Annotated in this window: 48 protein-coding genes (2 of these 48 running past the window's edge); 27 read left to right on the top strand and 21 right to left on the bottom strand. The window is 72.4% G+C overall.

Annotation, left to right across the window (positions count from 1 at the left end):
- The 3 genes from IEZ11_RS15355 to IEZ11_RS15345 form a co-directional block, all read right to left on the bottom strand.
- Positions 1-1306, bottom strand: partial view of a dolichyl-phosphate beta-glucosyltransferase gene (locus IEZ11_RS15355; RefSeq protein WP_189263285.1) — the 5' portion only. 1151 nt of this gene lie to the left of the window's left edge; the window shows 1306 of its 2457 coding nt (coding positions 1-1306); the start codon lies at positions 1304-1306; its stop codon lies off the left edge, out of view.
- Positions 1303-2004, bottom strand: a complete 702-nt coding sequence (locus IEZ11_RS15350) for a GntR family transcriptional regulator (protein ID WP_189263284.1) — start codon at positions 2002-2004, stop codon at positions 1303-1305. Before IEZ11_RS15350 ends, IEZ11_RS15355 begins: the two co-directional genes overlap by 4 nt.
- A gap of 214 nt (positions 2005-2218) precedes the next feature.
- Complete coding sequence (locus IEZ11_RS15345) at positions 2219-3577, bottom strand: aspartate aminotransferase family protein (protein WP_189263283.1); 1359 nt, start codon at positions 3575-3577, stop codon at positions 2219-2221.
- A 209-nt stretch (positions 3578-3786) separates the two neighbouring features.
- Between IEZ11_RS15345 and IEZ11_RS15340 the strand changes: the two genes are divergently transcribed.
- The 3 genes from IEZ11_RS15340 (at position 3787) to IEZ11_RS15330 (ending at position 7706) form a co-directional block, all read left to right on the top strand.
- A complete protein-coding gene (locus IEZ11_RS15340) occupies positions 3787-5604 on the top strand; it encodes a serine/threonine-protein kinase (RefSeq protein WP_189263282.1) in 1818 nt (605 codons plus the stop codon).
- A gap of 135 nt (positions 5605-5739) precedes the next feature.
- On the top strand, positions 5740-7266 hold the full coding sequence (locus IEZ11_RS15335) for a substrate-binding domain-containing protein (protein WP_189263281.1): 1527 nt from the start codon (positions 5740-5742) through the stop codon (positions 7264-7266).
- Positions 7257-7706: an SDR family oxidoreductase gene (locus tag IEZ11_RS15330; protein ID WP_308426476.1), complete on the top strand. Its 450-nt coding sequence runs from the start codon at positions 7257-7259 to the stop codon at positions 7704-7706. The genes IEZ11_RS15335 and IEZ11_RS15330 overlap by 10 nt, the downstream gene beginning before the upstream one ends.
- A gap of 13 nt (positions 7707-7719) precedes the next feature.
- On the opposite strand, the gene IEZ11_RS15325 is transcribed toward IEZ11_RS15330, so the two are convergent.
- Both IEZ11_RS15325 and IEZ11_RS15320 read right to left on the bottom strand, forming a co-directional pair.
- Positions 7720-8877: a Gfo/Idh/MocA family protein gene (locus IEZ11_RS15325; RefSeq protein ID WP_189263279.1), complete on the bottom strand. Its 1158-nt coding sequence runs from the start codon at positions 8875-8877 to the stop codon at positions 7720-7722.
- A gap of 116 nt (positions 8878-8993) precedes the next feature.
- The gene (locus IEZ11_RS15320) at positions 8994-9746 is read right to left on the bottom strand and encodes an SLATT domain-containing protein (RefSeq protein WP_189263278.1); all 753 of its coding nucleotides are present in this window, start codon (positions 9744-9746) and stop codon (positions 8994-8996) included.
- Positions 9747-10052: 306 nt separating this feature from the next.
- On the opposite strand from IEZ11_RS15320, the gene IEZ11_RS15315 reads away from it, so the two are divergent.
- The 3 genes from IEZ11_RS15315 to IEZ11_RS15305 all read left to right on the top strand — a co-directional run bounded on the left by IEZ11_RS15315 (position 10053) and on the right by IEZ11_RS15305 (position 11748).
- Positions 10053-10397, top strand: a complete 345-nt coding sequence (locus IEZ11_RS15315; protein WP_189263474.1) for a YbaB/EbfC family nucleoid-associated protein — start codon at positions 10053-10055, stop codon at positions 10395-10397.
- 93 nt (positions 10398-10490) lie between these two features.
- Positions 10491-11090 (top strand): recombination mediator RecR, encoded by a 600-nt coding sequence (gene recR / locus IEZ11_RS15310; RefSeq protein WP_189263277.1) that lies wholly within the window; start codon positions 10491-10493, stop codon positions 11088-11090.
- Positions 11083-11748, top strand: a complete 666-nt coding sequence (locus IEZ11_RS15305) for a DUF5063 domain-containing protein (RefSeq protein ID WP_189263276.1) — start codon at positions 11083-11085, stop codon at positions 11746-11748. Before recR ends, IEZ11_RS15305 begins: the two co-directional genes overlap by 8 nt.
- A gap of 9 nt (positions 11749-11757) precedes the next feature.
- Here the strand turns inward: IEZ11_RS15305 and IEZ11_RS15300 are convergent, their stop codons facing one another.
- The gene (locus IEZ11_RS15300; protein WP_189263275.1) at positions 11758-16338 is read right to left on the bottom strand and encodes a wHTH domain-containing protein; all 4581 of its coding nucleotides are present in this window, start codon (positions 16336-16338) and stop codon (positions 11758-11760) included.
- A gap of 96 nt (positions 16339-16434) precedes the next feature.
- A complete protein-coding gene (locus tag IEZ11_RS15295; protein ID WP_189263274.1) occupies positions 16435-17157 on the bottom strand; it encodes a sulfite exporter TauE/SafE family protein in 723 nt (240 codons plus the stop codon).
- A 112-nt stretch (positions 17158-17269) separates the two neighbouring features.
- On the opposite strand from IEZ11_RS15295, the gene IEZ11_RS15290 reads away from it, so the two are divergent.
- Positions 17270-17437: a hypothetical protein gene (locus IEZ11_RS15290; RefSeq protein ID WP_189263273.1), complete on the top strand. Its 168-nt coding sequence runs from the start codon at positions 17270-17272 to the stop codon at positions 17435-17437.
- A 95-nt stretch (positions 17438-17532) separates the two neighbouring features.
- Positions 17533-18033 (top strand): SgcJ/EcaC family oxidoreductase, encoded by a 501-nt coding sequence (locus IEZ11_RS15285; RefSeq protein ID WP_189263473.1) that lies wholly within the window; start codon positions 17533-17535, stop codon positions 18031-18033.
- On the opposite strand, the gene IEZ11_RS15280 is transcribed toward IEZ11_RS15285, so the two are convergent.
- Both IEZ11_RS15280 and IEZ11_RS15275 read right to left on the bottom strand, forming a co-directional pair.
- Entirely contained in the window at positions 17999-19351 is a 1353-nt protein-coding gene (locus IEZ11_RS15280) for a sensor histidine kinase (protein WP_189263272.1), read from the bottom strand. The two genes, IEZ11_RS15285 and IEZ11_RS15280, sit on opposite strands and share 35 nt — an antisense overlap.
- On the bottom strand, positions 19348-20049 hold the full coding sequence (locus tag IEZ11_RS15275; protein WP_189263271.1) for a response regulator transcription factor: 702 nt from the start codon (positions 20047-20049) through the stop codon (positions 19348-19350). The genes IEZ11_RS15280 and IEZ11_RS15275 overlap by 4 nt, the downstream gene beginning before the upstream one ends.
- Positions 20050-20250: 201 nt before the next feature.
- Here IEZ11_RS15275 and IEZ11_RS15270 point away from each other — a divergent pair, with 201 nt between their 5' ends.
- The 4 genes from IEZ11_RS15270 (at position 20251) to IEZ11_RS15255 (ending at position 25062) form a co-directional block, all read left to right on the top strand.
- Positions 20251-21522, top strand: coding sequence for an aspartate kinase (locus tag IEZ11_RS15270; RefSeq protein ID WP_189263270.1), 1272 nt, complete (start codon positions 20251-20253; stop codon positions 21520-21522).
- Positions 21519-22598 (top strand): aspartate-semialdehyde dehydrogenase, encoded by a 1080-nt coding sequence (locus IEZ11_RS15265; protein ID WP_189263269.1) that lies wholly within the window; start codon positions 21519-21521, stop codon positions 22596-22598. Before IEZ11_RS15270 ends, IEZ11_RS15265 begins: the two co-directional genes overlap by 4 nt.
- Before the next feature lie 455 nt (positions 22599-23053).
- On the top strand, positions 23054-23731 hold the full coding sequence (locus IEZ11_RS15260; protein ID WP_189263268.1) for a SigE family RNA polymerase sigma factor: 678 nt from the start codon (positions 23054-23056) through the stop codon (positions 23729-23731).
- Between the two features lie 116 nt (positions 23732-23847).
- Positions 23848-25062 (top strand): hypothetical protein, encoded by a 1215-nt coding sequence (locus IEZ11_RS15255; protein WP_229713031.1) that lies wholly within the window; start codon positions 23848-23850, stop codon positions 25060-25062.
- Positions 25063-25191: 129 nt separating this feature from the next.
- Here IEZ11_RS15255 and IEZ11_RS15250 read toward each other — a convergent pair whose 3' ends face one another.
- On the bottom strand, positions 25192-26013 hold the full coding sequence (locus IEZ11_RS15250) for an SURF1 family protein (protein WP_189263266.1): 822 nt from the start codon (positions 26011-26013) through the stop codon (positions 25192-25194).
- Positions 26014-26265: 252 nt separating this feature from the next.
- Between IEZ11_RS15250 and IEZ11_RS15245 the strand changes: the two genes are divergently transcribed.
- Positions 26266-28074: a S9 family peptidase gene (locus tag IEZ11_RS15245; protein WP_229713030.1), complete on the top strand. Its 1809-nt coding sequence runs from the start codon at positions 26266-26268 to the stop codon at positions 28072-28074.
- A gap of 131 nt (positions 28075-28205) precedes the next feature.
- On the opposite strand, the gene IEZ11_RS15240 is transcribed toward IEZ11_RS15245, so the two are convergent.
- Positions 28206-30131 (bottom strand): NAD-binding protein, encoded by a 1926-nt coding sequence (locus IEZ11_RS15240; protein WP_189263472.1) that lies wholly within the window; start codon positions 30129-30131, stop codon positions 28206-28208.
- Positions 30132-30338: 207 nt separating this feature from the next.
- Between IEZ11_RS15240 and IEZ11_RS15235 the strand changes: the two genes are divergently transcribed.
- The 8 genes from IEZ11_RS15235 (at position 30339) to IEZ11_RS15200 (ending at position 39331) form a co-directional block, all read left to right on the top strand.
- Entirely contained in the window at positions 30339-31346 is a 1008-nt protein-coding gene (locus IEZ11_RS15235) for a permease (protein WP_229713056.1), read from the top strand.
- A complete protein-coding gene (locus IEZ11_RS15230; protein ID WP_189263265.1) occupies positions 31343-32110 on the top strand; it encodes a TIGR03943 family putative permease subunit in 768 nt (255 codons plus the stop codon). The genes IEZ11_RS15235 and IEZ11_RS15230 overlap by 4 nt, the downstream gene beginning before the upstream one ends.
- Positions 32111-32396: 286 nt before the next feature.
- Positions 32397-33101: a Crp/Fnr family transcriptional regulator gene (locus IEZ11_RS15225; RefSeq protein WP_229713029.1), complete on the top strand. Its 705-nt coding sequence runs from the start codon at positions 32397-32399 to the stop codon at positions 33099-33101.
- Positions 33102-33275: 174 nt separating this feature from the next.
- Positions 33276-34004, top strand: a complete 729-nt coding sequence (locus tag IEZ11_RS15220; protein ID WP_229713028.1) for a hypothetical protein — start codon at positions 33276-33278, stop codon at positions 34002-34004.
- Entirely contained in the window at positions 33997-36261 is a 2265-nt protein-coding gene (locus tag IEZ11_RS15215) for a hypothetical protein (RefSeq protein WP_189263263.1), read from the top strand. The genes IEZ11_RS15220 and IEZ11_RS15215 overlap by 8 nt, the downstream gene beginning before the upstream one ends.
- Positions 36258-37331, top strand: a complete 1074-nt coding sequence (locus IEZ11_RS15210; RefSeq protein WP_189263262.1) for a hypothetical protein — start codon at positions 36258-36260, stop codon at positions 37329-37331. The genes IEZ11_RS15215 and IEZ11_RS15210 overlap by 4 nt, the downstream gene beginning before the upstream one ends.
- A complete protein-coding gene (locus tag IEZ11_RS15205) occupies positions 37324-38691 on the top strand; it encodes a DUF4407 domain-containing protein (RefSeq protein ID WP_189263261.1) in 1368 nt (455 codons plus the stop codon). Before IEZ11_RS15210 ends, IEZ11_RS15205 begins: the two co-directional genes overlap by 8 nt.
- A 103-nt stretch (positions 38692-38794) precedes the next feature.
- Positions 38795-39331, top strand: coding sequence for a Pycsar system effector family protein (locus IEZ11_RS15200; RefSeq protein ID WP_189263260.1), 537 nt, complete (start codon positions 38795-38797; stop codon positions 39329-39331).
- A gap of 24 nt (positions 39332-39355) precedes the next feature.
- On the opposite strand, the gene IEZ11_RS15195 is transcribed toward IEZ11_RS15200, so the two are convergent.
- The 4 genes from IEZ11_RS15195 to IEZ11_RS15180 form a co-directional block, all read right to left on the bottom strand.
- Positions 39356-40597 carry a cation:proton antiporter gene (locus tag IEZ11_RS15195; RefSeq protein ID WP_189263259.1) on the bottom strand — a complete coding sequence of 414 codons (1242 nt, stop codon included), beginning with the start codon at positions 40595-40597 and terminating at the stop codon, positions 39356-39358.
- A gap of 6 nt (positions 40598-40603) precedes the next feature.
- A complete protein-coding gene (locus tag IEZ11_RS15190; RefSeq protein WP_189263258.1) occupies positions 40604-41089 on the bottom strand; it encodes a cation:proton antiporter regulatory subunit in 486 nt (161 codons plus the stop codon).
- Between the two features lie 100 nt (positions 41090-41189).
- Complete coding sequence (locus tag IEZ11_RS15185) at positions 41190-41567, bottom strand: peptidoglycan-binding domain-containing protein (RefSeq protein WP_189263257.1); 378 nt, start codon at positions 41565-41567, stop codon at positions 41190-41192.
- 104 nt (positions 41568-41671) lie between these two features.
- Complete coding sequence (locus IEZ11_RS15180; RefSeq protein ID WP_189263256.1) at positions 41672-42613, bottom strand: sulfite exporter TauE/SafE family protein; 942 nt, start codon at positions 42611-42613, stop codon at positions 41672-41674.
- Positions 42614-42723: 110 nt separating this feature from the next.
- Here IEZ11_RS15180 and IEZ11_RS15175 point away from each other — a divergent pair, with 110 nt between their 5' ends.
- On the top strand, positions 42724-43701 hold the full coding sequence (locus IEZ11_RS15175; protein WP_189263255.1) for an ATP-binding cassette domain-containing protein: 978 nt from the start codon (positions 42724-42726) through the stop codon (positions 43699-43701).
- Positions 43698-44492 (top strand): ABC transporter permease, encoded by a 795-nt coding sequence (locus tag IEZ11_RS15170; RefSeq protein WP_189263254.1) that lies wholly within the window; start codon positions 43698-43700, stop codon positions 44490-44492. The genes IEZ11_RS15175 and IEZ11_RS15170 overlap by 4 nt, the downstream gene beginning before the upstream one ends.
- Here the strand turns inward: IEZ11_RS15170 and IEZ11_RS15165 are convergent.
- The 6 genes from IEZ11_RS15165 to IEZ11_RS15140 form a co-directional block, all read right to left on the bottom strand.
- Positions 44470-47664 carry an ATP-binding protein gene (locus IEZ11_RS15165; protein ID WP_229713027.1) on the bottom strand — a complete coding sequence of 1065 codons (3195 nt, stop codon included), beginning with the start codon at positions 47662-47664 and terminating at the stop codon, positions 44470-44472. The genes IEZ11_RS15170 and IEZ11_RS15165 overlap by 23 nt on opposite strands.
- A 141-nt stretch (positions 47665-47805) precedes the next feature.
- Positions 47806-49473: an adenosine deaminase family protein gene (locus IEZ11_RS15160; protein WP_373294918.1), complete on the bottom strand. Its 1668-nt coding sequence runs from the start codon at positions 49471-49473 to the stop codon at positions 47806-47808.
- 443 nt (positions 49474-49916) lie between these two features.
- The gene (locus IEZ11_RS15155; RefSeq protein WP_189263251.1) at positions 49917-50753 is read right to left on the bottom strand and encodes a class I SAM-dependent methyltransferase; all 837 of its coding nucleotides are present in this window, start codon (positions 50751-50753) and stop codon (positions 49917-49919) included.
- Positions 50754-50815: 62 nt separating this feature from the next.
- Positions 50816-51961, bottom strand: coding sequence for a permease (locus IEZ11_RS15150; RefSeq protein WP_189263250.1), 1146 nt, complete (start codon positions 51959-51961; stop codon positions 50816-50818).
- 86 nt (positions 51962-52047) lie between these two features.
- Complete coding sequence (locus IEZ11_RS15145; RefSeq protein ID WP_189263249.1) at positions 52048-52707, bottom strand: zinc ribbon domain-containing protein; 660 nt, start codon at positions 52705-52707, stop codon at positions 52048-52050.
- 128 nt (positions 52708-52835) lie between these two features.
- Positions 52836-53102, bottom strand: coding sequence for a GlsB/YeaQ/YmgE family stress response membrane protein (locus IEZ11_RS15140; protein ID WP_189263248.1), 267 nt, complete (start codon positions 53100-53102; stop codon positions 52836-52838).
- A gap of 231 nt (positions 53103-53333) precedes the next feature.
- Between IEZ11_RS15140 and IEZ11_RS15135 the strand changes: the two genes are divergently transcribed.
- The 4 genes from IEZ11_RS15135 to IEZ11_RS15120 form a co-directional block, all read left to right on the top strand.
- Positions 53334-53696, top strand: a complete 363-nt coding sequence (locus IEZ11_RS15135; RefSeq protein ID WP_189263247.1) for an ArsR/SmtB family transcription factor — start codon at positions 53334-53336, stop codon at positions 53694-53696.
- Positions 53689-56346 carry a magnesium-translocating P-type ATPase gene (gene mgtA, locus IEZ11_RS15130; protein ID WP_189263246.1) on the top strand — a complete coding sequence of 886 codons (2658 nt, stop codon included), beginning with the start codon at positions 53689-53691 and terminating at the stop codon, positions 56344-56346. The genes IEZ11_RS15135 and mgtA overlap by 8 nt, the downstream gene beginning before the upstream one ends.
- A gap of 218 nt (positions 56347-56564) precedes the next feature.
- Positions 56565-56861: a hypothetical protein gene (locus tag IEZ11_RS15125; protein WP_189263245.1), complete on the top strand. Its 297-nt coding sequence runs from the start codon at positions 56565-56567 to the stop codon at positions 56859-56861.
- Positions 56862-56986: 125 nt separating this feature from the next.
- Positions 56987-57671: the 5' end (the start) of an LCP family protein gene (locus IEZ11_RS15120; RefSeq protein ID WP_189263244.1), read on the top strand. The gene runs 1037 nt beyond the window's last position; 685 of the gene's 1722 nt are visible here — the first part of the coding sequence; it begins with the start codon at positions 56987-56989; its stop codon lies beyond the right edge, outside the window.

Raw genomic sequence — 57671 nt, 5'->3', positions numbered from 1 at the left:
CCGCCATCAGCCCGAGCACGATCCCGTCCCGCCGGACCCGCTCGCCCGTCGCGAGCCGCAGGGCGCGGTCGATGATCAGCGGGATCATGAACAGGATCACGAAGTTGGGGTGCGCGTTGGCGTGGCTGACCATCGGGGGCGCGAAGGCCGCGAGGGACGCGCCGACGAAGGCGGCACCCCGGTTCCGCACCACCCGCTTCACCAGCAGCCAGTACCAGGCGACGGCGGTGGCGGCGAGCCCGAGCGCCATGCAGACGGAGAGCGAGACCGCCGGACCGGCCAGCAGGGTCAGCGGGGCGAAGGGGACGGAGACGCCCAGCATGACCGTGTTGGCCATCAGGTTCACGCCGTCGGGGAAGTTCTGGAAGTCGGAGAACAGCGGGTTGCGGAAGTGCGCGAGGTTGTCCGCGGTCACCGCGAAGAACCACTCCCACTGGTTCTGGTCCTGGAGCGAGTCGACGAGATAGCGGTGGTCCGGGTCGAAGAACCGGCCCGAGTACAGCGCCACGGACATCAGCAGGAACAGGACCGGGACCAGCAGGTCGGCCGGGCGCAGCCGGCGCAGCCGCAGCCGGGCCAGGTCGGCGAGGACCTTCGGGTAGTCCAGCGGGCCCACCTTGGAGCCCGACTGGTGGCTCCAGCGGACCGGGACCTCGGTGATCGGGTGGCCCTCGCGGTGCAGGTGCTGGAGGACCTCCACGTCGATGCCCCAGCCGTCCAGCCGGGACCCGGCGAAGGCCTCCCGGGCCAGCTCGCCGTCGAAGAGCTTGAACCCGCACTGGGTGTCCTTGATCCCCGGCACGGCGGTCGCGCGTATCAGCAGGTTCCCGGCGCGGCCGAGCAGCTCGCGCAGCCGGTGCTGGCGGTCGGCTATCTCCGCGCCCGGCACCGCACGGGAGCCGATCGCCGCCGCGCTGCCCTCGCTGAGCGCCTTGTCCAGCCGCTCCAGTTCCTCGATCGGCGCCGCGAGATCGGCGTCGGTGACGAGGACGCGGCCGCCGGCGGTGGCGGCGACGCCGAGGCGCAGGGCGTTGCCCTTGCCCCGGTTGCGGTCGGCGGTGACCAGCCGGACCCGCGGGTGCCGTAAGGCGGCGACCTCGCGCGTCCCGTCCGTCGAGCCGTCGTCGGAGACGACCACTTCCCAGGAGCCGAAGCGGCTCTCGTTGTCGGCGAGATAGCGGGTGACGGCGTCGAGCGTCGGGCCGAGCCGCGCCTCCTCGTTGTACGCCGGGATCACGACGGAAAGGTCGACGGTCCCCCTGTCCTCGTCCTCCGTGGGTTCCGTGGGCTCCGTGGGCGCGGTCATCCGTTCTTCTCCGCCAGTCGCTCGATCAGGGCGAGGGAGTGGGTGTTGTACGCGGCGACGATCCCCCGGGCCGTCTCCGTGTCCCGGCGGGACAGCGCGTCGACCAACTCGGTGTGCCGGGACCAGAGATACCCGCGTAGATCGGGCAGCCGGCGCAGATGCTGCACCGCGCACACCCAGGACTGCACGCGCAGCCGGTGCAGGAAGTCGGCGAGGTAGGGGTTGCCGAACAGGGCGGACAGCTCCCGCCAGAACCGCAGGTCGTAGCCGATCAGAATGGTCAGGTCACCGGCGGTCGCGGCGCGCTGCGCCTCCTCGCCGCGCCGCCGGACGGCGGCCAGGGCGGCCGCGACCCGCGGCTCCTCGGGGTCCTTGAAGGCGGGGTGGAGGCCGTCGGCGAGGGCCAGGAACATGCCGTCGGTGACCAGGCTGCGGGCCTCGATCATGCCCCGGTAGTCGGCGAGCGTGTACTCCGGCACCCGGAAGCCGCGGTGCTGGTCGGCGTCGAGGATGCCCTGCGCGGACAGCTCGACCAGCGCCTCGCGGACCGGCGTGGCGGAGACCCCGTACTGCTCGGCGATCTCCTTGACGGTGAACTCCAGGCCCGGCTGCAGCCGCCCGGCGAGCACCTCGTCACGGAGCGCGTCCGCGATCTGCTGGCGCAGGGTACTGCGGGTCACAGCGCCGTTGCCGGGCATCGTCGGGTGTCTCTCCTCACGCGTACGGGTGACGTGCTCGCTCACAGATACATGTACGAGCACGCCACCTTACGCGTTCGGGTTCCGGGCGTACTCCTTCTGTACCCGGGAAGCTACCCGTGGGTCGCCTGTGAGAAGCGTGAGAGCCGCGCCCCCGAAGGGGCGCGGGGAACTGCGCGCCCAGCCCCCACCGGGCCCGCAGCCGAACGCGGCCCTACGCCACCGTGAACTCGTCGGCCACGCTCAGCGCAGCGTCCAGCGCCGCGAACCCCTCCTTCAGCTCCGCCTCACTCACATTGCACGGCGGCACGACATGCGTCCGGTTCATGTTCACGAACGGCCACAGCCCCTGCTTCTTCGCCGCGGCACCGAAGGCGGCCATCGCCGCGTTCGTCTCCCCGGCCGCGTTGTACGGCACCAGCGGCTCCCGGGTCGCCCGGTTCCGCACCAGGTCGAGCGCCCAGAACATGCCGACCCCGCGGACCTCGCCGACGCTCGGGTGCCGCTCGGCGAGCGCGGCGAGCGCGGGTCCGACGACCTCGGCCCCCAGCCGCTTCGCGTTCTCCACGACCCCCTCCTCCGCCATCACGTCGATGGTGGCGACGGCGGCGGCACAGGCCAGCGGGTGCCCGGAGTACGTCAGCCCGCCCGGGTAGGGCCGCCTGGCGAAGGTCTCGGCGATCTCCGGGCCGATGGCGACGCCGCCCAGCGGCACGTACCCGCTGTTCACGCCCTTGGCGAAGGTCATCAGGTCGGGTACGACCCCGAACAGGTCGGCGGCGAACCACTCACCGGTCCGCCCGAACCCGGCCATCACCTCGTCCAGGACGAAGACGATCCCGTACCGGTCGCAGAGCTCCCGGACCCCCGCCAGGTATCCGGCCGGGGGAACCATGATCCCGGCGGTCCCGGGGATGGTCTCCAGCACGATCGCCGCGACCGTCCCCGGCCCCTCGAACGCGATCGTGGTCTCCAGGTGCTCCAGCGCCCGCGCGGTCTCCTGCTCCTCGGTCTCCGCGTAGAAGCGGGAGCGGTAGAGGAAGGGCGCCCAGAAGTGCACGACCCCGGCGGCGGCGCCGTCGGAGGCCCAGCGCCGCGGGTCACCGGTGAGGTTGATCGCCTGCTGGGTGCCGCCGTGGTACGAGCGGTAGGCGGACAGCACCTTCGGGCGTCCGGTGTGCAGCCGGGCCATCCGGACGGCGTGCTCGACGGCGTCCGCGCCGCCGTTGGTGAAGAAGATCTTGTCCAGGTCGCCGGGCGTGCGCTCGGCGATCAGCCGGGCCGCCTCCGACCGCGCCTCGACGGCGAAGGCGGGCGCGAAGGTGGTCATCTTCGCGGCCTGCTCCTGGATGGCGGCGACGACCTTCGGGTGCTGGTAGCCGATGTTGGTGAAGACGAGCCCGCTGGTGAAGTCCAGGTAGCGCCGGCCGTCGTAGTCCCAGAAGTACGACCCTTCGGCGCCGGCCACGGCGAGCGGGTCGATGAGGTCCTGCGCGGACCAGGAGTGGAAGACGTGCGCACGATCGGCCGCCTTCACGGCGGCACCGGCCTGGGGGTTGGGCTGAGGGGTCATGGCCCGGAGCGTAGGAGCGTCCGGTGGGGGAGCGATATCGGCGACATGTTCCGTGGGCGGGGGGATTCCGCGACAGGTTGTCCACAGCCTGGGGAAACGGCCGGGCGGCGGTGCCTGTTACGTAACCGTAGACATGGCGCGGCGCGTTCCCCGGAACGGCCGCATTATTCTCGGTTCGATCACAAGTGTGAGCGAGGGGCGGATCTGCCATGGAGAAGCTGGGGCCGGGGGATCCGCAGCACATCGGGCGCTACCGGCTGCTGGCCCGGCTGGGCGCGGGCGGGATGGGGCACGTGTACCTCGCCCGGTCGGAGCGCGGCCGTACGGTCGCCGTGAAACTGGTGCGGGCGGAGCTCGCCGAGCACGAGGAGTTCCGCGAGCGCTTCCGCCAGGAGGTGCGCAACGCCCAGCGGGTCGGCGGGTTCTGGACGGCGCCCGTGCTGGACGCCGACACCGAGGCCGCCGTGCCCTGGGTGGCCACCGGCTATGTGGCCGGGCCGAGCCTGCAGCGGGTCGTGGAGCACGACCACGGGCCACTGCCCGAGCGGTCGGTGCGCATCCTCGCCGCCGGGCTCGCGCACGCGCTGGGCAACATCCACGCGGCCGGGATCGTCCACCGCGACCTGAAGCCGTCCAACGTGATGCTCACCATAGAGGGCCCCCGGGTCATCGACTTCGGCATCGCGCGGGCGCTGGAGACGCTGCCCGGCGAACGGCTCACCCAGACCGGCTCGCTCCTCGGCTCGCCCGGCTTCATGGCCCCCGAGCAGGTCCGCGGCGACCGGATCACACCGGCCTGCGACGTCTTCTGCCTCGGCTCGGTGCTCGCCTACGCGGCCACCGGCCGGGTTCCCTTCGGCTCCGCCGAGGGCGGCGCGCACGCCCTGATGTTCCGGATCGCCCAGGAGGAACCCGACCTCTCCGGCCTCCCCGAGGACATCGCCGACGTGGTCCGCGACTGTCTGCGCAAGGACCCGCAGGCACGTCCGACGCTGGACGCGATCCTGACCCGGACGGGAGCGGGCGCCACGGTCTGGGAGGGCCGCGCCAGGGAGCCCTGGCTGCCGGGCACCCTGGTCGCCCAACTGGGCCGCCACGCCGTGGAACTGCTGGAGGTGGAGGACCCGACGATCCACGGGGTCCTGCACGAGGCACCCGCGTCCGCGGCGACGAGTCGATGGGCGCAGGGGCCGACCGCCCAAGGGGTGCGGGGCGGTGCCGAATCCGCGGCCGCCGCCGCGGGGGCGCGACCGGCCACGGACCACCCGCAGCCGGCACTCGGCACCCCGTCCCCCGAACACGCCCCCGCCCACCCGGCCTACGGCTACCAGAACCAGCCCCACCAGCACCCGCAGCCGCCGTACAACCCGTACGCGGAGACCTCCCCCGACCTCACCCCCGACCCCACCCAGGTCTACGTCCCCCCGCCTCCCCTCTACGACCCCGACCCCACCCCCGCCGACGAGACCCGCCGCACCCCCCGCTCCACCGCCCTTCTCGTCACCATCGCGCTGATCGTGATACTGGCGGCGGGCGGCTCGGTGTACGCGCTCATGAACAGCGGCGGCGACGGCGCGGACGACAAGGCGGCCGGCCGGGCCACCGCCACCCCGTCGGCCACCGCCCCCACCGCCTCGGACGAGCCGACGCCCACGAAGTCGCCCTCCTCCTCGGCCGCTCCGAAGGGCACGGTCCCCAGCGGCTTCCTCGGTACCTGGGACACGTCGATAGACAACGACACCGGCCACAACACCCGCGAACTGACCATTCGCCAGGGCGCCGTGGGCGACAAGGTCCTCACCCTGGTGGCCGACGGCCCCGGCTACCACTGCGAGTTCACGGCCGAGCTCGCCAGGAAGCCCGGCTCCGGCGGCCCGTTGGAGATCGGCCCGTCCAAGGTCACGTCCGGCAAGCCCCGTTCGTCGTGCAGCGCCGGAGAGGCCACCGAGGTGACCCTGCTGTCGGGCGGCAAGCTGAAGCGCGTGACGAAGGACGGCGACGAGAGCCTGACCTACAGCAAGGAATGAACAAAGGCCAAATATGGGGTAGTTGAACGTCCGGCGAACTCTCGCGCGGGTGACCGAATTGTCCCTCCACGGCTCCTCGCGGCCTCTTACGGTGACCCCATTCATCCGGCTCCGGGGAGTTGCGGGGGCACCCACATGGAGTGGCTGAGCGCGGAGAACATCGTCGCCGTGGGCACCGCGGTGCTCGGCATCGTGGCCTCGGCGGGCATCTTCTGGTACGAACGCCGGGTCCCGCGCCGCAAGCGGATCGGGTACCGCGTGCAGATGGACAACCCGATCGGAGACGACGTCCGGTCCGGCCGGATCGGCAGACGCCTGGGCCTCTTCGACGAGGCCCCGGACATGACCGACGCCACCCTGGTCCTGCTGCGCATCGAGAACGACGGCTCCCAGGGCATCGGCCGCGACGACTACACCAGCCCCGAACTGCACGGTCTCACCGCGGTGTTCACCGACCGGGTGATCCGGGGCGTCTCGGTCACCCAGCCCACCGACAGCGACCACCTCATGCCGCACTTCACCCCGGAGCGCGGCTTCGGCTATGCGGGCAACACCCTGCGCATCCCGCGGGTCCCGCTCAACCACGGCGAGCACTTCAAGCTGCTCGTGCTGCTGTCCGGCGGTGACGTCGGCCGGGACATCAGGATCGTCGGCGGACTCCACGACGGCGAGGTGCACCCCAACCGCAGCGCCACCCCGGACGACGCCACGCCCCTGTTCAGCCGGGCCTCCCGGCTGATCACCATCATGCTGACGTTCAGCGTCCTCACCCTCGCCACGATCGTCGTGGCCCGCGACGACAACCCGCCGCCGATCGGCTGCGCGAAGGGCTCGCTGCGGGTCATCGGTTCGACCGCCTTCGCTCCGGTGATGCAGGACGCGGCGAAGAAGTACGAGCGGGAGTGCGAGGGCGCGTCGATCACCGTCGACGCGCACGGCTCGACCGCCGGGATCAGGGAGCTGGACGGCGCCGGGACGGACGCGAAGAAGGGCTCCCCGGCGGTCCTGGCGCTCTCCGACGGCCCCAAGCCCGCCGACATGCCCGAGCTGACCGAGAACAGGGTCGCCCTGGTGGTCTTCGCGCTGGTCGTGAACGACGACGTGTCGCTGCGGAACCTCACCACGGCCGACGTGCGGCGGCTGTACCGGGGCGAGATCACCGACTGGAAGCAACTGGGCGGCCCCGACCTGCCGGTGCACCTGGTCAGCCGGGACGCCAACTCCGGTACCCGGCAGGTGTTCCAGCGGCGGGTGCTGGGGCGCGGCGAGATCGCCAACTCCTCCGTCGACTGCGTGCACAAGGACGACCCGACGGCGAAGGTGATCCGCTGCGAGCTGGACTCGACCGACCAGGTGCTGGCGGAGGTGGCCGGGCTGAAGGGGGCGGTCGGCTACGCCGAGCTGAACGTGGCGGAGGGCGCCAAGGGCCTGCACATCCTCTCGCTGGACGCCGACGCCCCCTCGGTGGAGGCGATCGAACGGGGCGTGAGCCGCTACCCGTACCGCGAGATCGAGTACGCGTACACCTACGGCAGACCGGCGGCCGACTCACTGGCGTCGAGCTTCCTGGCGTACGTCGTGAAGGGCAACGGCGAGGACGTGATCCGGTCGTACGGGCATGTGCCCTGTTACACGCCGGTGGGGATGAAGCTGTGCGCGTGACGCGGTGCGATGGCCGTCCCGTTCGGCGCGGCAGAGCACTTCCGGCTCGCCTCAAGGCCGTCGTTCCGCACATGGGCCGCCCCGCCGGCATCATCCAGATCTCCTCGATGACGGGCCACGGCGGCCTCGCCTTCCCCGCCTGCACCGCCACCAAGGGCGCGGTCCTCGCGCTCACGCGCCGGCTCGCGGCCGAACTCGGGCCGGAGGGCATCCGGGTCAACTCGATCAGCCCCGGCGTGATCCTCACCGGCATGACCAGGGACCGTCTCTCCCGGCCCGAAGGGCGCGGTCACATCGCCGGGCGCACTCCACTGCGCACGGTGGGCGCACCGGAGGACATCGCGTACGCGGTGCTCTGTCTCGCGAGCGGCCTGTCCGCGTTCGTCACCGGCGCGGACATCCTGGTCGACGGCGGACTGACGTCCGTCATCGACCTGTGAGCGCGGCTCCTCGTCACCCGAGGCTCACCCAGGTGCCCTGCTCGGCCGAGCGGCTCATCGCGTCGAGGGCGGTGGCGCTGTGCACGGCGTCGTCGAGGCTCGGGCCGTAGGAGGTGCCCTCGGCGACGGACCGCAGGAAGTTGTGGGCCTCGATCACCTTGAGGTCGTCGTAGCCCATGGCGTTGGCCGCGCCGGGCTGGAAGGCACCGTACGCGCCATGGCCGGGGCCGACGAACACCGTGCTGACCGGCTGGTCCTGGTAGGAGGTGCCGCGGCTGACGCCCAGCTCGCCCATCCGCCGGTAGTCCCAGAACACGGCGCCCTTGGTGCCGTGCACCTCGAAGCCGTAGTTGTTCTGCTCGCCCACCGAGACCCGGGAGGCCTCCAGGACACCCCGGGCGCCGGAGGCGAAGCGCAGCAGGCAGTTGACGTAGTCCTCGTTCTCGACCGGGCCGAGCTCGCCGCCGGTGGCCAGGGTGTGACCGGCGGTGGCGCCGGTGGGGCGGGCCCGCTCCGGGATGAACACAGCAGTGTCGGCGGCCAGCGACGCGATGTCGCCGAGCAGGAAGCGGGCCAGGTCCACGCCGTGCGAGGCCAGGTCGCCGAGGACGCCCCCGCCACCCCGCGCCCGCTCGTACCGCCAGGTCAGGGCGGAGTCCGGGTGGGCCGCGTAGTCGCTGAAGAGGCGGATGCGGACATGCGTCACGGCACCCAGCTCACCGGAGGCGATCAGCTCACGGGCGTACGCGACGGCGGGCGCGTTGCGGTAGTTGAAGCCCACGGTGCCCCGCACACCGGCCTTGGCGACGGCGTCGGCCACGGCCCGCGCGTCCTCGGAGGTCAGCCCGACCGGCTTCTCGATCCAGATGTGCTTGCCGGCCTCGGCCATCGCGACGCCGATCTCGCGGTGCAGGAAGTTCGGCGCGGTGATGCTGACGGCGTGCACCCGCGGGTCGGCCGCCACGTCCCGCCAGTCCCGGGCGGTGGACGCGAACCCGAACCGGGCGGCGGCCTCCTCGGCCCGTCCCGGCACGTCCTCGGCCACGGTCACCAGCTCGGCGCGTACCGGCAGCTCCGGGAAGTGGTGCGGAATCCGCTGGTAGGCCTGGGTGTGCACCCGCCCCATCCAGCCGAATCCGACGACGGCGACGCCGACCGTTCTCACGTCCATTGGCTGCCCTTCTCCGCACCGTTGCAGCGACTGCGCTGCTCACGATGGGGGCCTGCCCTGATGATGTCAAGACATTCGGGCGTCTGGACAATGTCGTCCGCCGGGCCCCCGCACCCTCACCTCGGGTCCGGCGGCCGCTGCCGCGGCATGTTCGGCCGAGCCCCGTGGGCACCCGGCGGCAGCGGAAACCGGCCGTTCAGATGGCCCGCGTCGGCCCGCGGCCCCGCCGCCACCGTCGCCTGCATGCCCAGCGGCGTCGGCCCCGTCCGGAACTCCACCATCCAGTCGGCCGTCTCCGTACGGACCAGTTCCGTCACGTCCTCCGAGAACCTCCGCAGCACCCCCAGGCACCGGTCCGCCGCCTCGCTCGCCGTACCCTCCGCCGGCCCCAGCACCTCCCGCACGCTCTCCGACGCCCAGTCGAACTGGAGCACCTGCAGGCGCCGCTGCACGGCCTGCGCGGTGGCCATGTCCCTTATCCAGCCGGACGTCACCCCGAAGAACCGGTCGATGCCGACGCAGGACACCGCCATCAGCAGCGCGAGATACCCCCAGGGCGCGACCCCGCCGACCACTCCGGTGAGGTCCAGCAGCGGCAGCGCGGCCCCCAGCACCGCCCCCACCGCCGCCCCGCAGCGCAGCGCCCGCGCCCCCCGCCGCTTCCACACCCGGTCCGTCAGATACCACGCGGCGGTCTCCAGCGCCCCGCGCTCCACCCAGCGGTACAGCTCGTCGAGCCGCTCGGCCGGCTCACCCCAGTCCCCGAGCGGGAACGCCCGCGCGGTCAGATCACCCGGCCGCAGTCCGGCCGCGCCCTCGCCCCGCCCGTCCTGAGGCGGTCCCTCGGGCTGCATCTCCGGCTGACCCACCCGGCACTCCTTAACTGACCCCGAACCGATCCCGACCGGTCACGTTCCGTGACGCCTGGCCTGGCACCGGACCCGGCACTGGACCTGGCACTGGACCTGACAATGGATGCTGACGACGGGAACCCTTCCTACCGCCCAATGGGTGGCGAAGCTCCGGCTTTCGCCTCTTTTCCGCCCGGAAGTGGGCCTTGATCAGGTATAGGACTCTCGGGAATCTCACTCGAAAGAGTGGCGGGGCGATGGCTGCGTCGACCACGTAGGCTCATGCACAACAGAGAAAATCCGGACCCGACCCAGGAGCTGATCGTGATCCCCGGTGGTGGCCAGCCCAACATGCAGCAGCTGCTCCAGCAGGCCCAGAAGATGCAGCAGGACCTGGCGCGGGCTCAGGAGGAACTGGCGAACACGGAGGTCGACGGACAGGCGGGCGGCGGCCTGGTACGGGCCACCGTGACCGGCTCCGGCGAGCTGCGGGCGCTGAAGATCGACCCGAAGGCGGTGGACCCGGAGGACACCGAGACCCTGGCCGATCTGGTCGTGGCGGCGGTCCAGGCGGCCAACGCGAACGCCCAGGCGCTCCAGCAGCAGAAGCTGGGCCCGCTGGCGCAGGGGCTGGGCGGCGGCAGCGGCATCCCCGGACTGCCGTTCTGATGTTCGTCGCCCGCGCGACACCCGTACCGCCTTCCTAGGACAGGCGGCAGCCAACTACGGTACGTACCGAAAGACTCCAGGAAGGGCAGTCCGTTGTACGAAGGCGTGGTTCAGGACCTCATCGACGAGCTGGGGCGGCTGCCCGGCGTCGGTCCCAAGAGCGCGCAGCGGATCGCCTTCCACATCCTGCAGGCCGAGCCGACCGACGTACGGCGTCTCGCGCAGGCTCTCCTGGAGGTGAAGGCGAAGGTCCGCTTCTGCGCGACCTGCGGCAACGTGGCACAGGAGGAGCTGTGCAACATCTGCCGCGACACCCGCCGCGACCCGACGGTCATCTGCGTGGTGGAGGAGCCGAAGGACGTGGTGGCCGTCGAGCGCACCCGCGAGTTCCGCGGCCGTTACCACGTGCTCGGCGGCGCGATCAGCCCCATCGAGGGCGTCGGCCCCGACGACCTGCGGATAAGAGAGCTGCTCGCCCGGCTGGCGGACGGCACGGTCACCGAGCTGATCCTCGCCACGGACCCGAATCTGGAAGGCGAGGCGACTGCCACCTACCTCGCCCGCATGATCAAACCCATGGGCCTGAAGGTCACCCGCCTGGCCAGCGGCCTCCCGGTGGGTGGCGACCTGGAATACGCGGACGAGGTCACCCTCGGCCGCGCCTTCGAGGGGAGACGACTCCTAGATGTCTGACGCCACGCTGCACGCGACCGCGCAGAACCCGGACGACTTCGCGGTCCAGATCGCGGACCAGGTGGAGAGCTTCCTGGTGGCCGTGACGGAGGTGTCGAAGGGCGACGAACCGGACTCGGCGGTGCCCTTCCTCCTCCTGGAGGTCTCCCAGCTCCTGCTGGCCGGCGGCCGTCTCGGCGCGCACGAGGACATGGTCCCCGACGAGCGCTACGAGCCGGACCTGGGCCCGGAACCGGACGTCGACCAGCTCCGCGAGAACTTCGCGCGCCTGCTGGACCCGATCGACGTCTACTCCGAGGTCTTCGACCCCTACGAGCCGCGCAAGGCGCCCGTCCCGGCCCGTATCTCGGACGACCTGGCCGACATCATCACCGACCTCCGCCACGGCATGGCCCACTACCGCGCGGGCCGCACCACGGAGGCCCTGTGGTGGTGGCAGTTCTCCTACTTCTCCAACTGGGGCCCCACGGCTTCCGCGGTCCTGCGCGCCCTCCAGTCCGTCCTGATCCACGTCCGCCTGAACCAGCCCCTGGAGGAACTGGACGGCCTGGACACCGACCAGGACACGATCGGCGACGAGACCCTGGAGTTCGAGGCGGGCCAGGTCATGGAACAGGAGATCGGCGGCTCCCTGGGCCTGCGCCCGGCCGAGCGGTAACACCCCGGTTCACTCCCCGGCCTCGGGTGCCATGACGAGGCCGGGGACCTTGGGAAGCGTCGCTCGGACTTCGTCGGCCACGCGGTGCACGTCGGCACCCAGCCGCTTCAGCCGCGCGACGAGTTCTTCCGGCGGCATGGTCGTGGAGTGCGCGAGGTACAGGAAATCCCTGATCGGCCCTCTGAGAAGGATCGAGTCGGGTTCACCCGACCGGGAACCACCGTTGCAGAGGCCGAGATCGGCGCTGTCCAGCTGGTGCGGTTCGGTGTCGGGAAGCCGGAATCCGTAGGCGGCGAGCCGTTCGGCGACCTCGTGCGGATCGATGCGCAGGTATGTGGCAGCCCTGACGATGTGATGGACCGGAACCGGCTCGTCCCAGGGCAGCATGTCCCGGGTGAACGTCGCCATCCTCAAATGATCGGCATCGTCGATGATGGTCGGTCGTGTGAAGAGCAGTTCCAGGTCGAATCTTCCGACGCTGTCCGGCATCGGGAGAACAGGTGCGGTGAAGCCGTACTCGGCCAGTCGGTCCAGCACCTGCCGAGGTGATGTGCCCAGCTGACGGGACGCCTGAATCACGTGGTGCACGGAGACCGGCCGGCCCGGCGGGAGCGGCTCCCGAAGGGCGCTGACGAGGATGGTCGGGTCGGTGGGTTCGACGGCCTCGGGGAAGGGGCCCGGCGGGGCTTGCACACCGTAGGCGCGGAGTCTCGCCACCACGGCGCGCGGCGGAAGACCCGTCTGCAGAGCCGCCTCGGCCACGAAGTTCGTGGAGACCGCGCGGCCCGCTCCGATCCGGTGGCCGGATGCCTCGTAGGACCGTGTTCCGAGGATCTCGGCATCGGCGGCCTCCGCCTCCTGGGGCAGGGACTCGGGAGGGCGCAGGCCCAACGCGCCGGTCCACTCGGCGATTTCGTGGAGCGGTGTCCCGGAGGCCGCCGAGAGATACGCCAGCAGATCGCCCGGGACGGTTCCGTCGGCATACAGCGCAGCCCAGCTGGCCGCCGACCAGCCGTAGTCCGTGCCCTTCTTCAGCCGGTCGAGTGTCGGCCATACGAAGCCGGGAGCAAGGTCGAACAGGAAGCCGTACGAGGTGAGTTCATCCACCACGTCAAGGACGGGCCGGTCGAAGGTGGCGGCGGCGTGGAAGACGTGGCCGATCGGAACAGGGTCGCGCGTGTCCAGCCACCAGGTGCCGGTCAGCCCCGTGGAGAGCAGTCGCAGCGTGTGCTCATCGGGGGTGCTCGCCGTGTCGTCGGGTTCGTGAACGAGCAATCCGTACGTCCGCAGCCGACGGGCGGCCTCACGGACGCTCATGCCGAGTTCCAGCGAGGCGCGCACGAGATGACCCGGGGGCACGAGGGAGCCGATGCCGAGCCATTGACCGAAGGACCGTTCGTCGCGCAGGAGACCCAGCGTCCGGTCGTCCGGTGTATCCGCCTGCGGCCCCAGGTCCGGGACCGTGAACCCGAACGACCGCATCCGTTCCGCCGCTTCGGAGACACTGATGTCCAGTTCGAAGTGGGCGCTGACGAGATGGCCGGGTGGTACCGCTTCCTTGACGTCGCGCCACCTGTTGTAGCTGGATCCGGTCTCGCTCAAGGTGTTACCGAGCAGCGCGAAGTTGACCGCGTCGATGGACGGTCGCCCTTCGGGCGGTGGGGGCGCCGTCATCCCCAGTTGCCTCATGCGGGCCAGGACGCCGCTGTAGGGCACTCCGGTGAGCTGGGCGACGGTGAGGGCGTGCCCTGGCGTGGACTTCTGCGCCGTACCGCTGTAGGACGACCAACTCAGACCTCCCGACGAGAAACCGTGCGACTCGGTCCGCAGGAACACGTCCGAGGGACGGGCGGGCAGGACGCTCGCCACCCGGTCCAGCTCCGGTACGAGGAGGGTCAGAGCGGCGAGGTCCGCGTTGGGGCGGTGGGCGAGCAGCCGCCACAGAAGGGTGGTGCCGTCCGGTTCACCGCTGACATCGGTGACCGGCAGTCTCGACCTGGGCACGCGGTACGTGTTGTCGGACCGGCCGACGATTCGGAGGTCGGGGGGAAAGAACCCGGTGGCGGAGACCGGCGTGCGACGGCCGTCCAGCTCCAGTTCGGTGCCTGCGGCCGCCGCGGCCTCCGTCACCAGGTCCGCGAGCAGGGGGCTCTCGTTCGCGACCTCGGACAGCCATCGGGTGGTCAGCAGGCGCTCCCCGGAGTCCGTCAGGGCCGGAAGCGCGGCTTTGACGAGCCGTTCCACCGTCGCGCAGATGTCGTCGTCGAGGATCTCCGTACGGTCGACGGAGAGCCGCTTGGGCCGGTCGCTCCCGACCAGGTTGACGATGACGCCCCGCAGCCGGCGGGTGCCCTGCGGATCGGCCAGTACGCCGTCGCGGACCCGGGGTTCGGTGAAGATGCCGTCGACCAGTACGCCGCCGCCGAGCTCGCACCAGACGACTTCGCCGCCGCCCGACGCGGGGACCAGTTCGCCGTCGGCTTCCAGACCGTGTGTCTGGAGCTGCTGGCGCTTGCGGCGCATCAGCACACCCGGTTTCCACTCCGCGGTCTGGGTGCCGTGGGTCGCCGTGGTGGTGAACTCGGCGATGCCCAGGCGCTTTCGGAGTTCGGAGACGCAGGAGGGGGCCTTGTCGCCGTCGCGCAGGTAGAGGCGGACCGTGGTGCCGGTGGTGCCGGGGCGGCCGGTGGGACGCACCCGGAAGTAGTGGCCAGGCCCGCTGATCAGGACGGTGAGTTCGCGGGGGCGGCCGTCGGCGCCGTCCATGTGGCAGGTCGTCACACGGACCTCGTCGGCGAGCATGAAGTAGCTCAGCACGCCGATGCCGAAGCGGCTGTTGGGATGGACCGTGATGCCCCGGGCCCGCCATTCCCGGCGCTCCTCCTGGAAGCGGGGGAGATCCGTGAAGCGGACCCCGGCCTGTGCGAAGACCTCCGACAGGGTGAGCTCGTCCATGCCCACGCCGTTGTCCCGGCACTCCAGGTAGTGCCGGCCCTCGTCCTCGTCGTAGCCCTGCACGAACTCGATACGGCCCTGGTAGGCGCTGAAGCCGTCGCGGTACTGGGCGCGGGCGCGCCGGTAGCGGCAGGCGTCCAGGGCGTTCTGGTAGAGCTCACGGATGGCGAGGGAGCGGTCGCGGTAGAGGTTCTCGCCCATCAGGAGTTCCTGGACGCGTTCCTCGTCGAGCCGGAACCGGATCACTCCGTCGACGGGCACCGCACGGCCCTGGTCGTCCTGTTCGCGCACCTCGTCGGCGTGCGTGTAGCCGGGGAGGCCGTCCAGCGCGGTGTCGGCGCCGCGCCGTACGGCACGCAGGAGCGACTCCAGCCGGCCGGTGTGCTCGGTGAGCGCGGCCACGACGGCGGGGTGGTCGCAGCCGGCCTTGAGGCCCAGCCCGTCCCCGCGCGGCTGCCAGGAGGCGGTGTCCACCGTGGTGAGCAGCCGGGCCGGGTCCAGCGGGTCGGGAATGCCCACGTGCCTGACGATCACCGACGGCAGGTGGGTGACCTCGATCGCCATGCCGTGGGCCACCGCGAACAGCGGGCCCACCAGCCTTTCCCGCACGGTCTGGAAGTCGCGTCCGTCGAGGTCGAGCTGGAAGGGGTCGGCGCGCAGGTGCTCGGGCCGGGCGGTGTCGAAGAGCTCCTTCGGCCTGGCGTGGACGGACGCGAGCAGTCTGGACAGGAGCTCGGGATCCAGCAGGCCGCCCAGACCGGTCCGGCCCGCACCGGTGTCCGACAGGAGGTCGCGCAGCCGCCCCGGCTGACGCGCGGTCCACTGCTCGAACAGCCACCAGCCGATCTCGCGCTGCCCGCTCCGGCGGTCCTTCAGTACGCCCAGTTCGGCCCGGCGCAGCAGCCGTTCATGGGCGTGCAGCAGCACTTCGTACATCTGCCGCTCAGGGCCCGCGGAAGTCTGCCGGCCCAGGTCGGTCGGGTCCACCCGGGACAGGCCGGCCGAGGTGCGCGACCGGTGGACGTGGTGGACGAGCGGCAGCAGGGCGATCAGGGCCGCCTCGGCGGGTGACAGGGTGAGGCGGCTCTCCCGGCCGTTCTGGAGCAGATGGACCAGGTGATTGACCCGGCGTGCGACCCTGCCGGGGAGGTGCTCGTCGTGCCAGGGGTCGTCGGCGAGGAACTGCCGCACCGACGCGTACAGTCCGGCCAGCCGGTCGGCGGCTTCCGCGGCCTCGTGCCGGAGGTCTTCGGTCCGCTCCTGGTCGTCCGGGGGGATCAGCTTCCAGGCCAGGGACGCCACGACGTCCTTGCGCCACTCCGGTGGCGCCGGAGGTGACTCGCGGGCCTGCCCGGCCAGGTCGTGCCAGTGCCGGCGGCTGGGCAGGCACGGTGCCGTGGCGTGCGGGTTCGCCGCCACGATCCGTTCGACCGCGGACAGGAGGAGGTCCAGGTCGCCGTTGTGGCGGGGGACCGCCCGTCCGGCGATCCAGTCCGCGACCGTGCTGTCCGCCGGCGGTCGCTGAGCCCGCGTGAGGTCCTGCCGCATCTCGGCGCGCACGGAGGCGGCTTCGGGATGCCCGGCCAGCTCCATGAGTTCGGCCAGTGCCCTCCGGTACCCCAGCAGTTCCGCCATGGTCGGATCCCCGTGTCTGTGCGCCCTCGCCCCTGTGTCCACACCGTACTGGCCTGATCTGGTGGGCAGCCCGGGAACAGCGGATCTCGGGCACCGTCACAGCGCCCACACCCCCTTCGCCACCGCCGTCGCCCCGCCGGTCAGGGCCAGCAGGAGGACCAGGCGGCGGGCGTGGTGTTCGGGGAGGCGGTCGCCCACCGCTGTGCCGATCACCCCGCCCGCCACCATCGCCGTACCCACCGCCGTCCACTCGGCCGCGCTCAGGGCCGGGATCCCGTTCGCCGTCACCGAGAACGCGTTGACGACCACGCCGTAGAACTGCGCGTTGGGCACGAACTCCCGTACCGTCCAGCCCGCGTTGAGGGCGTAGAGGGAGACCGGTGGGCCGCCCACGCCCGCCGCCGAGTTCATGAAGCCGCCCACCGCGCCCGCCGTGAGCGCGCCGCCCCGGCCGCCGAGGGCGGCCAGACGGGCGCCGCGCATCACCAGGAGGACGGCCACCGTCACCAGGGCGCCCATGGTCAGGAGGAGGTACGGCGGCGGGAGCCGATGCGTCAGCCAGGTGCCCGCCGGGACCGTGCAGGCCGCCGCCGCGCACAGCGGGACCATCGCGGCCAGCCGGACCCGGCGCAGGCCGCCCGCCAGACCGACCACGCTGATCGCGCCCGCCGCGCAGTTCGCCAGGGCGACTCCCTGGGCCGGGCCGAGGAGGAGGATCAGCGCCGGTACGGCGACGAGCGCGAAGCCCATGCCGGTCAGCCATTGCACGCTCGCGCCCAGCAGCACGATGCCGGTCAGAGGTATCAGCGTCGTCGTCATGGTGTAAGTGGCTACACCGTCGCTTCGGGAGCGCGCTCCCTCGTTCCGGATCCCGGGAGCCGGGATCGTTGATCTCACAAGGTCAACCAGCCCGAAACCGAAGGATTCCGCCATGAAGCCGCTGCTCTCCTCCCGTCCCGTCCTGTGGTTCCTCTTCCTCTTCAACCTCGTCGTCGCGGCCGCCGCGCCCTTCGTCGTCGACGGCACGCAGGGCGTGCTGACCGCCGTCGGGATGGGGGTCGTCTCGCTGGGTGCCGGGGTGAGTCTGCTGCGCGGCTGAGGGAATTGGACCAACCCTGCACGTCCGTTGTACGTCGGCTGGACGGGAGTTAACCGGTGGAAAGCGAGTCTTGGGTCATGAACCGAGAGAACCGGATGAGCCGGAAGAATCGCATACGCGCCGCCTTCGTCGTCGCCTCCGCCCTCGCCACCGCCGCCACGGTGAGCGTGGGGGTGAGCCAGGCCGGTGGGACCAAGCCGCCGCGCGAGCCCAGCAAGAAGCAGATCGCCGGACTGTTCGACAAGTGGAACGCGGCTCTGCGGACCGGTGACCCGGAGAAGGTCGCCGACCTGTACGCCAAGGACGCGGTGCTGCTCCCGACCGTGAGCAACAAGATCCGGACCAACCACGCGGAGATCGTCGACTACTTCGAGCACTTCCTGCAGAACAAACCGGTCGGCAAGAAGGTCGAGACGATCGTCAACGTCCTCGACACCAACTCCGCCATCGACACGGGCGTCTACGAGTTCACCCTGACCGACCCGAAGACCGGCGCCGAGCGGGTCGTCGAGGCCCGCTACACCTACGAGTACGAGAAGCGCGGCGGGAAGTGGCTCATCGTCAACCACCACTCCTCGGTGATGCCCGAAGGCTGATCCGCACCCACAGGCCGCCGTCCGGCGCGTCCCGCAGGGTCACCGTGCCGCCGTCGTCCGTCAGCAACTGCCGTACCACGGACAGGCCGAGGCCCGAGCCGGAGCGGCCGGTCAGGCCCTGGCCGCGCCAGAAGCGGTCGAAGGCACGGGACTTCTCCTGGTCCGTCATGCCGGGGCCCTCGTCCAGGACGGAGAGCGCCACCTCGTCGGCCGACGCCTCGACGCGCACGGTGATCGTGGCGCCGTCCGGGGACACCTCCAGGGCGTTGGAGAGCACGTTGTCCAGCACCTGGTCCAGATGACCGGGACCGGCCAGCACAGACGGCCGGCCGTCGGCGACTCCCCTGAGCGCGATGTGGACTCCGCGCTCGTCGGCGGCCGGTCTCCACACCGCGAGGCGTTCGTCCACGATGTCCAGCAGGTGCAGCGGTTCGGGCGCCGTCACCTTCGCCTCCGCGCGCGCCAGCACCAGCAGACCGCTGACCAGGCGGCTCATCCGGACCACTTCCGCGGTCGCCTGTTCCACGTCCTCGCGGACGGACTCGTCGTCGACGCCGTCCGCGATGTTGTCCAGGGACAGCCGCAACGCCGTGAGCGGGGTGCGCAGTTGGTGCGAGGCGTCGGCGACGAAGCGGCGCTGCGAGGCGACCAGGGTGTCCAGGCGCTCCGCGCCCTGGTTGAGGGTGCGGGCCAGGGTCTGGGTCTCGGCCGGGCCGGTCACGGGGGAGCGGGCGGTGAGGTCGCCGTCGCCGAACCTGCTGGCCATGGAGTTGAGTTCGCGCAGGGGACGGGTGATGCGGCGGGCCGCGACCGCGCCGATCGCGGCGGCCGCCGCCAGGACGAGCACGGCCAGGCCGGCCCGGAAGCCCCAGATCTGCCAGAACCGGGTGGTCATGTCAGAGGTGGAGTAGACGATGCGGACGGCCGCGTCGCCCTCGGCGGGGACGGTGACGGTGAGGTGCCTGCCCCAGATGAAGTCGGAGCCCCAGTCGGTGGTCGGCTCGTCGTCGGTCACGGCCCGGGTCAGCGCCGGGTCGGCGGCGGGCTCCGGCAGGTCCGGGGTGCAGGCGGGGGTGGGGGTCGCCTGGACCGTGCCGGGCGACTCGCGGTCGTACGCCTTCGCGACCTCGGTCAGCGCCTCGCAGGAGACGCTGTCGCTGCCGCCCAGCAGCAGTGCCATGGTCTTGGCCTCGCGCAGGACGGAGAGTTCCGTGTCGTCGCGCAGCTGCTTGGTGAGGGTGAAGGCGACGGGGACCGTGAAGAGCAGGATGGCGACCGCGACCAGCAGGATGTAGCTGCGGATGAGCTGGCGGTTCACGAGGTGTCCGCGCCGCGGGTGTCGCCGTCGTCGCCCCCGGCTGTCTCCAGGCGGAAGCCGACGCCCCGGACCGCCTCGATGGTGATCGCGCCCGCGAGTTTGCGGCGCAGGGCGGCCACATGGACGTCCAGGGTCTTGGTCGGGCCGAACCAGTTGGCGTCCCAGACCGCCTCCATGATCTGCTCGCGCGACATCAGCGCGCCCGGCTCCTCGGTGAGGAAGGCCAGCAGGTCGTACTCCTTGGGGGCCAGCGCGACCTCGGCGCCGTCCACGCGGACCCGGGCCGCCTTGCGGTCCACGGTGAGGCGGGAGCCGTAACGGTCGGGGCCGGCGTCCGGCGGCCGGGGCTGCGTCCGGCGCAGCACCGCCCTGATCCGGGCGATCACCTCGCGGACCCCGAACGGCTTGGAGACGTAGTCGTCCGCGCCCAGCTCCAGGCCGACCACCCGGTCCGTCTCGTCGCTGCGCGCGCTGATCACGATGATCGGCAGGTCGCCGCGCCGGCGGAGTGCCCGGCACACGTCCAGGCCGTCCGTGTCGGGCAGGCCGAGGTCGAGGAGGACCAGGTCGCAGGGGGCGGAGTGGGCGAGCGCGGCGGCGCCCGTCGTCACCCACTCGACCTCGAAGCCGTACCGTCGCAGGCCGCGCCGCAGGGATTCGGCGACCGGCTCGTCGTCTTCCACCAGAAGTACGCGCACGCCCCGCACCCTAGTGCTTGAAACCTCAGGCACAGGGCCGACTGTGAGCCGGGGCACTTTCCCGCGTGGCGTTCCGTTGTCTGGGCAGGCTCCGGTCGCGAGCGCGGAGGTCCGGCCGGTCTCACCATGCGGGAGCACGCCGGTGGATTTCGGACGCTCGTTAAAATGAGCCGACACAGACGAACCGAGCGAGGAGCGCACGTGGGCCTTGTCGTGCAGAAGTACGGAGGCTCCTCCGTAGCCGATGCCGAGGGCATCAAGCGCGTCGCCAAGCGAATCGTGGAAGCGAAGAAGAACGGCAACCAGGTGGTTGTCGTCGTTTCCGCGATGGGCGACACGACGGACGAGCTGATCGATCTCGCCGAGCAGGTATCCCCGATGCCTGCCGGGCGTGAGTTCGACATGCTGCTGACCGCCGGAGAGCGTATCTCCATGGCACTGCTGGCCATGGCGATCAAAAACCTGGGCCACGAGGCCCAGTCGTTCACCGGCAGCCAGGCAGGCGTCATCACCGACTCGGTCCACAACAAAGCCCGGATCATCGACGTCACGCCGGGGCGGATCCGGACGGCCCTGGACGAGGGCAACATCGCGATCGTCGCCGGGTTCCAGGGCGTCAGCGCGGACAAGAAGGACATCACCACGCTGGGGCGCGGTGGTTCCGACACCACGGCCGTGGCGCTCGCCGCCGCGCTCGACGCCGAGGTCTGCGAGATCTACACCGACGTCGACGGTGTGTTCACCGCCGACCCGCGCGTGGTGAAGAAGGCGCGGAAGATCGACTGGATCGCCTTCGAGGACATGCTGGAGCTCGCCGCCTCCGGTTCCAAGGTGCTGCTCCACCGCTGTGTGGAGTACGCCCGCCGCTACAACATCCCGATCCACGTCCGGTCCAGCTTCAGCGGACTGCAGGGCACGTGGGTCAGCAGCAAGCCGATTGGGGACAAGAAGGTGGAGCAGGCCATCATCTCCGGTGTCGCACACGACACCTCCGAGGCCAAGATCACGGTCGTCGGTGTGCCGGACAAGCCGGGCGAGGCCGCCGCGATCTTCCGGACCATCGCCGATGCCGCGATCAACATCGACATGGTCGTGCAGAACGTGTCCGCCGCGGCCACCGGCCTGACGGACATCTCCTTCACGCTCCCCAAGACCGAGGGCCGCCGGGCCATCGACGCGCTGGAGCGCAACCGGTCGGGCATCGGCTTCGACTCGCTGCGCTACGACGACCAGATCGGCAAGATCTCGCTGGTCGGGGCCGGTATGAAGACCAACCCGGGAGTCACCGCCTCCTTCTTCGAGGCCCTGTCCGACGCCGGTGTGAACATCGAGCTGATCTCGACGTCCGAGATCCGCATCTCGGTCGTCACCCGCGCCGACGACGTGCCGGAGGCCGTGCGCGCCGTGCACACCGCCTTCGGTCTGGACTCCGACTCCGACGAGGCCGTGGTCTACGGAGGCACCGGCCGATGACGGGCAGGCCGACGCTCGCGGTCGTGGGAGCGACCGGGGCCGTCGGCACGGTCATGCTCCAGATCCTGTCCCAGCGGGCGGACGTCTGGGGCGACATCCGCCTGATCGCCTCACCGCGCTCGGCCGGCCGCAAGCTGGCCGTGCGCGGCGAGGAGGCCGAGGTGGTGGCCCTGTCGGAGGAGGCCTTCGACGGGGTCGACGTCGCGATGTTCGACGTACCCGACGAGGTGTCCGCGCGCTGGGCGCCCGTCGCCGCCGCCAAGGGCGTCGTCGTGGTGGACAACTCCGGGGCCTTCCGGATGGACCCCGAGGTGCCGCTGGTCGTCCCCGAGGTCAATCCGCACTGCGCCCGCAACCGGCCGCGCGGGATCGTCGCCAACCCCAACTGCACCACCCTGTCGATGATCGTCGCCCTGGGCGCGCTGCACGCCGAGTTCGGGCTGCGCGAGCTGGTGGTGTCGTCGTACCAGGCGGTGAGCGGGGCCGGGCGGGCCGGCGTGGAGACACTGCGGGCCCAGCTGTCGATGGTCGCGGGTACGGATCTGGGCACCAAGCCCGGTGACGTACGGCGGGCGGTCGGGGACCTCACCGGGCCGTTCCCGGAGCCGGTCGCGCTCAACGTGGTCCCGTGGGCCGGGTCGCTGCGGGAGGACGGCTGGTCGTCGGAGGAGATGAAGGTGCGGGACGAGTCCCGCAAGATCCTCGGGCTGCCGAAGCTGCCGGTCGCGGTGACCTGTGTCCGGGTCCCGGTGGTCACCACCCACTCCCTGACCGTGCACGCCCGCTTCCAGGGCGAGGTCACCGTCGACAAGGCCCGGGAGATCCTCGACACCGCCCCGGGCGTCGTCCTCTTCGACAACCCGGCCGCCGGTGAGTTCCCGACCCCCGCCGACGTGGTGGGCACCGATCCGACCTGGGTCGGGCGGGTACGGCGGGCGCTCGACGACCCGACCGCGCTGGAACTCTTCGTGTGCGGGGACAATCTTCGCAAAGGGGCGGCGCTGAACACCGCTCAGATCGCCGAGTTGGTGGCGGCCGAGCTGACCGGCCGTTCAGGAGCGGCGGAATTCGTGTGAAGCGCCCGTGACCATGGGAAACGGTCTGGATGCGGTCCGGGTGGGAGCGGGCCCACAGGTAGGATCCGCGTAAGAAGTGTGTTCGGGAGCATGGTCCAAACCTCTTGAATCGCGACCCCTTCGCGTTCGAAGATTTTCCTCCCCGTCCTCCGCAACCATGCGGGCGGCGGGGAGCGTCTTTGCGGTCGCCCGCTTACCGGGCGCTTACGCAACCGGGCCCTCGGGTCGCGGGGACGCATGATCCTGGCGTGGGGACGCCGTGATCGGGGCGTGGGGACGCCCGTTCATATGGGACATAGGGGAAGAGCGGGACGCATGACGGCAATTGAGGCACCGTCGGGCTGGACCGGTGCGCGCCCGTGCGAGGGGCTCGGTGTGCGCCCGTCCGACATGCCCGACGTAAAAGTGATGTGCGGCACGTACAACCCCATCGGGGGTAGGCGTGTCCAACTGGCGTGGCAGAGGTTCTCGAACTCAGTGCGCCCCGCGGCGCGACGGCCCTGCGGCCGCCCCGCGCCGGTCTGCGCCCCCGCAGGCCCGGCACGTCCGGCGGCATGCCGGTGATCGCGCCCATGCCTGCAGCGCGGCCCACCCGCATACCCGGTCAGCGCGACGGCTCGGAGGAGACGGCGACGGCGGCCGGCACCACCGTCGACCACCTCACCGAGACCTACCGGGCGCACTACCGTTCGCTCCTCGGCCTCGCCGCGCTCCTCCTCGACGACACCGCCTCCTGCGAGGACGTCGTCCAGGAGGCGTTCATACGCGTCCACTCCGCCCGCAAACGCGTCCGGGACCCGGAGAAGACCCTGGCCTACCTGCGCCAGACGGTCGTCAACCTCTCCCGCTCCGCGCTGCGCCGCCGCATCCTCGGCCTCAAGCTCCTCTCCAAGCCGATGCCCGACGCGGCCAGCGCCGAGGAAGGCGCCTACGACCAGCTGGAGCGGCGCGACCTGATCAAGGCGATGAAGGGCCTCCAGCGCCGCCAGCGCGAGGTCCTGGTCCTGCGCTACTTCGCCGACATGACCGAGGCCCAGGTCGCCGAGACGCTCGGCATCTCGCTGGGTTCGGTGAAGGCGTACGGTTCGCGCGGTATCGCGGCCCTGCGGGTGGCGATGGAGGCGACGACATGACGGACAGCCCCGAGGGAGGCGACTCCCATGACCGCCACGAGCCCTACGCCTGGCACGAGCCGACGCCAGAACAGCACGAGCAAGAGCACACGCAATCGCACGCTGGGAACGGAACTGTGAACCACGGCCCCGACGAGAAGGGCCCCGAGGGCGCGGGACAGGGCCCTGACGGGCTCCGGAACGGGCTCGGCGCCGGCTTCGGTGCCGGTGCCGGTGCCGGTGCCGACGGTCGCGAAGCCGACGACGGCCTGGACGCCCTGGACGGCCTGCATGCCCTGGACGGCCTGGACGGCCTGCATGCCCTGGACGGCCTGGACGGCCTGGACGCGGACGAGCTGGCCCTGCGCAGGCTGCTGCACTCCGCGGTCGACGACGTCACGCCGCGCGACGGCGTCCTCGACCACCTGCGCCGCGCGGTGCCCGCCCGCCGGGCCCGCAAGCGCCAGGCCGCCGTCGGGATGGCGGCCGCGGCCCTGTTCATCGGCACCGCGATCCCGGCCCTCATCCACGTCTCCAACTCCGGCGGCGCCGACCCCAACACCTCCATGGCCGGCCAGGCCTCCCAGGCGCAGGGCGGCTCCGCCGGCGGCAAGAACCCGGACGGCGGCGCCAGCACCGCGGGCGGCAACAGCGGGCAGGCCACCGGCCAGAACCCCGGCGGGGCCAAGGGCGGCGGCAAGAACGAGACCACCGGAGCGGGTGACGGCACCAAGGTCGTCCCCACCGACAGCGCCGCCAGCAGCTCCCCCGTCTGCACCTCCGCGCAGCTCGGCACCCCGACGTCCACCGTCGACGCCCCCGACTCGACGGGCGTCGTCTACGGCACCTTCCGCGTCGTCAACGTGTCGGCGACGAGCTGTACCGTCGGCGGCCCCGGCAGTGTGGGCCTGCTCGCGCAGGGCGCGGCCGACGCCACCAAGATCAACGCGATCCGGCACGCCTCCGGCGACGCGGCGGCCGGGCTGCCCGATCCCACCACCGAGCTCACCGGGCTGGTCCTGGCGCCCGGCGCGGCCTACGAGGAGAAGTTCGGCTTCGTGCCCTCGGAGACCTGCCCGACCAGCGGTTCCAGCACCGGCGGTACCGACACCGGCGGCACCGGAGGTTCCACGGCCTCCCCGAGCCCCTCCGAGGGCGCCAGCAGCAGCGCCGGTACGACCACCTCCGGGACGGACGGCATCACCACCCAGCTGTTCACCGAGGACGGCACGGCCGACGGGAGCATCGCGGTCTCGTACACCCCGCAGGCCGGGTCTCCGACCGGCTCGGCGACGGTGACCAACGCGTGCGCCGGGACGGTCTACTGGACCGGGGTCCTGCCGGGGGTGTGACCAGGGTCCCGCCCGCCGGTGTGACCAGGGTCCCGCCGGCGGCGTGACGGGGGACCTGCCGGTGGTGCGACGGCCGGTCCTCCGCTGTCGCTGTCCTGGTGGTGGAGGGCTGTCGCGGTCGGGCGCCGGTCAGACGGCGGCGGTCGGCTGCCTGGCCTCCCCGCCCGGAGCCTCGTCCGGGTCCGGGTCCTCGTCCGGGACCAGGCCGAGTGCCGCGTCCCGGGCGAACTCCACCTCGCGGCGCAGCAGCCGGAACCACATGAACACCACGAACCCCGCGAACACGAACCACTCACCGGTGTAGCCGAGGTTCTGGAACGCCTTCAGATCGAGCCCCGAGTTGTCCGGCGCGGTCGCCGGTACGGCCGTCATCCCCGAGTCGGCCTTGTCCAGGGTGATCCACGCGTCGTACACGGAGTACGGCACCAGGTTCACCAGGGAGGCCGCGCTGATCGCCGCCGTCTGCCCCGACGGCAGTCCGCCCTGGCTGCTGACGCCGTCGTCCCCCGGGGTCTCGGAGGCCTGGAGCGCGCCGGTGACGGTGACCTCGCCGGTGGGCGGGGCGGGTGCCTCGGCGGTATCGGCCTTGCCGGGCAGCCAGCCGCGTACGACGGGCAGGGCCTTGCCGGAGTCGGTGCGCAGCAGGGTCAGGACGTAGAAGCCGTTCTTCCCGTCGACCTGGCGGTCGGGTACGAGCAGCTGCTTGGCGTACCGGCCGGTGACGGTGGCCCGCTGACCGGAGGTCGACTGGTCGACGGGGAGCAGGTCGGCCAGCGGCCGGGCGGCTTCCGTCTTCGCCGTCTCGACCTGTCTGTCGGCGCTGCGATGCGCCTCGACCCGCGCCTCGAAGCGGCTCAGCTGCCACGACCCCATGAAGATGCAGAACGGGATGGCGAGCAGCACGAAGACGTTGATGCCCCACCAACGGGGTGTAAGCAGGAAGCGGTACACGCCGTCCACGGTACGGGGCGGTTCATGACGGTTTACGGGCGGGGTGGGCGCGCGCCGGCGCGGTCGCGGGGCGGGTGGCGACCGGGCCGCGGGGCGGGTGGCGGCCGGGGCGCCGGGCGGGTGGCGGCCGGGCCGGTGGGCGGGTGTCGGCCCAGACGCCCACCTGGAGGTTCGCAAAGTTATCCACAGGCTGCGGACGCCCCTCGACGCTTTGTGGGCGCGGACGGGCACTATGGGGCCATGACTGCGGCCATGAGTGAGAGCGACATGCCGGACTGGGAGAAGCGCTTCCGCGCCCCTCGGGTCTCCCTGCCGGACTGGGCGGAGGACGCCCCCGACCGTTCCCTGTTCGTTTCGAACGCGACGGGGACGTACGAGCTGTACGCCTGGGACCGCGCGAGCGGCGAGCAGCGCCAGGCGACGAACCGGCCGAACGGCACGACTGACGGGCTGCTCTCCCCGGACGGCGCGTGGATCTGGTGGTTCGACGACAAGGACGGCGACGAGTTCGGCGTCTGGCGCCGCCAGCCCTTCGGCGGCGGCGCGGACGAGGAGGCGACACCGGGCCTGGAGCCGTCCTACCCCTCGGGCCTGGCGCTGGGCCGGGACGGCCGCACGGCGGTCGTGGGCCGCTCGACGGATACCGAGGGTACGACGATCTACCTGGTCAGAGTGGGTGAGGAGCCGCTGGAGATCTACCGGCACGCCGAGTCGGCGGGCGTCGGCGACCTCTCCCACGACGGTTCGCTGATCGCGATCGAGCACACCGAGCACGGCGACGCGATGCACTCGGCGCTGCGCGTGGTCCGCCCGGACGGCTCGACGGTCGCGGAGCTCGACGACACCGACGGCGGCACGGAGGAACTGGGCCTGGAGGTGCTGGGTTTCGCCCCGGTCGATGGCGACCCGCGCCTGCTGATCGGCCACCAGCGGCGCGGCCGCTGGGAGCCCCTGGTCTGGGACGTCGTCTCCGGTGAGCAGACGGACCTGACCCTCGACCTGCCGGGCGACGTGAGCGCGGAGTGGTATCCGGACGGCGCCGCGCTGCTCGTCGCGCACAGCCACAAGGCCCGCAGCGACCTGTTCCGCTACGACCTGGCCGCGCACCGGCTGGAGCGCATCCCGACCCCGCCGGGTTGCGTCTCGGGGGCCACGGCCCGCCCCGACAACACCGTCGAGTACCTCTGGTCGTCGGCCGCCGAGCCGCCGGTGGTCCGCTCCACGACCGGCGACGTCGTCCTGGACCCCCCGGGCATGAAGTGCCCCCCTTCCGTCCCGGTCTCGGACGCGTGGGTGCAGGGCCCCGGCGGCCCCATCCACGCCCTGATCCAGAAGCCGGCCGGGGCCGTCGGTCCCCTTCCCACCGTCTTCGACCTGCACGGCGGCCCGACCTGGCACGACAGCGACAGCTTCGCGGCGGGCCCGGCGGCCTGGGTGGACCACGGGTACGCGGTGGTCCGCATCAACTACCGCGGTTCCACGGGGTACGGCCGGGCCTGGACGGACGCGCTGAAGCACCGGGTGGGCCTGATCGAGCTGGAGGACGTGGCGGCGGTCCGGGACTGGGCGGTCGAGTCCGGCCTCGCCGACCCGGACCGGCTGATCCTGACCGGCGGCTCCTGGGGCGGCTATCTCACGCTGCTCGGCCTGGGCACCCAGCCCGGGTCCTGGACGGTGGGCATCGCCGTCGTCCCCGTCGCCGACTACGTCACGGCCTACCACGACGAGATGGAGTCGCTGAAGGCGATGGACCGTACGCTGCTGGGCGGCACGCCGGAGGAGGTCCCGGAGCGCTTCGCCGCGTCGTCGCCGCTGACGTACGTCGACGACGTCAAGGCCCCGGTCTACATCTCGGCCGGCCTGAACGACCCACGCTGCCCGATCCGCCAGATCGACAACTACGTCAACCGCCTGGCAGCCCGCTCGGCCCCGCACGAGGTCTACCGCTACGACGCGGGCCACGGCTCCCTGGTGGTCGACGAGCGCATCAAACAACTCCGCCTGGAAATGGCCTTCGCGGAACGCCACCTCGCGCCTACGGCGACAGCACCGACAGACTGACCCACCTTTCCCACCCACCCACCCACCCGACTCGGTTCGTGAAGCGTCCCGTAAGGGGCGCGGGGAACTGCGCGCTCAGCCCCCGCACAGCCGCGCCTGCTCCACCACCGCAACCCACCCACCCCCAGCTCTCAACCGAGCGAGTCGGGTGGGTGGGTGGGCAGGGGGCGGCGGCCGGACAGCTCCGCCAAACCCCTCCTCGTCGCGACCACCACCGCCCGATCCCCACCCCGCAACACGTACTCCCCGGCCGCGACCCCCGGCCGCCCGTCGAGCGCCAGCACCCGCCAGGCCCCGGCCCGGAACGCCTCCCCCACGGCCCGCCCCTCCAACTGCGGGTGCCCGCCGACCTCCACCACCGCCACCAGCAACACCTTCCGCTCCACCGGGATCGCCCCGAGGATCTGCCGCCCCAGCATCGCCCCCGCGAAGGACGGCGCCGCCAGATAGGACACACTCCGGCTCCGGGTGACGGCGCGCGGATGTGCCGCCCGCAGCGTCCGGTACACGGCGGTCGCGAAGTCGTCGTCGTACAGCCGCAGCACCGCCGTCAGATCGGGCCGCACGGACCGCGCGTACAGCACCGCCTCCAGATTCGTCGTGTCCGCGCTGGTCACCGCGAGCAGCGCCTGCGCCCGATGGATCTTGGCGGCCTCCAGCACCCCTTCCTGGGTCACGTCCCCGAGCACCACCGGCACCCGCAGCCGCCGCGCCACCGCCAGCCCGCGCGCCTCGGGATCCGACTCGACGCACACCACGGGAACATGCAGTTCCCGCAACCTCGTCAGCACGCGCGTACCGATCTTCCCCAGCCCGAGGAGCACCACATGCCCGCTCAGTCCCCGAGGCGGCTTGCGCAGCGCGGACGCGGTCCGGAAGGTCCCGAGCGCCTCCAGCACCGCCGCCAGCAGCACCGGCAGCAGCAGCAACCCGACCAGCCCCGTCAGCAGCTGGAGGATCTGCCGGCCGAGCGACGCCCCGATCGCGGGATCGTCGATGGCGAACAGGTCGAGGAGCGTGTAGTAGAAGGCCCGTACCGGATGCATGCCCGTCACCACGGACAACGCGACCGCGAGCGCGATCACGCACCCCACGCTCCCGGCCAGCGACCACCTGAGCCGCCGCGAGAACAGCGAGGCGAGCGGCGGTACGACCCCGACCCCGCGGCCGGCCGGCTCCGCCTCCCCCGCGGACGACGACACGTGCTCCAGCACCATCACGCCACGCTCGTCCGCGGCCCGTACCTGCTCCCCGTCCGGCAGCAGCCGCGGCCCCCGCTCCCGGCCGGCGCCCTCGGCCGGCTCGGGCCCGGTGCCGTTCGGCGAGAGCAACGCCAGTGGGAACAGCCCCCGTTCGACGGCGTCCTGCCGTTCCACGGCACCCGGCGGCAGCTCCACCGCCCGCAGCACCAGGCCCTTCGTGTGGATGACCCTGCCGCGCCCGGCGAGCGCGGTGGCGACGAGCGCGGGCGCGGCCGTGTCGGCGTCGGACAGCACGATCGTGGAGGCGTCCCCCACCGCGCCGTCCGCACCGCCGTCCGCGTCCCCGATCGCCAACGCGGCCGCCTGGTCGAGGAGTTCCTCGATGTGCTGCCCCAACCGCCGGTTGTACAGCCGCAGCACGAGCCGCAGCCGTGGATTGAGCCGGCGGGCGGTGAGGGCGGCCCGGATGTTGGTCTCGTCGTCGTCGTACACGAGCGCCAGCGCGGCGGCCCGCTCCACACCCGCCTCGGCGAGCACCGCCTCGCTCGCCTCGACGGCCTCCAGCACCCGTTCCCCATGCGGCCCTTCGCCGGGGCCGGAGCCGGAGCCCACACCGGCACCGGCGGCGCCCGGACCGGCGCCACCACCGCCACCCCCGTTGCCGCCCGTCCGTCCCACGGCCGCACTGACCACCCGGTCGAACAGCGCGGCCGAGGCGGCCCGTGCCCGTCCGACGACCGGCGGCCGGGCGACGCGCACGTTCGGCGGTACGACAAGGGTGACCTGTTCGCCGTACACGGTGCGCAACTCGGCGGCCAGCCGGTGCGCGAGTCCGTCGTCCCCGCACACCACCATGGGCGCCGGGGCCCCACCACCCTGATACGGAACGCTCGCCACGAGGGAAAAGACTGCCTCAACGGGACGCATGGTTCCAGCAACGAGGTGAACAGCCACCCCTGACCGCCCGTAGGGAGAGGGAGGGGGCATAATCCCCGATCTGACCGAAGTGCCGGAGGTATCCGACCCGTGGCCATCACCGAGAAAGCCGCCCCGCCCGGCGCCGTGCCCGAGGACGGGGCACCCGGCGGCGACGGCAGCCGTACCCCGCCCGGCCAGGAGGGCTGGCACCTCAACTCGCCCATGGCCCTGACCCTGCTCCTGCTCGTGGTCGTGGTGTTCCAGGGCCCGGTGCGCGGCGCGCTGTCGAAGCCGGTGATGCAGAGCTGGATGACGGTGTTCGTGGCGGTGGTCGTCCAGGCGCTTCCGTTCCTCGTCCTCGGCGTGCTGCTCTCTGCCGCCATCGCGGTCTTCGTCCCGCCCTCCTTCTTCGCCCGCGCCCTGCCCGGCCACCCCGCCCTTGCGGTACCGGTCGCGGGCCTGGCCGGGGTGATCCTCCCGGGCTGCGAGTGCGCGTCGGTGCCGGTGGCCGGCGCCCTGGTCCGCCGGGGCGTCACTCCCGCCGCGGCCATCGCCTTCCTCCTCTCCGCCCCCGCGATCAACCCGATCGTGCTGACGGCGACGGCGGTGGCGTTCCCGCGCAACCCCGAGATGGTGGTGGGCCGGTTCGCCGGCAGCCTGCTGGTGGCCTGTGCGATGGGCTGGCTGTGGCAGCGGCTCGGCCGTACCGACTGGCTGCGGCTGCCGGCGCACGCGCACCACGAGGGCGAGACCAAGGGGGAGGCGTTCTGGTCCTCGGTCCGCCACGACACCATGCAGGCGGGCGGCTTCCTGGTGCTCGGCGCGATGGCGGCGGCGACGCTGAAGGCGGTGGCCCCGGCGGAGTGGCTGCGCACGGCGGCCGCCAACCCGGTGGTCGCGATCTTCGCTCTGTCGATCCTGGCCGTGCTCCTGTCCATCTGCTCGGAGGCGGACGCGTTCGTGGCGGCTTCCCTGACCCAGTTCTCGCTCACCGCGAAGCTGGCGTTCCTGATCGTGGGCCCGATGATCGACCTGAAGCTCTTCGCGATGCAGGCGGGCACCTTCGGCCGCGGCTTCGCGCTCCGCTTCGCCCCGGCCACCTTCGTGGCGGCGATCGCGGGCGCGGTCCTGACCGGGGCGGTGCTGCTGTGAACCGGCAGGCCCAGGCGGCGGTGATGTTCCTGGTGGGCGCGGCCCTGCTGCACGCGGGCGGCACCAACCTCTACCTGCGCTACGTCAAGGCGGGCCTCCAGCCACTGGTGCTGGCCGCGGGCGCCGTCCTGATCGTCTCGGCGCTGGCGACGGCGTGGTACGAGTGGAAGCGTGCCCGCGCCCGGAAGGAGACCGCGGCAGCCGCGGAGCCGACCGCCCACCCCGAGCCACACGCCCACCCCGAGCCACACGCCCACCCGGAACCCCGTATCTCCTGGCTGCTGGTCCTCCCTCTCCTCGCCCTGATCCTCGTCGCCCCGCCCGCGCTCGGCTCCTACAGCGCGCTGCGCACCGGCACGGCCCTGCAACAGCCTTACGGCTACCTGAAGTTGCCCAAGTCCGACCCGATGCCGCTCAACCTGGTCGACTACGCGGGCCGCGCGGTGTACGACCACGGCCGTTCGCTGGCCGGCCGCCAGGTCCGGATCGCCGGTTTCGTGGCCGTCGACTCGGCCGGCACCCCGTATCTCGTCCGCATGGCCCTCAACTGCTGCGCGGCGGACGCCCAGCCGGTGAAGGTGGGCCTGACCGGCAAGATCCCCCCGGTCCTCCAGCCGGACGCCTGGCTCCAGGTGACGGGCACCTACACCACCAAGCGGACCCACGACCCGGTGAACAACGGCCCGATCCCGTTCCTCCAGGTCACCGAGGCCAAACCGATCCCGACCCCGGCCGACCCGTACGACGAGACCTGGAACAACTGATCCCGTGTCAGGCTCCGCCCGCCCTGCGGCCGGGGGCGGGAATCGTCTGCGGGTATCCCCGGTATCTCCCGTGTATCCGGACTGACATTCGACGGGCGGTCCCAAAAGATCGAAGTGGAATTTATTGTTCCCTTAAGGAGCGGCCGTTCGGTCAATTTCGGCTGTGAAACGAGAAAAACAGGCCACATGCTGTCATGCCTGTTAGTCGCAACACCCCCCGGCGGCAGCATGGTCGGGCGCTTGAACGGCGTGCCGCGTCACGGGAGCGAGATCGTCGGGGGTGCTGGTGAATCACGCGTGGGCGCCGTCCACTTTTCTCGGCCGGCTGGGGAACACGACACGTGAGGAACTGCTCGGACAGGGCACGCCCATCACCTACCCGGCCCATCGCACACTGCTGCAACAGGGCGACGAGAGCCGGCACGTGCTGCTGATCACGACCGGTGTCGTGAAGGTCGTCGCCAGCGCGGAGAGCGGCTACGACATGCTGCTCGCCGTCCGCATAGCCGGTGACCTGGTCGGCGAGATGGCGGCGTTCGAGGAGCGCCCCCGGTCCGGCACCGTGATCGCCTGCAGTGATGTGACCGCGCGGATCGTCCAGGTGCGGACACTGGAGACCTTCCTCACCCGGCACCCGGATGCCATGCGGGCGATCCTCCACATGCTCTGCGCCCGGCTGCGCTGGGCCAACGGGCGCCGGATCGACTTCCAGGCCTACGGCTCGCTGATCCGGCTGGCCCGAGTACTGGCCGAGCTGAGCCGGGCCTACGCCCAGCCCACGCCGGACGGCGACGGAAAGCGCTGCGACCTCGGGGTGACGCTCACCCAGGCGGAACTCGCGTCACTCGCCGGCCTCCGGCTCACCACGGCCGAAAAGAATCTGGCAACTCTTACCGCCATGGGGCTGGTGAAGCGCAGTTACCGCAACATAACCATCTGTGACGTTCCGAAACTGCTTGAATTCGCCAAAGTCGTTGCCGACAACCCGTAGTGGTACGGGATCACTTCACGCACTCTCTCCTAGCCTCTCGGACAGCACTTCGTGGGCGGTATCAGCCCATGTACTGCCCAGAGAGGAAATGATCGGGTGGCTGAGTGGCCCGGGTTCTGTCCCTGTACCTGTATAGCCGTGGACGCACAGGCCTACGGCAGCAAGAACGATCGTATGCAGTCCGAATTCCAGCATGACCTGCCACGACTCCTCGACCGCGCCGCGAAGGGCGCGGGCCTGGACCGCTCCGAGTGGCAGATCCAGCGCACGGGCGACGAGCAGCTCGCGGTGCGTCCCCAGGACGGCAGCGAGCCGCGCCTGGTCGACGACTACATCCGTCATCTCGTGGCCGGACTGCGTCACCACAACGCCCAACGGGTGCCCGAGGCCCGGATGCGGTTGCGGGCCGTGATCCATCAGGGGCTGGTGGAGCTGGCCGAAAACGGCTTCGCGGGTTCGGCCGTGGTGGCCACGGCGCGACTGCTGACCGCGCGTCCGCTGTACGACGCCCTGGCCGCGCATCCGGGCGCCGATCTGGTGCTGCTGCTGTCCGACGACGTCTACCGGTCCACGGTGGCGGGCGGTCACACGACCCTGTCCACGGCGGACTTCACCCACGTCACCGTCAAGGTGAAGGAGTACGAGGCCTCGGCCTGGCTGCGCGTGCCCATGCTCGGCGCTGCCGCCACCGCCTCGCACGAGCCCGGAACCGCGGGAACGGGGAAACCCGCGGCTCCGGTGTCGGGGGAGCCCGCGGCGGCCCGGCCTGCTCCGGCCGCCGCGGGCACGGCAGACCGCGGGACGACCAACGAGTACCGGGCTCACCAGGTCAACGTCACCAACGTGGCCGGCTCGGTGGATGCCCGGGGTGCCGTCTTCGGCTTCGGGAGCGCCGGTGACTGATGTGCCGGACCCGGCCGGCGGGGCCGCCGTACCGCCGGCCGGCGAGGACGTTGCACCGCCGGTGCCGGAAGGTGCGGGCGGTGGCGAGCCGGAGGGGGCGCTCCGCCCGGACCTCGGCGGGGACGCGGGCGCCGAGCGGCGCAGGGAGCAGGACGAGCGGGAGGAGGACGAACGGGGCTACGACGATCTGCGCCGCGTCCAGCAGCTCGTCAACAACAACTTCTACGGCGTCGTCGAGGCCTCGGGGGCCGCGTTCGGCTTCGGCGCCGCCTCGGCCCCCGGTCTCGCACCCGGCATCATCGAGTCTGCGGATACGGACCGGGTCCTGCGGTTCTACGTCCCGCCGCAGCCCTGCTTCGACGAGGCACTCGGCACGTTGCGCGAGAACGCCCTCGTGGTGCTGACCGGTCAGGACAACTGCGGCCGCGGTGCGGGCTCTCTCGCCCTGCTCCGGAGCATCCTCGGCGAGCAGGCCGTGGTGCGCAGCCTGTCGCCCGCCAACGCCCTCGCCGAACTGGCCGCTTCGCGCGATCTCAGGTCCGGGCAGGGGTACGTCATCCTCGACTACGTCGGCGAACTGCGTCCCGACGCCGTGCAGACGTACGAGATCGGGCGGCTGAGCGAGGAACTCGGCCGCAAGGGGTCGTACCTGGTGATCACGGCCGGCGACACGGTCCGGCGGCGGCTGGCGCTGCGGGACCACTGTGTGCCGTGGCAGGTCCCCGACCCCGAGGAGCTGTTCGACCACTGCAGGGCGGAGCTGCCGCACGCCGGCCTCGCGCCGGACGCCGAGAGGGAACTGCTGGAGCGGGTCGGCGAACAGCGCCGCCCGGCGGTCGTCGTCGAGGCGGCGGTGGCCCTGTCCCGGGGAGGCGTCGAGGCGGCACTGGACATCCTGCGGGACCGGCACCGGGAGCAGGTCCAGGAGTGGTTCCGCAGGCGGCCGGCCGTGGACGACCTGCTCGCGCTCGCGGCCCTGGCGTTCCTGGAGGGCATCCCGGAGCGCACCTTGGAGAGGGAGTGCGCCGCGCTCGCGGCCCACGTGCGCAACTGGGAACAGAGCGGCGAGACACCGGCCGGGGAGCCGGACGGCTCGGCCGGGGCGCCGCTGGGCGGCAGGGTGGCCGAGCAGTCCCGGGCCCGCTGGCGAGAGCGGGCGGTGGGGCTGGTGACGACCGAGTTCCGGCTCGGGCCGGGCCGGGGCGCCGGCCGCGGCGAGCGGTGTCTGGTCTTCACCTCGCCGCGGATCCGCGAGCTCGTCATCGCGGAACTGCACGACCTCTACGGCTACGACCTCTGGTACCCGCTGCGCCAGTGGCTCGGCGACCTGGCCCTGCGGGGCGACCTGGACACCCGGACCGAGGTGGCCCGGGGCGTCGCGCTCCTGGCCCGGTACGCGCTGGTCGAGGTCGACGAGAACCTGCTGACGGTGTGGTCCGACGGCGTCACCAGCCAGCGGGTGACCGCCGCGCTGACCCTTCAGTTCATGTGCGACGTCGAGCATCTCGCCCCGCAGGCACTGAGCACCGTCGTCGGCTGGGTGGACAACCGGGGCGCCATGCGGGCGGTGACGGCGGCCATGGCGCTGACCGGCAGGCTGGGCTCGCTCTACCGCCTTCAGGCGCTCAACTGGCTGTGGTTCCTGACCAACCGGGGCGAACGGGTCGCGTTCTCGGCCCGCCGCTCCCTGGTCCTGCTGTTGCAGACCGCCGAAGCCGATCCGGAGCGGGCCCTGCTGATCCTCCGGTACGTGCGCACCGTCATCGCGAAGTCGGCTCCGGGCTCACGGGAGCGGGCGATCGCCCTCAAGGCCGCCGTCCAGCTCCTGGAGGCGACCCGGCTGGAGGAGAGCGCCGAACCCGTCACCGCGGCTCTGCTGCGCACCGTCCCGGACAGCGTCCGTCATCTCGGATCACTGTGGGCGGACGTCCTGCACAGCAGCAACCGGAGCCGTGCGGTCGCCGCGTTGTGCCGGACTCTCGTCCAGCTGCGCGACGACCCGTCCGTCACCGCCGCCGTGCGCGAACTCGGCGAGACCATGCGCAAGGCCATGACCGCGCCGCAGTGGGCGGCACTCGGCCGCCATCTGTCCATCGCACTGCAGCATCCCGACTACGCGATCCCCGGTACCCACCGGCTGGCGCAGGTGCTCATCGGTTCACTGCGCAGCCGGACGCCGGGCGAATCCCGGCGCGCCATCGCGCCCCGCACATCCACCGATCCCCTTTCTTCCGCTCAAGGAGGCCGAAGCAAGTGAACTATCCGGTCATAGCCGAGCACATCCTGGCCACGGTCCAGGGCACCTGGTGGTCTCGGCGCCGCCGCCGCGAGGACGTACCGCCGTTGCCGCCGGGCGCGGTCCATGTCTTCAGGGTCGGCGGGAACTACCGCACCTTTCCCGAGGGCATGGTCTTCGATCCGTCCCACCCGGACGTGCTCGACGCCTCCTCCGTCAGCCTGGTCGACACCCGGGCCCGCCTGGTCGACGTGGAGCGCCCGCTGCCGTCGGTCAGCGAGGCGGACAACTTCACGATGCGGGCGTCCTTCACCTGCCAGGTGACCGACCCGGCCGTCGTCGCCCGGCAGGGCATCATCGACGTCACCGTTCCGCTGCGGGCCTATCTGCTGGGCGACAGCGACCTGCCGAGAGTGAGCGCCGGGCACCGGGTGGAGGAGATCAACGCGGTGCGCACCGAGGCCGGCCACCGGATGACCGCCTACAGCGCGATCGTGCCGCCGCGGGTCGCGGGCATGAGCGTCGAGTTCGTCAGCGCGGAGGTGTACGCCTCGGACGACCTGCGGGACTGGGAGCAGAAGCTCCGCGACGAGCGGCGCTCCTGGGAACTCCGAAAGGGACAGCGCGACTTCGAGACCCAGGACGCACGCCGGATCGCGGAACTGCTCTCCCAGGGCTCCGACCACGTGGACGCCTTCGGCATCGCCCGCGAGGAGATCGACGTCACCGAGGTGGCGGCCCGCGTCCACCGGAGCACCGAGCAGGAATCGGCGCGCCGGTACCAGGCCGAGACGGAGGACCGGGCCCACGCGCGGTCGATGGAGACGGCGGGCGCCGAGATGCACCGGGAGACGGTGCTGACCCTGCTTCGGCAGATGGCCGGCAGCGAGTACGTCGACTACCACCAGGTCCTGGAACAGGTCCTGCGGGAGACGGGCGGCCAGGCCGCGCGTGGTGTCGGAGGCGTCTCGGGCGCGGCCCGCATGGTCGAGTCGGGGCAGGCCCGCTCCGGTCGCCCGGCGGCGGGCCGGGAAGGCGCACGCGACCCGCAGGGGGGTTTCGTCAAGGACGAGGACGATCTCGTTGACTGACTTCCCGACGAACCACACGACGGCCACCGGCCCGGCGGACCGCAGGGGCACGGAGGCCGGGGCAACCCGCCGCACGGGCCGTATCCGCCCCGGCACCGACGCCGCACGGGGTCTGCGGACCCTGACCGGTGTCGACGAGGAGCTGCTGTCCAGGGTCCGGTACGAGCGGAGCAAGTACACGGCTCTGGGCGGGGTGGTGCTCGGTACCTCGGTCATCGCGGCGTTCTCCATGTGGAACTTCGCGACCGAGGCGCTCGGCAGGGTCAGCCTCGTGGCCTTGCTGCCGACGGTCATCTGGATGCTGTTCGTGCTCAACCTGGACCGCTGGCTGGTCACGCCGCAGCCGAACGCACGGCGTAGGCTCGCCCCGCTCCTGACGCGTCTGCTGGTCGCCCTGATGCTCGGCGTGGTGATCGCCGAGCCGTTGGTGCTGCGTATCTTCCAGACGGCCATCGAGGAACGCGTCCAGGACGAACGCACCGACACCGTGGACCGGTTGCGCACGAACCTGGTTCGCTGCAACCCCGTGCCCGCCACGACCCGGACGGTCGCTCCCGCGGGTTGCGACACGACGTACGTCCTCTCCTTCGGCGCGACGCCCGGCGAACGGGTCGACGAACTGACCGCCCTGCGCTCGGACGCCGCCACCCTGCAGAAGCGGGTGGACAAGGACAGCGCCGGGCTGGAGGCCATCGACTCCGAGGTGCGGGACGAGTGCCGTCGGCTGATCCGTATCGCCGCGACCGGGCTTTACGAACGGACGTCCGAATGCGTGCGCCTGCGCGACAAGGCACGGGACTACCGGACCACCCACCGCACCGCCCGGAACGAGCAGCGGCTCGCTGGGATGAACACCCGCATCTCGAAGATCGAGGGCGAGCTGACCTCGTCCCGCGACACGTTCCTCAAGGCGCGGGCCGACGGCATCGAGCAGCGGCTGGACGAGGAGCGCGCCAAGCAGAAGGAGATCGGCGTCCTCGAACGCATCCGGGCGCTCGATGAACTCGCGAGCGGGAACCCGGTGCTGTTCGTGGGCATCTGGCTGGTCCGCCTGCTGTTCGTACTCCTGGACATGCTTCCGGTGCTGGTGAAGTACCTGACCGGGGAGACCGCGTACGACCGGATGCTCACCGGCGAGAGCAACAGCGCGGTGAAGATCCACGGTGAGCAGGTGCGGCTCGCCGAGCGCCGCGCTCTCGCGGACCTGGAGATCGCCCAGGACGCCATCGAGCAGGAGGTCCGGCGCCACCGCGCCGAGTCGGAGGCGGCCTTCCGGGAACACACGGCGGCTATGAACATCCGCGTCCGCCAGGCGGTGAACGCGCTGGAGGACGAGATCCGCCGCTCGTCGACGGTCTGACGCACCCGCATCGGACACGCGCCACCGCGACCGTCCCGGACACCGGGGCGGCCGCGGTGGCACCGGCGGAACAGAGCGACACCGACGGAACAGGAGGGGGAGCATGACCACATCCGCAGGCGGCACCGGCCCGGACCCCACTACCGCGACCACCGACCGCGTGGCGGAACTCGCCAGAGTCCTGCTGTCCGAGGCACGTGAGGAACTCGTACGGGCCGACAACAAGGCGGGCCTGCTCCTGGCGTCGCTCGGTGCGGCCCTGACCGCCCTGCTGGGCGCGATCGGCAGCGGCATCATCGCCCCGCGGCACTACCCGGTCGTCCCCCAGCTCCTGATCTGGGTGGGCTCCGCCGCCTGTGTGCCGGCGCTCGTGCTGCTGGGCCTGGCCGTGGCCCCACGGCTGGGCGATCCCCGCCGCTCCCGCACCCACTACTTCGGTGACGTCAGACTGGCGAGGTCGGCGGTGCACCTGGAACGCACCGTCCGCCGCACCGATCCCTTCGCCCGGGACCTGACCCAACTGGCGGTCCTGTCCCGGATCACCTGGACCAAGTACCGCTGCATACGCCAGGCGCTGGCCTGGGGCACGGCCTTCTTCACACTCACGCTGTTGGGGATAGTGACCGGGGCGTCTGTCTAGGGGCGGTCCGGCGCATGCCCCGGATCACACCCGGCCCACCGTGTCCTGGTCGGCCGCGTCGGCCGGGTCGGCCTGCGCGGGTACGAGGGCGACGGGGTCCGCCGGCTCCGGCCGGCGGGTCAGGCGGCGGGCGACCGGCTCGGTGTAGCGGGCGGTGAGGGGGCCGATGATGACCAGGATCAGGACGTAGGCCGTGGCCAGGGGGCCCAGGGAGGGTTCGATGCCCGCGGTGACGGCGAGGCCGGCGATGACGATGGAGAACTCGCCGCGGGCCACCAGGGTGCCGCCGGCCCGCCAGCGGCCCTTGGCCGAGATCCCGGCGCGTTTCGCCGCCCAGTAGCCGGTGGCGATCTTCGTCAGGGCGGTGACGACCGCCAGCGCGAGCGCGGGCAGCAGCACCGGCGGGATGCTCGACGGGTCGGTGTGCAGACCGAAGAAGACGAAGAAGACCGCGGCGAACAGGTCGCGCAGGGGTGACAGGAGGTGGTGGGCGCCCTCCGCGACCTCGCCCGAGAGCGCTATGCCGACGAGGAACGCCCCCACCGCGGCGGACACCTGGAGCTTCTGCGCGATACCCGCGACCAGCAGGGTCAGGCCCAGGACCACGAGGAGCAGCTTCTCGGAGTCGTCGCTGGAGACGAACCGCGAGATGTGCCTGCCGTAGCGGACCGCGATCAGCAGGACCAGTCCGGCGGCCCCGAGGGCGACGGCCAGCGTCACGCTGCCCGCCGCGAGGCCGACGCCGGCCAGCAGCGCGGTGATGATCGGCAGGTAGACGGCCATGGAGAGGTCTTCGAGGACCAGGATGCTGAGGATCACCGGGGTCTCCCGGTTGCCGAGCCGCCCCAGGTCGCCGAGGACCTTGGCGATCACCCCGGAGGAGGAGATCCAGGTGACGCCGGCCAGCACCACGGCCGCCACCGGGCCCCAGCCCAGCAGCAGCGCCATCGCGGCGCCGGGCAGCGCGTTCAGCGCGGCGTCGACCAGGCCCGCCGGGTACTGCGTCTTGAGGTTGGAGACGAGATCGCTGGCCGTGTACTCCAGGCCGAGCATGAGCAGCAGGAGTACGACGCCGATCTCGGCGCCGATCGCGACGAACTCCTCGCTGGTGCCGAGCGGGTAGAAGCCGCCCTTGCCGAAGGCGAGCCCGGCCAGCAGGTAGAGGGGGATGGGCGAGAAGCGGAGGCGTCCGGCGAGCCGGCCGAGCAGGCCGAGGCCGAGGATGATCGCACCGAACTCGATCAGGAACACGGAGGAGTCGTGCACGACGGCTCACTCCCGCCCGAGTATCGCGGCGGCCGCGTCGACGCCCTCACGGGTGCCGATCACGATGAGCGTGTCCCCGCCGGCGAGGCGGAAGCCGGGCGTGGGGGAGGGCACCGCCTCGGCGCGGCGCAGCACGGCGACGATGGACACCCCCGTCTCGGTCCGCATCCGCGTGTCGCCCAGCAGCCGGCCGTTCCAGTACGAGGTCGCGGAGAGTTCGATCCGCTCGGCCACCAGCCCCAGGCCGGTGGTGGACAGCAGGTTCGGGCTGTGGTGCGTCGGCATCAGCGCGTCGATGAGCGCCGCCGTCTCACCCGAGGACAGCCGCAGGGACAGCGCGCAGGCGTCCGGGTCGTCCTGGTGGTAGGCGCTCAGGATCCGTGAACCGTCCCGGTGCGCGACCACGGACACCCGGCCCTGCTCCCGCGTGGCGAGGTCGTAGCGGACCCCGATTCCCGGCAACGGCGTCCTGCTCAGGCGTGGAGCCCCCAAGGCTGTCTCCCCTGTCTCGTCGTGTCGTCCCGCTGGATCTTTGCTCTTTCTTTAACAACACCTTAACGGGAAAAGGGGGAGGGGCGGGCCGGGGGGCGGTTCAGGACGGGTACGGGACGTAGCAGTCCAGCGCCGGGTGGTAGAGCGCATGCCAGGTGCGGCCCTCGACGACGCCGCTGGCCGGCAGCCCGTGGCAGGTCTGGATCCACTCGATCTTCCGCTGCATGACCGCGCCGTAGAACCCGTCGGGGACGACCTTGGGCGGCTGTCCGCCCCAGGCGTTGCTGAGGCACTGCGCCTGTCTGACCGCCGCTCCGGTGGCGCCGTACGTCAGCGTCGGCTGGTAGCCCGCTGCCACGTAGGAGCAGCTCTGAGCGGGGGCGGCCGAAGCGGTGTGGGGCACCGCCGGGCCCAGGGCGACGGCCGCGCCCAGCAGCGCGGCCGAGGTGAGCAGTCGGTGCAGTCGGTTCCGTCTCATGCCCACTCCTTCTGGGGCGACTCGACTTCTGCCCATGGTCGCGCGGGAGCGGCGACACCCGCGAGTCGGGAGCCCCCCGGTCCCCGGTCCCCCGGAGCCCCCGGTCACCCCGAGCCCGGGGCCCCTGCCATCTCCGCCGCGTCCGCCGCGTCCGCGGTCTCCGGCGGCTCCGCGGCCGCGGAGCGGCGCCGGTCGCGTACGGCGGTGAGCGTGCCGAGCAGTGCCATGCCCAGGCAGCCGAGCAGGACGACGGTGGACGACGCCTTCAGCATCGCCAGCCCGGACCCGGTGAGCAGTACGACCAGGGCCCAGCGCACCGTGGATCCCGCGACCCGGCTGGAGACCAGGGAGCCGAGCAGCACCCCGGGGATCGCCCCGATCAGGAGCGTCGCCGCGAGCCCCAGGTCGGCGTCGCCGACGAGCAGGTGGCCCAGGGCGGCCGCGGCCACCATCGGGATGGCCTGCACCAGGTCCGTGCCGACGAGGTGGTTGGCCTTGAGCCGGGGGTGGGCCAGCATCAGCATCACGATGATCAGGGAGCCCGAGCCGACCGAGGTCATCCCCACGATCACCCCGCCCACCAGCCCGATGAGCAGCGTGGCCACGGGCCGTACCGGGACCTGGGCGTCCTCGTCGGCGGTGCCGTCCGCGGCGGTACGGCGGCGGTCGAGCCACATCCGGGTGAGCATGCCCACGACGGCCAGCATCAGCGCCGTACCGACGACGTACTTGACGCGCTGCTGGAGGTCGTCGCCGTCGCCGAGCGCGCGGAGCAGGAACACCCCGCCGAAGGCGGCCGGGACCGCGGACGGCAGCAGCCACCGCACGATGTCCCAGCGCACGGTGCCGGCCCGCTGGTGCACCAGCGCGCCGAACGGCTTCATGAACACGGACGCGGCCAGGTCGCTGCCGATGGCGGCCGTCGGATTCACCCCGAACACCATCACCATGATCGGTGTCATGAGCGCTCCGCCGCCCATGCCGGTGAGCCCTACCGCGAAGCCGACCAGGGCACCCGCGATGACGATCGGAACGGTGGAATCCATGGTGGGGGACCTTAACCACCTTTCCTATGGGAAACGTATGGAACCGCCTCCCGCCCGGCTGAAACCGGGCTGAAGCCAGGCTGAACCGCCGCTGCCGCACGCTCTGCGGCATGACGACGAACGAACACGAACCCGAACACGAACTCGCGATCGCGGCCACCGGGCTGCGGAAGGCCTACGGGGACAGGACCGTCCTCGACGGCATCGACATCCGGGTGCCCGCCGGCACGGTCTTCTCGCTCCTCGGGCCCAACGGAGCGGGCAAGACCACGGCGGTCAACATCCTGTCCACGCTGATCGCCGCCGACGGCGGCGAGGCCCGGATCGCCGGGCACGACCTCACCGCCGAGGCCCAGGCGGTACGGGCCGCCATCGGGGTCACCGGCCAGTTCTCCGCCGTGGACTCGCTGATCACCGGCGAGGAGAACATGCTGCTCATGGCCGACCTGCACCACCTCCCCAGGCAGCGGGGACGGCAGGTCACCGCCGAACTGCTGGAGCGTTTCGACCTCACCGAGGCCGCGAGGAAGCCCGCCTCCACCTACTCCGGCGGCATGAAGCGCCGGCTCGACATCGCCATGACCCTGGTCGGCAGCCCGCGGATCATCTTCCTCGACGAGCCGACCACCGGACTCGACCCGCGCTCCCGCCACACCATGTGGCAGATCATCCGCGAGCTGGTCTCGGGCGGCACCACCGTCTTCCTCACCACCCAGTACCTGGACGAGGCCGACCAGCTCGCCGACCGCATCGCGGTGCTCAACGGCGGCCGGCTCGTCGCCGAGGGCAGCCCCGAGGAGCTGAAGCGGCTGGTGCCCGGAGGCCACGTACGGCTGAGGTTCTCCGACCCGGCGGTGTACGAGCGTGCGGCGACCGCGCTGCGCGAGACCACCCGGGACGACGAGGCCCTCGCCCTCCAGATCCCCAGCGGCGGCAGCCAGCGCGAGCTGCGCGCCATCCTCGACTGGCTGGACGCCGCCGGCGTCGAGGCCGAGGAGATGTCCGTGCACACCCCCGACCTGGACGACGTGTTCTTCGCCCTGACCGGCAACCCCGTGGCTTCCACCGACAAGGAGACCGTCCGATGAGCACCGCTTCCCACGCCCTGCGCGACAACCTCACCATGCTGCGGCGCAACCTCCTGCACGCCCGCCGCTACCCCTCCCTCACCCTGAACCTCCTGCTCACCCCGGTCATCCTGCTGCTGCTGTTCGTCTACGTCTTCGGCAACGTGATGAGCGCCGGCCTCACCGGCGGCCATGCCGACCGCTCCGAATACGTCGCCTACCTGGTCCCCGGCATCCTCTTCCTGACCGCCGCCATGACCTCGCTCGGCACCGCGGTGGCCGTGGCCACCGACATGACCGAGGGCATCATGGCCCGCTTCCGCACCATGGCGATCTCCCGCGCCTCGGTGCTGATCGGCCATGTCGTCGGCAGCGTGATCCAGACCATGACGGCCCTGGTCCTGGTCCTGGGCATCGGCGTGGCCATCGGGTTCCGGCCGAACGCGTCGCCGGTGGAGTGGCTCGCGGCGGCCGGGCTGATGGCCCTGGTCAGCCTCGCGCTCACCTGGCTCGCCGTCGGTATCGGCCTGATCAGCCCCAACGCCGAGGGCGCCAGCAACATCGGCACGCCGCTGGTGATGCTGCCGTTCCTGTCCAGCGCGTTCGTCCCGGTGGCCGCCATGCCGGGCTGGTTCCGCTGGTTCGCCGAGTACCAGCCGTTCTCGCCCTTCATCGAGACCCTGCGCGGTCTGCTGCTGGGCAGCGGGATCGGCACGAAGAACGCGCTGCTGGCCCTCGGCTGGGGCCTGGGGCTGACCGTGCTCGGCTACCTCTGGTCCAGGGCGCGGTTCAGCCGTGAGCCCCGGCAGTGAGCTCGTGCAGCGCCTGCCGGGCCGCCGGCCGCAGCTGATCCCGCCCCAGGGCCGCGTACCCCGACCTCGCGTCGGCGTACGCGGCCCCGTCCGCGTTCTCGGCCGCCTGCCGGGACCGCTCCGAGGACAGGGTGGGGAGGTCCCGCATCACCGGCAGCCGCTCCGCCAGCGCCAGCAGCCGTACCCCCGCCGGGTCGCCGGCCGCCAGCCCGGCGTAGCCGAGCGCCAGCAGCACCGAGCCGTACACCGGCAGTTCCAGCAGGTCCCCGGCGCCGGGGGCGCCGGACAGCATCCCGAGCAGCCGTTCCCGCAGCTGCCCGGCCAGCTCGGCCACCGGCTCCAGCCGGCCGTGCTGGGCGTGCGCGGCGAGCGCGGCCGCCTGCACCTGGAGGGACCACGAGTCCAGGAAGGGGTCGTCCGCGGCCAGCGCACCGGCCTGCCGGATCCCGGCCGCCGCCTGCCGCCAGAGGCCCAGCCCGACCTCGGTCAGCCCGCGGGCCAGGGCGATCTCCGCGCGGGCCTGGAGCAGTTCGGGTGTGAAGGTCCGGGCGGACTCCGGCCGCGCGTCCGGCGCGGCGCGGCCCAGCCAGTACTCGGCCTCGCCTATCTCCCCGCGCTGGAGACAGGCGGACACCAGCCCGTAGCGGACACCGATCGCGTCCGACCAGGTACCGGTGTCACTGAGCGCGTCCGCCGCCCGCAGATGGTCGTACGCCTCCGCACCGCGCTCCGTCTTCAGGCACAGCTCGCCGATCCGCCCATGGCCGAGCAGCAGCAGGATCGGATTGCCGAGCGGCGCCACCGCGGCCAGCATCCGGCGCGCGTAGCGGAGCGCGCGCTCCGTCTCGTACGCGGACTCCCACAGGTAGCTGGCGACGGCCGCCGCGATGCCCGCCAGCATGGGTTCGGCGGCCTCGCACAGCTCCTCCAGCCGCGCGAACCGCGGCGGCCGGATGTCCGGGATCGCGCACAGCACGGCGGCCAGGGCCCGCGGCACGGTGTCCGCCGGGACGGGCGGCAGGCGGCGCAGCGTGACGAGCTGGCGCACGGCGTGCGGGCCGTAGCCCATGAAGAGCCCGGCCGCGCACACCGCCGCCGCGCTGCGGGCCGCCTCCACGTCGGCGGGGTGCTCCGGGCGGAAGCGGGACAGCGGCCCGCCGGTCTCGGCGGCCAGGGTGACGAACCGGGTGTAGCTGTTGCCGACGGACCACAGGGAGGCCAGTACGGCGGTGACGGCGGCGGTGGCCGGCCCGTCCGCGCGGGCCAGAGCGTGCCGCAGCGCGAGCACGAGGTTGTCCTGCTCGGTACGGACCAGGTCGAAGCAGGACAGCGCGTCGGTGCCGTACATCCCGGTGTGGTGGGCCCGGCCGAAGTCCCGGGCCCAGGCGAGGAACCGGCCCGTCACGGCCTCGTCCTCACCCGCCTCGGCCCGCCGGGCGGCGCCGAACTCCCGCAGCGTCTCCAGCATGTGGAAGCGCACCCCGGCCGCGCTCTCGCCGACCTTGACCAGTGACTGACCGGCCAGCTGCTCCAGCAGATCCATCGCGTCGCCGTCGCCGTCGTCGTCCCCGCCGAGGCCCGCGCCGTCGCCGTCGGCGAGCACGTACTCCGCCGCGTCCGCGTCGAAGCCGCCGGGGAACACCGACAGCGCGCGGAGCGCCGCCCGTCCCTCGGGCTCCAGCAGGTTCCAGCTCCACTCGACCACCGCCCGCAGTGTGCGGTGCCGTTCGGGCGCGTCCCGGGCGCCGCCGCGCAGCAGCGCGAAACGGTCCCCGAGCCGGTGCGCGATGTCGGCCACGGAGAGCACCCGCACCCGGGCCGCGGCCAGCTCCACGGCCAGCGGCAGCCCGTCCAGATGACGGCAGATCTCGGCGACCCGGCCGGCGGGCAGCTCCACCCCCGGCCGGGCGGCCCGCGCCCGCTGCCCGAAGAGCTCCACCGAGGTCGCCAGGGACAGCTCCGGCAGGGCGTACACGGACTCCGAGGTCAGGCCGAGCGCGGCCCGGCTGGTGGCCAGCACGCGCAGTTCCCTCGACCGCGACACCAGGGCCTGTACGAGAGCGGACGCACCGGCGACGACGTGCTCGCAGTTGTCAAGGACCAGCAGCACGGGACCCGGACCCAGCGCGGCGACGATCCCGCTCACCGTGTCCTTGCCGCCGCCCGGCAGCGGGCGGCTCTCCCCGCCGCCGACGGCCGCGGCGACCTCGTCCGCCACGTCGCCGTCGGTGACACCGGCCAGGGTCACGAAGTGGACGACGGGCTGTTCGGCCGCCCGGCTCACCGCGTGCGAGAGCCGGGTCTTGCCGAGCCCGCCCGGCCCGACCACGGTGACCACCCGGGCGCTGCGCAGCAGCCCGGCCACGGCGGCGATGTCGGCCTCCCGGCCCAGCAGCGGGTTGGGTTCGTGCGGCACCCCGTGCCGGACCGGTGCCGCGTCCGCGCTGAGCAACTCCTGCTGGACGGCCCGGAGTCGGGGCCCCGGATCGCTCCCCAGCTCGTCCCGGAGCCGGCGCCGGTAGCCGTCGTAACGGGTCAGCGCCGCGGCCCGGCCGGCCCCTGCGGCCTCGCAGCGCAGCAGCTCCGCCAGCACCTCCTCGTCCCGCGGCAGCTCCCGGTTCAGCTCGGTCAGCGGCGCGGTGGCCTCCGCCCGCCGCCCCAGCCGGGCCAGCGCGAGGGCGTGCGAGCGCACCAACGCCCGGTGCGCCCGCGCCCGTTCGGCGCGCAGCGCCACCACCGGGTCGTGCGACTCCTCGTCCGCCGCGGCGCCCACGCTGCCGTCCCACAGCGCCAGCCCCGCCTCGGCCCGCGCCAGGGCGCCCTCGTGGTCCCCGGCCCGAGCCCGCTCGGCACTCGCCGCCTCGTGCGCCAGGAGCGCGGAACTGTCGACCTGTGTCTCGTCCAGCCCCAGCCGGTACCCCGTCGGCGTGCTCACGATCAGCTCGGCGCCCAGCTGCGACCTGAGCCGGGACACCAGGACCTGCACCGCCTTGCCCGGTCGCTCCGGCTGCTCGTCCGGCCACAGCCCCGCCACCAGCCGCCCGGTGCTGCATCCGGTGCGCAGGTCCTCCGCGAGCAGCGCCAGCAGCCCGCGCAGCCGGGGTGCGGTGATCTCCCGGCCCCGGCAGGCGACTCGGGACAGCAGGGTCAGCTCGGTGGTGTCGGTGGTCACCCGTGCAGAGTAAGGGGGCCCGCCGGCGCCCCGGCAGGGGCGCGGGGCTGTATGCATATGCGGCTCCGCCGCGTGGGCGCGACCAGCCACGACGGTGCCGCAGTCGGCACCCGGCATGTCGCGGCACTGCCGGCCGAGCGCTCAGTCGGAGGCGGAGCCTCGGCCGAAGGCCCGCTCGAAAGCCGCGGAGGCGGTTTCCTGGAGCCACTGGACGGCGGCCTTGGGGCTCGCGCCGAGCAGCTGCCGGCACTCCCCGCTCGGCGCCCGCCCGCCACCGGGCAGCTGCCCCGCGCACGCGGCGACCGGCCGGTACCCGTCGCGCGTGGGGTTGCCCCGCCACAGGCTCCGGCCGGGCAGGAAGGCGTACTCCAGGGAGGCTCGGGCCAGGTCCTTGAGCTCCGGGTACGTCAGGCCGTACGTCTCGGCCGCGTACCGGTACTCGTGGCTGATGTCGGTGCGGGAGACACCGGGGTCGTCGGTGGCCAGGACGACCGGCACCCGGTACGCCCGGTAGGTGTCGAAGGGATGCGCGGCGCCGCGCACACCGAGGATCTGGGCGTTGCTGGTGAAGGGCACCTCGACGGCGGTCTGCCGGGCGGCCATCGTCCGGGCCGTGCGCTGCCAGTCGTCCTCGTGGCGGAGGTCCACACCGTGGCCGACGCGCTCGGCTCCGGCGATGCCCACGGCTTCCCGGATGTGGAACCGTAGGTCCTCGGGCGGCACCAGTCCGGGCCGCAACTCGCCCGCGTGCAGCGTGACATGGGCTCTCGGGTAGACCGTGTGCAGGTAACTCACCATGTCCATCTGCTCGGTGTAGTCGGCGAGCGCGACGGGCCCGTCCTCGGGCTGGACGAGGTTGACGGCGAGGAAACGGGGATCGCGTTCGGCGAGCCGCATGCCGAGGGCCAGTTCGGTGAAGACGCGGGCCCGGGAATCGCCGCGGAAGGCCTGGTAGACGAACCGGACGGTGAGCCGGCAGCCGGGGCGGGGATGCGCGGTGCCGCAGCGGGCGGCGGCCCGGAACTCGGCGTCGGAGGCGTCCGTCGCCCTGCGCGCCTCGTCGACCACCTCGTCGAGCCGGCCGCCCTCGACCAGCCTGGCGTGCAGGGCGGCCGGGTCGGGGTCCCAGCCGACCTCGTCGGCGAGCCGCTCGGCGCGGTCGGAGGCCGGGTTGACCATGGTCTCCAGATACGACTGGTGCTGCGCCGCGACCGAGTCGGCGACCTCGGCGAGCACCTTGCCCGGGTGGAGCGCGGGTACCAGCCCGAACTTGTCGAACGTGGCGAAGAAGTGGTCGTGGCCGCTCCGGTTCGGCGGGAAGCCGTACATGGACCAGGCCCGCAGGATCGCCTCGCGGAAGTCACGGTCGCCGCGGGCGTCGGCGGCCGGCCGGGTGCCGGGGCCGCAGGGCGCTACGACGGCGGTCAGGGTCACCGTGTCGATGCACAGCCCCTCCTGGCCGGCGAGCGCGATCAGGTACTCGGTCCTGACCGCGCCGAAGAGGTGGTTGTGCAGGTCGCCGCCCTTGGGCAGCGCCAGAAAGAACCTGCGCAGCGACCGGGAGTCCGGGGCCTGGTCCCGCACCGACGCCAGGTAGGCGTCCGTGCGGGCCTCGCCGTCGGTCAGCGGGCGCGGGTGCGGGTGCGGTGCCGTCCGGGCCGCCCCGGCCGGTGCGGCGGCAAGGGCGGTCAGCAGGCAGCAGCAGAGCAGGGTGAGGGCGGCGGTGAGGGCGCGGGCCGGATACCGGCCGGATCCGACGGCGGGCGCCGTGCGGCGGGGGCGGCCGGCAGTGCGAGTGCCGTCGTGGATGGTCACGAGCCGATGATCATCAAGTCGCCCCGACCACGCCCCAACAGCCACGCGCCACACCCCACGGAGCCACCCGACCGGCCGCAACACCCCACGCCGGACGACCACCCCGCCTCGCGCCGTCCTGACCCACCTCACCCCGCGCCGCGCCGTCCTGGCCCACTTCATCCGGCCTCGCCCCGCCTCGCGCCGGACGACTGCCCCGCCCCGCGCCGCGCCGTCCTGGCCCACCTCACCCCGCCTCGCCCCGCCTCGCGCCGGACGACTGCCCCGCCCCGCGCCGCCTCGCGCCGTCCTGGCCCACCTCACCCCGCCCCGCGCCGTCCTGGCCCACCTCACCCGGTCTCGCCCCGTCCCGCCCCGTCCCGCGTCGTCCGGTCCTGCCCCCGTTGCCTCGCCCTGCCCGGCCTCACCCCGTCCCACCCCACCCTGGGGTGTGCGGGTCAGGTGTTGGTGGTCGGTGGGCGGGATGCCGTGATGACGTAGTAGTCCAGGAGGCCGTCGCGGTAGGACGGCAGGAAGTTGCGTGGCCACTGGACGGGCATGTCGACGCCGGCGAGGAAGCGGTCCAGGCCGGGCCAGACCTGGTCGCCGATCGACTCGGTCCGGACGTCGGTCAGGCCCGCGGTGCCGAGGGCGTCGACGAGGGCGGCCAGCGGGTGGGCCAGATCCAGGCCGGACGCGAAGCTCTCCAGCCGTGCGGCCAGTTCGCCGCCCGCGTCCTCGGCGCCGACCGGCAGGAAGAAGCTGGTGACGGCCAGCCGGCCGCCCGGCCGCAGCACGCGGGCGGCCTCGCGGGTGAACGCGGTCAGGTCCCGGAAGTGCTGGGCGGCCTCCACCGAGTACAGCCGGTCGAACCGGCCGTCCTCGAACGGCAGCCGTTCCGCCGCCCCGTGCGCGAAGCGGAGCCGCTCCGGTGCCCGCGCGAGCAGACCGGCGTTGGCCCGGCGGGCCCGCTCCAACTGCTCCGGGTGGATGTCCACACCGGTGACGGCGGCGAAACCGAACTCCTCCAGCGCGAGCGCGGCACCGATGCCCAGCCCGCAGCCGACCTCGACCGCGCGGGCGTCCGCACCGTCGAGGGCGCCGAGCACATGACGGTAGAGGTCGCGCTGGCTGCGTACCCGGTCCTCGGTGGTCAGCGGACGGTCGAGCGGAATCCCCGCCCAGTGGCCGAAGTTGATGAAACCGCCCGCGAACGCCGGTGCGGAGCTGAGGTCCTGGGGCCCGTAGACGGCACGCACGGCGGGCGCGACGGCGAGGTCGTGGATGCGGTCCACGTGATCTCCTTCTCGATGGCGAACGTTCCCGACCCGGACGTTCTCCCCCGGCCGGCGCCCGCTCAGTCCGCGTCGCCGTCCGGCGAAGCCCCCATCATCCGCAGCATCGCCCGGCCGCCGGTGCGCAGGAACCGCACGACCAGCGCGGCGGCCAGCAGCAGGAAGACGATGTTCAGGACGGTGGTGTAGTTCCAGCTGATCCCCTCGTCGGGGATCTTCGCGTCGGCCTGGTCGGGGATCAGCCCCAGCCCTCCGAAGACGAACTCCACCGCATAGCCGGCCACCACCATCGAGACGTAGAAGGTGCCCAGCAGGAACGCGGCGGTCCGGGCGCCGTAGTACTTCCGGTAGATGTTGAGGATCGGCAGGATCAGCAGGTCGGCGTAGATGAAGGCGATGACGCCGCCGAAGCTGATGCCGCCCTTCCAGAGCACCACGGCCAGCGGCACGTTGCCGATGGAGCAGACGAACGAGGCGATGGCCACCAGCGGCCCGATCAGCGGCCCCGTCAGCCTGGCCGCGAGCGGATGGCCGGCCAGGAAGAAGCTCCGCCAGAAGTCGTCCGGTACCCAGGCGGCGATCGCCCCGGCGATCAGCAGCCCCGCCACCAGGTCGCGCAGGATCGCCGCCCACTCCATGACGAAGATGTGGGAGACGGACGTGAACCCGTCCCGGGAGAGCAGCCGGCGCGCGAAACCGCCCTCGCCGCCCACGGACATGTCCATCGCCGCGTGCCCCTCCATGGAGCCCGCGAGCCCCCGGTCCGCCTGCTCCCGGGCCTGCCGCAACAGCCGCTCCCGCAGCAGGACACGGAACAGCACCGCGAGGACGACGATCATGATCGGGCCGCCGACGAACTCCGCCGCGGTGAACTGCCACCCCATCAGCAGGGCCAGGATCACGCCCAGTTCGATCACGAGGTTGGTGGAGGCGATCTCGAAGGCCATCGCCGCGGTGAAGTTCGCGCCCTTGCGGAACAGGGAGCGGGCGAGGGCGACGGCGGCGTAGGAGCAGGACGAGGAGGCCGCGCCGAACCCCGCGGACAGCGCGAGCGTACGCGGCCGGTCGTCGCCGAGCAGCCGTACGACCGTCTCCCGGCGCACCACGGCCTGCACGACCGCGGAGAGCGTGAAGCCGAGGATCAGCGCCCAGGTGATCTCCCAGGTCATCGACCCCGCGATGGAGAGCGCGTGCCCGACCGCATGCATGCCGTCCGCCCTTCGCAGCCGACCACGACCATCCGTTTATATACCCCTGGTGGGTATGAGGCCAGTGGTGCCGCGCCGCCGCCCCGCTACCTGCGTGAGCCGCACCCCGGGCAGAAGGCCGCCCCTTCCGGTATGGCCGCGGAGCAGGAGGAACACCGGTCGGACTGGGCCAGTTGATGGCCGCACCCCGGGCAGAAGGCCGCTCCGCGGGTCTCGGTACGGCAGTGCGGGCAGACCAGCTGGCGGGGCGTGCTGGGGTCGTAGCCCTGCCCGGCCTGCTGGCCCGCGGCGTACGCGCGTTGCGAGGCCATGTCGTTGAGACCGCGCTGCTGGGCCGCCATCGCCTCGGCCGCCGTGTCCGGGGCGCAGCGCAGGCACAGCCCCTGGGCCGCGTTCCAGCAGCGGCCGCACACGTAGTCGGTGCAGCGCGCACAGCGGTTGAAGTGCCCCTGCGCGTTGTCGATCGCCCGCTGGAACGCGTCGTCGCGGGCCCGGCCGTAACCGGCCCCCGCAAGCCCTTCGGCCGCCGACGACAGCCCGGTGCCGGTACGGCCGAGCAGCCCCCAGGCCACGTCGGCCCCCTTGCGGACCCAGGTGGCGGCCCGCTCCCCGGTGTAGGGCTCGAACGGCGAACGCCAGGTGTCGTAGCAGCGCGAGCAGGAGAACTCGAACTGGAACCCCGCGCCGGTCCCGTTGCGTTCGCACAGGTCCCGGTAGTTGTTGCTGAAGTAGATCTCGGCGCTCATGTGGTCCCCCCACAGGTCAGGCCATCGGCACACACATGCCGTACGACGCTGGAGAAACGGTACTGGTTCTGGCCAAAGCCGCCGAGTTCAGGCCATGGCTCCGATCCGGGCACCGCCACCGCGTCGGCTCAGTCGCGGGAGTTGCCGAACAGCAGGCGGTAGCCGATCAGCAGGACCAGGGAGCCGCCGATCGCCGCGCCCCAGGTGTAGAGGTCGAAGAAGTGGTTCTCGACCGGGCGGTCGAGGAAGCGGGCGGAGAGCCAGCCGCCCACGAAGGCGCCCGCGACCCCGATGAGGGTGGTGCCGATCAGGCCGCCCGGGTCGCGGCCGGGCAGCAGGACCTTGGCGATCCCGCCGGCGAGCAGGCCGAGGACTATCCAGCCGATGATGCCCACGGTGTTCTCCTCCAGGGGTGCGGATCGTTCGTCTGCGTCAGCGTAGGGACGGCCGCACCGCTGTGACGAGGGCGTATGCGCGGTTGCCGCACGGTCGTCGAGGTCCTGTTGCCCGATCCGGACATTGCGTGCGGGGCGGTGCTCCGGCAGCCCCGGGGTCCCTGCACCGGCCCATACACTGGGTCGGCGCGTGTGCGGGCGCGGTGACCAGAGGCGGGACGGGAGAGGACTGTGGCGGAGAACGCCGGTGGCTTGGAGGACCCCTCCGCCGAGGTGCTGACGGAGGCGGCCGCCGTGTTCGGGCTGCTCGCGTCCTCGGCCCGGCTGCACCTGATGTGGGCGCTGGCCCAGGGCGAGAGCGATGTCACGCATCTGGCCGACCGGGTGGGCGGTGCCCTGCCCGCGGTCAGCCAGCACCTCACCAAGCTCAAGCTCGCCGGGCTGGTGCGCTCCCGCCGTGAGGGCCGCAGGCACGTCTACTACGTCGACGACCCCGACATCGTGACGGTGCTGCGGGTGATGGTCGGCCAGCTGACCGCGCGCTCGCACCAGACCGGCGCACCGGTGCACCGACTGCACGGGACCGGTGGCTGAGACCACCGCGGCCTCGGGACCCTCGGGACAGGACGCCGCCGGGAGACCCGGGTCGGGCCGCTCCGTACCCACCGTGCTGGAAGTGCTGCGCTCACTGGACAGCGGCCCGCGCGGACTGACGGAGGCCGAGGCCGGGCAGCGGCTGGCCCGCTGGGGCGAGAACACGCTCCCGCAGCGGCGCGAACCCTCCTGGCCCCGGCTGCTCGTGCGCAGTCTGCGCGACCCGTTCACCGCGGTGCTCGCATGTCTCGGCCTGGTGTCGGCGGCCGTGTTCGCCTGGGGCACCGCCACGGTGATCCTCCTCCTGGTCGTGGTCAGCTGTGTGCTGCGGGCGTCCGGGGAGCACCGGGCCGACCGGTCCACGGCCGCCCTGCGCGAGCTGGTCGCCACCACCGCCACCGTGCTGCGGCGCGCCGACCAGGACGCGCCGCCGACCGCGCGCGAGATCCCGGTGGACGAGCTGGTCCCCGGCGACGTGGTGCGGCTGGGGCCGGGCGACCTGGTCCCGGCCGACGTACGGCTGCTGCGGTCGAGCGGGCTGACCGTGCACCAGTCCGCGCTGACCGGGGAGTCCGCGCCGGTCCCGAAACGCGCCGCCGACGACCGGGCGCCGGGCACCGGGACCGGCGGGTCCGGGCCGTCGCAGTCCTGCTTCCAGGGCAGCAGCGTCGCCTCCGGCAGCGCCACCGCGGTCGTCACCGCGACCGGTGCCCGGACCCTGCTGGCAGCCGGCCACGGGCCCGGCGCGGACCGGCCCCGGGACAGTGCCTTCGACCGTTCCGTGCACGGCGTCTCCTGGATCCTGATCCGGTTCATGCTGCTCACCCCGCCGCTGGTGCTGATGAGCAACGCCGCGCTGCGCGGCCGCGGTCTGGAGACGCTGCCGTTCGCCGTCGCGGTGGCGGTCGGGCTGACCCCGGAGACGCTGCCGGTCCTCGTCACCACCTGCCTGGCCCGCGGTGCCGCCCTGCTGGCCCGCGCCCACGGGGTGATCGTCAAGAGGCTGCCCGCCCTGCACGACATCGGCGCCGTCGACGTGCTGTGCGTGGACAAGACCGGCACCCTCACCCAGGACCGGCCGCTCGTCGCCGGCGCGCTCGGACCGGACGGCCGGGACGACCCCGAGGTCCTGCACTGGGCCGCCGTCAACGCCTGGTGGACCCTGCAACTCGCCGAGCTGCCGGAACCCGACGCCCTCGACGAGGCGCTGCTGGACGCGGCCGACGAGGACGCGCTGACGGCGTACGAGGGGACGGCGGTCGTTCCCTTCGACCCGGTACGCCGGCTGGCCACCGCCGTGATCCGCACCCCGGGCCGGCTCGGCGGCCACACCCTGGTCGTCAAGGGGGACGTCGAAGCCGTCCTCGACCGCTGCCGGCTCGACGGGGACGAGCGCGAGCGGCTGCGCGTGCTCGCCGCCGGGGCCGCCGCCGACGGTCTGCGGGTCCTGGCCGTCGCCACCGCCGAACGCCCCGCACGCACCCGGGAGTACACCCCGGCCGACGAACGCGGCCTCGCCTTCCGCGGCCTGGTCACCCTCCGGGACGCCCTCGCGCCCACCGCCGCCGACGCGCTCGCCGTCCTGGCCGGCCAGGGGGTCACCGTCAAGATCCTCACCGGCGACCATCCGGGCACCGCCGCCCGCGCCTGCCGCGACCTCGGCGTCCCCGTCGGCGAGAACGGACTGCTCACCGCCGACCGCCTCGACGGGGTGAGCGACGCCGAACTGTCCGCACTCGTCAGCCGTACGACGGTCTTCGCCCGCTGCACCCCGGCTCACAAGGCCCGGATCACCGAGGCGCTGCGCGCCGCCGGGCACACGGTCGGCTTCCTGGGGGACGGCGTCAACGACCTGCCCGCGGTGCGCGCCGCCGATGTCGGGATCGCTCCGCGGGGCGCCGCCGACGTGACCCGCGAGGCCGCCGACGTGGTGCTCGCCGAGAAGGACCTGACGGCCGTCGCCCACGCCATCGCCGCCGGACGGTACGCGGGCGGGAACATCGCCACGTACCTGCGCATCACGCTCTCCTCCAACCTCGGCAACGTGATCGCCATGCTCTCCGCGGGCCTGCTGCTGCCCTTCCTGCCGATGCTCCCGGCTCAGGTCCTGATCCAGAACCTGTGCTTCGACGCGGCCCAGCTGGCCTACGTCCACGACCGCCCGCACCCCTCCGCGCTGGACCGCCCGACCGTGCTGAGGCCACGCGAACTCCTGCGCTTCATCACCGGCTTCGGACTGCTCAACGCGGTCGCCGACCTCGCCACCTTCGGCGTCCTCGCCTTCGCCCTGCACGGTCCCGGGACCGGGGACGACCAGGCCATCTTCCATTCGGGCTGGTTCACCGAGAACCTGCTCACCCAGGCCCTGGTGATGCTGCTGCTGCGCGAGGGCCGGCTCTGGGCACAGGGCCGCAAGCCCGGTTCCGTCGCCTGGGCCGCGGCCGCGCTGGCCGCCGTGGGCCTGCTGCTGCCGCCCTCGCCGCTGGGCCCGCAGCTCGGCCTGACCGCCCTGTCCCCGGCGTACTACCTGCTGCTCACCGCGGTCCTCGCGCTCTACGCCGTCGCGGTCCTGGCCGCCAGAGCCCGCTACGAACGACGCCGTGCGCAGAAGGCCGGTGGGGGCGGGTCGCACAGTTCCCCGCGCCCCTGAAAGACGGGCGCTGCGCTGAGCGCCCCTTCAGGGGCGCGGGGAACTGCGCGAGTGACCACGACGCACCCGCAGCCGACAACGCACCGGCGGCCCCCGAGTCCTCCCGCCCTTCCGATCCGTATCCGGGAGTCGGCCCGGCGGCTGAATTCACTTGCTGCATTGCGCAATAATGGAAGCGCCGCCGGGGACGGTCCCGGTCCGGGGGAGGGTGAGCAGGCATGCCAGGCGGGGAGAGACGGCCGACGCGTGAGGCGAATCTGCGGATCGGTGCCGCGATGGCCGAGGTCGAGGGGCTCTACACGGCGCTGCTGAGGGCGGGTACCGCGGACCGCCGCCGACGATTACAGGCCGAGCTGGGCCGGGCCGCGCGCAGGCTCGCCGCGCTGGCGGACACGCCGGACCGGCCCCCGCCCCGCGCCGCGGGTGTGCGGCGTTCGCGTCGGGGACGGCGGCGGGCGCTGGCCGAGCACGGCGCCGCCTGGATCGTCGCCCGGTACGGGCGGACCGGGGACTGAGGCCGCGGCGTGCGAGAGATCTCCTGCTGTGAATTGCATGAGGATCTGTGCTGCTTGGGCCATGGCTTTGTTAGATTTCGCAGCCACGCACCCCGGTGCCCGACCGTTTCTTCGTGGGAGTGGGAATGAGCGACCCCTGGGGCGGCCCGGCCGGGCAGGCCACGCGCAGTCGTAGCGACCGGGTGCCCGGACAGCGGATGCCCGCGGCCGACGAGACGCGCCCGGCCGACGAGACGCGCCCGGCCGGCGGGCGTGCGGCCGCCCGGCAGGCGGCCAGGAACCAGGGCGGCAGAGGGGCCCGGCGGGCCAGACCGGCGGGCCGCGGCCGGCGGTTCCTGAAGATCGCCGGGATCTCCCTGGCGCTCCTGATGGTGGTCACCGCCGGGGCCGGCTGGTGGTTCTACCAGCACCTCAACGGCAACATCGTCAGTGTCCCGCTCGACGGCAAGGGCGGCACCGAGAAGGCCGACGCGTTCGGCCGGACGCCGATCAACATCCTGGTGATGGGCTCGGACGCGCGGACCAGCAAGACCGACTGCAAGCTCGGCGGCGGCTGCTCCCAGACCGGCGTGCAGAGCGGGTACGGCAACGCGGACGTGGAGATGGTCGTCCACATATCCGCGGACCGCTCCAACGCGACGGTCATGAGCATCCCCCGCGACACCATGGTCGACGTCCCCGCCTGCAAGAACACCGAGAACAACACCGCCACGTCGGGCTACTACGGCCAGATCAACAGCGCCCTCCAGTACGGACCGGCCTGTCAGGTCGCCACCGTCCACCAGCTCACCGGCATCCCCATCGACCACT

This window comes from Streptomyces fuscichromogenes, assembly GCF_014645815.1.
Taxonomy (GTDB): domain Bacteria; phylum Actinomycetota; class Actinomycetes; order Streptomycetales; family Streptomycetaceae; genus Streptomyces; species Streptomyces fuscichromogenes.
The sequence above is the reverse complement of the archived record's forward strand: the minus strand, read 5'-3'. Positions and strand labels throughout refer to the sequence as shown.

Excerpts from the sequence above, each read along its gene's own strand:
- IEZ11_RS15150 (WP_189263250.1), bottom strand. The coding sequence starts at position 51,961 with ATGCATGCGGTCGGGCACGCGCTCTCCATCGCGGGGTCGATGACCTGG.
- IEZ11_RS15325 (WP_189263279.1), bottom strand. The coding sequence starts at position 8,877 with ATGGACGTGAGAACGGTCGGCGTCGCCGTCGTCGGATTCGGCTGGATG.
- IEZ11_RS15170 (WP_189263254.1), top strand. The coding sequence starts at position 43,698 with ATGAGCACCGCTTCCCACGCCCTGCGCGACAACCTCACCATGCTGCGG.
- IEZ11_RS15350 (WP_189263284.1), bottom strand. The coding sequence starts at position 2,004 with ATGCCCGGCAACGGCGCTGTGACCCGCAGTACCCTGCGCCAGCAGATC.
- IEZ11_RS15295 (WP_189263274.1), bottom strand. The coding sequence starts at position 17,157 with ATGACGACGACGCTGATACCTCTGACCGGCATCGTGCTGCTGGGCGCG.
- IEZ11_RS15125 (WP_189263245.1), top strand. The coding sequence starts at position 56,565 with ATGCCAGGCGGGGAGAGACGGCCGACGCGTGAGGCGAATCTGCGGATC.
- IEZ11_RS15180 (WP_189263256.1), bottom strand. The coding sequence starts at position 42,613 with ATGGATTCCACCGTTCCGATCGTCATCGCGGGTGCCCTGGTCGGCTTC.
- IEZ11_RS15300 (WP_189263275.1), bottom strand. The coding sequence starts at position 16,338 with ATGGCGGAACTGCTGGGGTACCGGAGGGCACTGGCCGAACTCATGGAG.
- IEZ11_RS15145 (WP_189263249.1), bottom strand. The coding sequence starts at position 52,707 with ATGAGCGCCGAGATCTACTTCAGCAACAACTACCGGGACCTGTGCGAA.
- IEZ11_RS15285 (WP_189263473.1), top strand. The coding sequence starts at position 17,533 with ATGAGCCGGAAGAATCGCATACGCGCCGCCTTCGTCGTCGCCTCCGCC.
- IEZ11_RS15305 (WP_189263276.1), top strand. The coding sequence starts at position 11,083 with ATGTCTGACGCCACGCTGCACGCGACCGCGCAGAACCCGGACGACTTC.
- IEZ11_RS15265 (WP_189263269.1), top strand. The coding sequence starts at position 21,519 with ATGACGGGCAGGCCGACGCTCGCGGTCGTGGGAGCGACCGGGGCCGTC.
- IEZ11_RS15335 (WP_189263281.1), top strand. The coding sequence starts at position 5,740 with ATGGAGTGGCTGAGCGCGGAGAACATCGTCGCCGTGGGCACCGCGGTG.
- IEZ11_RS15240 (WP_189263472.1), bottom strand. The coding sequence starts at position 30,131 with ATGGTGGTGTGCGGGGACGACGGACTCGCGCACCGGCTGGCCGCCGAG.
- IEZ11_RS15220 (WP_229713028.1), top strand. The coding sequence starts at position 33,276 with ATGCAGTCCGAATTCCAGCATGACCTGCCACGACTCCTCGACCGCGCC.
- IEZ11_RS15290 (WP_189263273.1), top strand. The coding sequence starts at position 17,270 with ATGAAGCCGCTGCTCTCCTCCCGTCCCGTCCTGTGGTTCCTCTTCCTC.
- IEZ11_RS15340 (WP_189263282.1), top strand. The coding sequence starts at position 3,787 with ATGGAGAAGCTGGGGCCGGGGGATCCGCAGCACATCGGGCGCTACCGG.
- IEZ11_RS15245 (WP_229713030.1), top strand. The coding sequence starts at position 26,266 with ATGAGTGAGAGCGACATGCCGGACTGGGAGAAGCGCTTCCGCGCCCCT.
- IEZ11_RS15345 (WP_189263283.1), bottom strand. The coding sequence starts at position 3,577 with ATGACCCCTCAGCCCAACCCCCAGGCCGGTGCCGCCGTGAAGGCGGCC.
- IEZ11_RS15185 (WP_189263257.1), bottom strand. The coding sequence starts at position 41,567 with ATGAGACGGAACCGACTGCACCGACTGCTCACCTCGGCCGCGCTGCTG.
- IEZ11_RS15175 (WP_189263255.1), top strand. The coding sequence starts at position 42,724 with ATGACGACGAACGAACACGAACCCGAACACGAACTCGCGATCGCGGCC.
- IEZ11_RS15200 (WP_189263260.1), top strand. The coding sequence starts at position 38,795 with ATGACCACATCCGCAGGCGGCACCGGCCCGGACCCCACTACCGCGACC.